Origin of the sequence: Thioalkalivibrio sp. ALMg9 (assembly GCF_000380625.1) — a bacterium.
Lineage (GTDB): Bacteria > Pseudomonadota > Gammaproteobacteria > Ectothiorhodospirales > Ectothiorhodospiraceae > Thioalkalivibrio > Thioalkalivibrio versutus.
In genome coordinates this window covers 109,789-165,345 of record NZ_AQYC01000006.1, presented here as the reverse complement: position 1 = coordinate 165,345, position 55,557 = coordinate 109,789, and the positions used below count along the sequence as shown (strand labels likewise).

Annotated in this window: 54 protein-coding genes (2 of these 54 cut by a window edge); 26 read left to right on the top strand and 28 right to left on the bottom strand. The window is 67.9% G+C overall.

All coding sequences use genetic code 11. From position 1 onward, the window contains the following. From dnaG to aroB, 5 genes are all read right to left on the bottom strand, one after another. Positions 1-1,343, bottom strand: the 5' portion of a protein-coding gene (dnaG, locus tag F792_RS0102890) for a DNA primase (protein ID WP_018144554.1). Its footprint begins 439 nt before the window's first position; 1,343 of the gene's 1,782 nt are visible here — the first part of the coding sequence; it begins with the start codon at positions 1,341-1,343; its stop codon lies off the left edge, out of view. Positions 1,344-1,529: 186 nt separating this feature from the next. Beyond that, positions 1,530-5,993, bottom strand: a complete 4,464-nt coding sequence (gltB, locus tag F792_RS0102885; protein WP_018168293.1) for a glutamate synthase large subunit — start codon at positions 5,991-5,993, stop codon at positions 1,530-1,532. A gap of 716 nt (positions 5,994-6,709) precedes the next feature. Further along, entirely contained in the window at positions 6,710-8,572 is a 1,863-nt protein-coding gene (locus F792_RS0102880; protein ID WP_026305884.1) for an SPOR domain-containing protein, read from the bottom strand. Positions 8,573-8,583: 11 nt separating this feature from the next. Next, positions 8,584-9,753, bottom strand: coding sequence for a deoxyguanosinetriphosphate triphosphohydrolase (locus F792_RS0102875; RefSeq protein WP_018168292.1), 1,170 nt, complete (start codon positions 9,751-9,753; stop codon positions 8,584-8,586). 4 nt (positions 9,754-9,757) lie between these two features. Further along, a complete protein-coding gene (aroB, locus tag F792_RS0102870) occupies positions 9,758-10,867 on the bottom strand; it encodes a 3-dehydroquinate synthase (protein WP_018168291.1) in 1,110 nt (369 codons plus the stop codon). Positions 10,868-11,047: 180 nt separating this feature from the next. Between aroB and rpsU the strand changes: the two genes are divergently transcribed. From rpsU to hemE, 4 genes are all read left to right on the top strand, one after another. Continuing rightward, positions 11,048-11,263, top strand: a complete 216-nt coding sequence (gene rpsU / locus F792_RS0102865) for a 30S ribosomal protein S21 (RefSeq protein ID WP_018144550.1) — start codon at positions 11,048-11,050, stop codon at positions 11,261-11,263. Positions 11,264-11,302: 39 nt separating this feature from the next. Further along, positions 11,303-11,749, top strand: a complete 447-nt coding sequence (locus tag F792_RS0102860; protein WP_018168290.1) for a GatB/YqeY domain-containing protein — start codon at positions 11,303-11,305, stop codon at positions 11,747-11,749. A gap of 75 nt (positions 11,750-11,824) precedes the next feature. Continuing rightward, positions 11,825-13,231, top strand: coding sequence for an FAD-dependent oxidoreductase (locus tag F792_RS0102855; RefSeq protein WP_018168289.1), 1,407 nt, complete (start codon positions 11,825-11,827; stop codon positions 13,229-13,231). Between the two features lie 8 nt (positions 13,232-13,239). Continuing rightward, a complete protein-coding gene (hemE, locus tag F792_RS0102850; protein WP_018168288.1) occupies positions 13,240-14,295 on the top strand; it encodes a uroporphyrinogen decarboxylase in 1,056 nt (351 codons plus the stop codon). Positions 14,296-14,325: 30 nt separating this feature from the next. Here hemE and F792_RS0102845 read toward each other — a convergent pair whose 3' ends face one another. Both F792_RS0102845 and F792_RS0102840 read right to left on the bottom strand, forming a co-directional pair. After that, positions 14,326-14,955 carry a hypothetical protein gene (locus tag F792_RS0102845; protein ID WP_018168287.1) on the bottom strand — a complete coding sequence of 210 codons (630 nt, stop codon included), beginning with the start codon at positions 14,953-14,955 and terminating at the stop codon, positions 14,326-14,328. After that, the gene (locus tag F792_RS0102840; protein WP_018168286.1) at positions 14,956-17,334 is read right to left on the bottom strand and encodes a penicillin-binding protein 1A; all 2,379 of its coding nucleotides are present in this window, start codon (positions 17,332-17,334) and stop codon (positions 14,956-14,958) included. A 143-nt stretch (positions 17,335-17,477) separates the two neighbouring features. Between F792_RS0102840 and F792_RS0102835 the strand changes: the two genes are divergently transcribed. The 6 genes from F792_RS0102835 (at position 17,478) to F792_RS0102810 (ending at position 23,026) form a co-directional block, all read left to right on the top strand. Then, entirely contained in the window at positions 17,478-18,545 is a 1,068-nt protein-coding gene (locus F792_RS0102835) for a pilus assembly protein PilM (protein ID WP_038084249.1), read from the top strand. Beyond that, on the top strand, positions 18,542-19,105 hold the full coding sequence (locus tag F792_RS0102830) for a PilN domain-containing protein (protein WP_018144543.1): 564 nt from the start codon (positions 18,542-18,544) through the stop codon (positions 19,103-19,105). The genes F792_RS0102835 and F792_RS0102830 overlap by 4 nt, the downstream gene beginning before the upstream one ends. Next, positions 19,105-19,686 (top strand): type 4a pilus biogenesis protein PilO, encoded by a 582-nt coding sequence (locus tag F792_RS0102825; protein ID WP_018144542.1) that lies wholly within the window; start codon positions 19,105-19,107, stop codon positions 19,684-19,686. The genes F792_RS0102830 and F792_RS0102825 overlap by 1 nt, the downstream gene beginning before the upstream one ends. Beyond that, positions 19,686-20,228, top strand: coding sequence for a pilus assembly protein PilP (locus tag F792_RS0102820; RefSeq protein ID WP_038031938.1), 543 nt, complete (start codon positions 19,686-19,688; stop codon positions 20,226-20,228). The genes F792_RS0102825 and F792_RS0102820 overlap by 1 nt, the downstream gene beginning before the upstream one ends. Positions 20,229-20,248: 20 nt before the next feature. Further along, on the top strand, positions 20,249-22,378 hold the full coding sequence (gene pilQ / locus F792_RS0102815; protein WP_018144540.1) for a type IV pilus secretin PilQ: 2,130 nt from the start codon (positions 20,249-20,251) through the stop codon (positions 22,376-22,378). A gap of 105 nt (positions 22,379-22,483) precedes the next feature. Then, complete coding sequence (locus F792_RS0102810; RefSeq protein ID WP_018168284.1) at positions 22,484-23,026, top strand: shikimate kinase; 543 nt, start codon at positions 22,484-22,486, stop codon at positions 23,024-23,026. A 362-nt stretch (positions 23,027-23,388) separates the two neighbouring features. Here the strand turns inward: F792_RS0102810 and F792_RS0102805 are convergent, their stop codons facing one another. Together F792_RS0102805 and F792_RS0102800 are read right to left on the bottom strand one after the other, a co-directional pair. Continuing rightward, positions 23,389-23,850, bottom strand: coding sequence for a nuclear transport factor 2 family protein (locus F792_RS0102805; protein WP_018168283.1), 462 nt, complete (start codon positions 23,848-23,850; stop codon positions 23,389-23,391). Next, positions 23,826-24,236: a nuclear transport factor 2 family protein gene (locus tag F792_RS0102800; RefSeq protein WP_018168282.1), complete on the bottom strand. Its 411-nt coding sequence runs from the start codon at positions 24,234-24,236 to the stop codon at positions 23,826-23,828. The genes F792_RS0102805 and F792_RS0102800 overlap by 25 nt, the downstream gene beginning before the upstream one ends. A 124-nt stretch (positions 24,237-24,360) precedes the next feature. Here F792_RS0102800 and F792_RS0102795 point away from each other — a divergent pair, with 124 nt between their 5' ends. After that, complete coding sequence (locus F792_RS0102795; protein ID WP_018168281.1) at positions 24,361-25,251, top strand: PfkB family carbohydrate kinase; 891 nt, start codon at positions 24,361-24,363, stop codon at positions 25,249-25,251. Between the two features lie 51 nt (positions 25,252-25,302). On the opposite strand, the gene F792_RS0102790 is transcribed toward F792_RS0102795, so the two are convergent. From F792_RS0102790 to F792_RS0102720, 15 genes are all read right to left on the bottom strand, one after another. Then, positions 25,303-25,572 (bottom strand): HPr family phosphocarrier protein, encoded by a 270-nt coding sequence (locus tag F792_RS0102790; RefSeq protein WP_018144535.1) that lies wholly within the window; start codon positions 25,570-25,572, stop codon positions 25,303-25,305. Beyond that, positions 25,544-25,969: a PTS sugar transporter subunit IIA gene (locus F792_RS0102785; RefSeq protein ID WP_018168280.1), complete on the bottom strand. Its 426-nt coding sequence runs from the start codon at positions 25,967-25,969 to the stop codon at positions 25,544-25,546. Before F792_RS0102785 ends, F792_RS0102790 begins: the two co-directional genes overlap by 29 nt. A gap of 51 nt (positions 25,970-26,020) precedes the next feature. Next, on the bottom strand, positions 26,021-26,893 hold the full coding sequence (gene rapZ, locus F792_RS0102780) for an RNase adapter RapZ (protein ID WP_018168279.1): 873 nt from the start codon (positions 26,891-26,893) through the stop codon (positions 26,021-26,023). Positions 26,894-26,900: 7 nt separating this feature from the next. Beyond that, complete coding sequence (gene hprK, locus F792_RS0102775; protein ID WP_018144532.1) at positions 26,901-27,932, bottom strand: HPr(Ser) kinase/phosphatase; 1,032 nt, start codon at positions 27,930-27,932, stop codon at positions 26,901-26,903. A gap of 48 nt (positions 27,933-27,980) precedes the next feature. Continuing rightward, complete coding sequence (locus tag F792_RS0102770; protein ID WP_018168278.1) at positions 27,981-28,448, bottom strand: PTS sugar transporter subunit IIA; 468 nt, start codon at positions 28,446-28,448, stop codon at positions 27,981-27,983. A 3-nt stretch (positions 28,449-28,451) separates the two neighbouring features. Beyond that, positions 28,452-28,790 (bottom strand): ribosome hibernation-promoting factor, HPF/YfiA family, encoded by a 339-nt coding sequence (gene hpf / locus F792_RS0102765; protein WP_018144530.1) that lies wholly within the window; start codon positions 28,788-28,790, stop codon positions 28,452-28,454. 16 nt (positions 28,791-28,806) lie between these two features. Next, positions 28,807-30,291, bottom strand: coding sequence for an RNA polymerase factor sigma-54 (locus tag F792_RS0102760; RefSeq protein ID WP_018168277.1), 1,485 nt, complete (start codon positions 30,289-30,291; stop codon positions 28,807-28,809). An 88-nt stretch (positions 30,292-30,379) separates the two neighbouring features. Then, positions 30,380-31,150 carry an LPS export ABC transporter ATP-binding protein gene (gene lptB / locus F792_RS0102755; protein WP_018168276.1) on the bottom strand — a complete coding sequence of 257 codons (771 nt, stop codon included), beginning with the start codon at positions 31,148-31,150 and terminating at the stop codon, positions 30,380-30,382. Further along, on the bottom strand, positions 31,147-31,686 hold the full coding sequence (gene lptA, locus F792_RS0102750) for a lipopolysaccharide transport periplasmic protein LptA (protein WP_018168275.1): 540 nt from the start codon (positions 31,684-31,686) through the stop codon (positions 31,147-31,149). Before lptA ends, lptB begins: the two co-directional genes overlap by 4 nt. Next, positions 31,667-32,248, bottom strand: a complete 582-nt coding sequence (gene lptC, locus F792_RS0102745) for an LPS export ABC transporter periplasmic protein LptC (protein ID WP_255349455.1) — start codon at positions 32,246-32,248, stop codon at positions 31,667-31,669. The genes lptA and lptC overlap by 20 nt, the downstream gene beginning before the upstream one ends. Continuing rightward, entirely contained in the window at positions 32,245-32,784 is a 540-nt protein-coding gene (locus F792_RS0102740; RefSeq protein ID WP_018168273.1) for an HAD family hydrolase, read from the bottom strand. Before F792_RS0102740 ends, lptC begins: the two co-directional genes overlap by 4 nt. Beyond that, positions 32,784-33,761, bottom strand: a complete 978-nt coding sequence (locus F792_RS0102735; protein ID WP_018168272.1) for a KpsF/GutQ family sugar-phosphate isomerase — start codon at positions 33,759-33,761, stop codon at positions 32,784-32,786. Before F792_RS0102735 ends, F792_RS0102740 begins: the two co-directional genes overlap by 1 nt. Further along, positions 33,758-34,735: a calcium/sodium antiporter gene (locus F792_RS0102730; RefSeq protein ID WP_018168271.1), complete on the bottom strand. Its 978-nt coding sequence runs from the start codon at positions 34,733-34,735 to the stop codon at positions 33,758-33,760. Before F792_RS0102730 ends, F792_RS0102735 begins: the two co-directional genes overlap by 4 nt. Before the next feature lie 57 nt (positions 34,736-34,792). Continuing rightward, the gene (locus F792_RS0102725; RefSeq protein ID WP_018168270.1) at positions 34,793-35,725 is read right to left on the bottom strand and encodes an NAD-dependent epimerase/dehydratase family protein; all 933 of its coding nucleotides are present in this window, start codon (positions 35,723-35,725) and stop codon (positions 34,793-34,795) included. Between the two features lie 11 nt (positions 35,726-35,736). Continuing rightward, the gene (locus tag F792_RS0102720) at positions 35,737-36,837 is read right to left on the bottom strand and encodes an LLM class flavin-dependent oxidoreductase (protein ID WP_018168269.1); all 1,101 of its coding nucleotides are present in this window, start codon (positions 36,835-36,837) and stop codon (positions 35,737-35,739) included. Between the two features lie 78 nt (positions 36,838-36,915). On the opposite strand from F792_RS0102720, the gene F792_RS0102715 reads away from it, so the two are divergent. The 11 genes from F792_RS0102715 (at position 36,916) to hisC (ending at position 46,604) form a co-directional block, all read left to right on the top strand. Continuing rightward, positions 36,916-37,578: a hypothetical protein gene (locus F792_RS0102715; RefSeq protein ID WP_018168268.1), complete on the top strand. Its 663-nt coding sequence runs from the start codon at positions 36,916-36,918 to the stop codon at positions 37,576-37,578. Positions 37,579-37,959: 381 nt separating this feature from the next. After that, a complete protein-coding gene (locus F792_RS0102710) occupies positions 37,960-38,793 on the top strand; it encodes an ABC transporter ATP-binding protein (RefSeq protein ID WP_026313092.1) in 834 nt (277 codons plus the stop codon). Next, on the top strand, positions 38,786-39,568 hold the full coding sequence (gene mlaE / locus F792_RS0102705; RefSeq protein WP_018144518.1) for a lipid asymmetry maintenance ABC transporter permease subunit MlaE: 783 nt from the start codon (positions 38,786-38,788) through the stop codon (positions 39,566-39,568). The genes F792_RS0102710 and mlaE overlap by 8 nt, the downstream gene beginning before the upstream one ends. Positions 39,569-39,601: 33 nt before the next feature. After that, the gene (mlaD, locus tag F792_RS0102700; protein WP_018168266.1) at positions 39,602-40,060 is read left to right on the top strand and encodes an outer membrane lipid asymmetry maintenance protein MlaD; all 459 of its coding nucleotides are present in this window, start codon (positions 39,602-39,604) and stop codon (positions 40,058-40,060) included. A gap of 25 nt (positions 40,061-40,085) precedes the next feature. Further along, positions 40,086-40,754 (top strand): phospholipid-binding protein MlaC, encoded by a 669-nt coding sequence (locus F792_RS0102695; protein ID WP_018168265.1) that lies wholly within the window; start codon positions 40,086-40,088, stop codon positions 40,752-40,754. Continuing rightward, positions 40,751-41,068, top strand: a complete 318-nt coding sequence (locus tag F792_RS0102690; protein WP_018144515.1) for a lipid asymmetry maintenance protein MlaB — start codon at positions 40,751-40,753, stop codon at positions 41,066-41,068. The genes F792_RS0102695 and F792_RS0102690 overlap by 4 nt, the downstream gene beginning before the upstream one ends. A gap of 101 nt (positions 41,069-41,169) precedes the next feature. After that, a complete protein-coding gene (gene murA, locus F792_RS0102685) occupies positions 41,170-42,429 on the top strand; it encodes a UDP-N-acetylglucosamine 1-carboxyvinyltransferase (RefSeq protein ID WP_018144514.1) in 1,260 nt (419 codons plus the stop codon). 38 nt (positions 42,430-42,467) lie between these two features. Then, on the top strand, positions 42,468-43,118 hold the full coding sequence (gene hisG / locus F792_RS0102680) for an ATP phosphoribosyltransferase (RefSeq protein ID WP_018144513.1): 651 nt from the start codon (positions 42,468-42,470) through the stop codon (positions 43,116-43,118). 11 nt (positions 43,119-43,129) lie between these two features. Further along, a complete protein-coding gene (locus F792_RS0102675) occupies positions 43,130-44,197 on the top strand; it encodes a 3-deoxy-7-phosphoheptulonate synthase (protein WP_018168264.1) in 1,068 nt (355 codons plus the stop codon). Positions 44,198-44,211: 14 nt separating this feature from the next. Beyond that, positions 44,212-45,513 carry a histidinol dehydrogenase gene (gene hisD, locus F792_RS0102670; protein ID WP_018144511.1) on the top strand — a complete coding sequence of 434 codons (1,302 nt, stop codon included), beginning with the start codon at positions 44,212-44,214 and terminating at the stop codon, positions 45,511-45,513. Further along, a complete protein-coding gene (hisC, locus tag F792_RS0102665) occupies positions 45,510-46,604 on the top strand; it encodes a histidinol-phosphate transaminase (RefSeq protein ID WP_018168263.1) in 1,095 nt (364 codons plus the stop codon). The genes hisD and hisC overlap by 4 nt, the downstream gene beginning before the upstream one ends. A 440-nt stretch (positions 46,605-47,044) precedes the next feature. Here the strand turns inward: hisC and F792_RS0102660 are convergent, their stop codons facing one another. The 4 genes from F792_RS0102660 to F792_RS0102645 form a co-directional block, all read right to left on the bottom strand. Next, positions 47,045-51,565: a DEAD/DEAH box helicase gene (locus tag F792_RS0102660; protein WP_018168262.1), complete on the bottom strand. Its 4,521-nt coding sequence runs from the start codon at positions 51,563-51,565 to the stop codon at positions 47,045-47,047. A 24-nt stretch (positions 51,566-51,589) separates the two neighbouring features. Further along, a complete protein-coding gene (locus F792_RS0102655; protein WP_018144508.1) occupies positions 51,590-51,892 on the bottom strand; it encodes a hypothetical protein in 303 nt (100 codons plus the stop codon). Between the two features lie 64 nt (positions 51,893-51,956). Further along, positions 51,957-53,156 carry an alkaline phosphatase family protein gene (locus F792_RS0102650; RefSeq protein WP_018168261.1) on the bottom strand — a complete coding sequence of 400 codons (1,200 nt, stop codon included), beginning with the start codon at positions 53,154-53,156 and terminating at the stop codon, positions 51,957-51,959. A gap of 4 nt (positions 53,157-53,160) precedes the next feature. Further along, positions 53,161-53,484: a BolA family transcriptional regulator gene (locus tag F792_RS0102645; RefSeq protein WP_018168260.1), complete on the bottom strand. Its 324-nt coding sequence runs from the start codon at positions 53,482-53,484 to the stop codon at positions 53,161-53,163. A 169-nt stretch (positions 53,485-53,653) separates the two neighbouring features. Between F792_RS0102645 and F792_RS0102640 the strand changes: the two genes are divergently transcribed. The 4 genes from F792_RS0102640 to F792_RS0102625 all read left to right on the top strand — a co-directional run. Continuing rightward, complete coding sequence (locus F792_RS0102640) at positions 53,654-53,959, top strand: hypothetical protein (RefSeq protein ID WP_018168259.1); 306 nt, start codon at positions 53,654-53,656, stop codon at positions 53,957-53,959. 86 nt (positions 53,960-54,045) lie between these two features. After that, positions 54,046-54,558, top strand: coding sequence for a YiiX/YebB-like N1pC/P60 family cysteine hydrolase (locus F792_RS0102635; RefSeq protein ID WP_231362626.1), 513 nt, complete (start codon positions 54,046-54,048; stop codon positions 54,556-54,558). Positions 54,559-54,654: 96 nt separating this feature from the next. Next, positions 54,655-55,326 (top strand): haloacid dehalogenase type II, encoded by a 672-nt coding sequence (locus F792_RS0102630; protein WP_018168257.1) that lies wholly within the window; start codon positions 54,655-54,657, stop codon positions 55,324-55,326. A 95-nt stretch (positions 55,327-55,421) separates the two neighbouring features. Then, positions 55,422-55,557, top strand: partial view of a GNAT family N-acetyltransferase/peptidase C39 family protein gene (locus F792_RS0102625; protein ID WP_018168256.1) — the 5' end (the start) only. 1,034 nt of this gene lie beyond the right edge of the window; 136 of the gene's 1,170 nt are visible here — the first part of the coding sequence; it begins with the start codon at positions 55,422-55,424; the stop codon falls past the right edge of the window.

The following is a 55,557-nucleotide window of genomic DNA, read 5'->3' as shown; positions in this document are numbered from 1 at the left end:
CGGCCGCCGGGGGTGGCGGGGAGCTCGTGACCCGGGCCCGGTTCAGGGTTGCGGGCAGGCTGGGGTGGCTGTTCCGACAGGACCTGTTCCAGTCGCTCCTGGCTGAGCCCCGTCTCCTGTCCGATGCGTTCGACCAGCTGGTCACGAAACAGCGGATCGCGGGCGGTGGCGACCAGCTTCATCGCCGCGTGGGCGAAGCGGGTGCGGCCTTCGGCGGTGTCGGTGGGGTGCTCCTCGCGCTGCAGGCGCATCAGGGTCTCGGACAAGGGCAGGGCGCCGGCGAGGCGCTCCTCCCAGCCGGCCAGGCCGTCGCGCAGGACCAGGCTGTCCGGGTCGTCGCCCTCCGGCAGGAACAGCACGCGCACCTCGCGCAGGCCCTGGATCGCGGGCAGCGCCTCGCCCAGGGAGCGCCAGGCGGCGCGGCGGCCGGCGGCATCGCCATCGAAGCACAATGTGATGCGCGAGACCTGACGGAACAGGCTGTCCAGGTGGGCACGGGTGAGCGCGGTACCCATGCAGGCCACTGCGCGGTGGAACCCGGCGCGGGCCAGGCCGACCACGTCCATGTAGCCCTCGACCACCACGATGTCGTCCAGCCGGGTGCCGGCCTTGCGCGCCTCGAACAGGCCATAGATCACCTGGCCCTTGTGGAAGACCTCGCTCTCTGGACTGTTCAGGTATTTCGGTTCGCCGTCCTCGATCAGGCGCCCGCCGAAGCCGGTGATGCGCCCGCGCCGGTCGCGGATCGGGAACATGATGCGCGCGCGGAAGCGCTCGCGGATGCCGCCGTCGTCGCGGCGCGCGGCCAGGCCGGCATCGACCAGTTGCTGCGGAGTGAAACGTGGTTTGAGCGCCTCGATCAGCCCCGCGGGCGGGGCCCAGCCGATCTGGTAGTTGCGTGCGGTGGCGCCGTCGATGCCACGGTTTTTCAGGTACTCGACTGCCCTGGGGGTCTGGCGCAGTTGCTGTACGTACCATTCGGCGGCCGCGTCCAGCGCGTCATACAGCGGGGCATGGGCCTCGCGGCGGTCGTCATCCCCGGCCTCGCGCGGAACCTCGAGCCCGGCCTGTTCGGCCAGCTGCTCGATCGCCTCGGGAAAGCTAAGGTTCTCGTACTCCATCAGGAAGCTGATGGCCGTGCCATGCGCCCCGCAGCCGAAGCAGTGATAGAACTGCTTTTGCGGGGAGACGTAGAAAGACGGCGTCTTCTCGCCGTGGAACGGGCAGCAGGCCGCGAACTCGCGCCCGGCCTTCTTCAGGCTGACGCGGCGCTGAATGATCTCGACGATGTCACTGCGTTCGAGCAGATCGTCGATGAACGCCTGGGGGATGAGGCCTGCCATGGGGTCGCTGCGTGTTCCTCGGAGTCGTGCCGGTGGTTGGGTTCGCATGATAGCCCGGAGGGGCCGGTGGCCGTCAGGGCATCGATCCGTTCACGTCAGTGCGAGCCCCCTCATCCCGCCTTTGCGATCGCCCAAACAAAACGGGCCCCGTGAGGGGCCCGAATCGCGGTGCTGCCGGATGGCGGGTCAGGCGGCCTGGCGCAGGTTGGCCAGCAGGCCCCGGAGTTCCGAGGCCTTGGGCTTCACCAGCCAGAACGAGCCCTGGTAGTCGTCGAAGCGCTCCAGGATTTCACGGCCCCAGGCGCTGTCGGTCTCGTGCACGAATTCCGTGACGAGTTCCTCCAGGTAGTTCCGGTGCGCCTCCATCTCCTCGGTGTCGAGGCGGTGCAGGTCGATCAGCTCGTTGTTGATGCGGTCCGGGAAGTCGTTCTCCCGATCCAGCACGAATGCGAAGCCGCCGGTCATGCCCGCGCCGAAGTTGATGCCGGTATTGCCCAGCACCACCATCACGCCGCCGGTCATGTACTCGCAGCCGTGGTCGCCGATGCCTTCCACCACGGCGATCGCGCCGGAGTTGCGCACGCCGAAGCGCTCGCCACACTGGCCGGCCGCGAACAGCTTGCCGCCGGTCGCCCCATACAGGCAGGTGTTGCCCATGATGGTGGTGTCCTGGCTGGCGAAGCTGGAGCCCTCCGGCGGCCGGATCACCAGCTTGCCGCCGGTCATACCCTTGCCGACGTAGTCATTTGCATCGCCTTCCAGGTACAGGTGCAGACCGCCGGCATTCCACACGCCGAAGCTCTGCCCGGCCGTGCCCTTCATGCGCACGGTGATCGCGGCGTCTGCCATGCCCTGATTGCCGTGACGCTTGGCAATCTCTCCGGACAGCCGCGCGCCGATCGAGCGGTCGGTGTTGGCCACGTCGAAGTGGTATTCGCCTCCGGCCTTGCTCTCGATCGCCTCGAGCATCTCCGCGACCATCTTCTCGGCCAGCTCGCCCTTGTCGAACGGCTCGTTCTTCGGCGCCTTGCAGAAACGCGGCTTGTCGGCCAGGTCGCCGCTGGCCAGCAGGCCGTTCAGGTCCAGATGCTGCTGCTTGGGCGTCTCCCCCGGCAGGATCTCCAGCAGGTCGGTGCGGCCGATCAGGTCGGTCAGGCTGCGCACGCCCAGCTTCGCCATCCATTCGCGGGTCTCGCGGGCGACGAACTGGAAGTAGTGCATGACCATCTCGGGCAGCCCGATGAAGTGGTTCATGCGCAGCACCTTGTCCTGCGTGGCCACACCCGTTGCACAGTTGTTCAGGTGGCAGATGCGCAGGTACTTGCAGCCCAGCGCGACCATCGGGCCGGTGCCGAAGCCGAAGCTCTCGGCGCCCAGGATGGCCGCCTTGATGACGTCCAGGCCGGTCTTCAGGCCACCGTCGGTCTGCAGGCGTACCTTGTCGCGCAGGTCGTTGCCGCGCAGGGTCGCGTGGGTCTCGGACAGGCCCAGCTCCCACGGGGTGCCGGCGTACTTCACCGAGGTCAGCGGGCTGGCGCCAGTGCCGCCGTCATAGCCAGAGATGGTGATCAGGTCGGCGTAGGCCTTGGCCACGCCGGCGGCGATGGTGCCGACCCCGGCCTCGGAGACCAGCTTCACCGAGACCAGCGCATCCGGGTTGACCTGCTTGAGGTCGAAGATCAGCTGCGCCAGGTCCTCGATGGAGTAGATGTCGTGGTGCGGCGGCGGCGAGATCAGGGCCACGCCGGCATTCGAGAAGCGCAGCTCCGCGATCATCTTGTTGACCTTGTGCCCCGGCAGCTGGCCGCCCTCGCCGGGCTTGGCGCCCTGGGCGACCTTGATCTGCAGGACTTCGGCGTTGACCAGATAGTGCGGGGTCACGCCGAAGCGGCCGGAGGCCACCTGCTTGATCTTGGACATGCGCTCGGTGCCGTAGCGGGAGACGGCCTCGCCGCCCTCGCCGGAGTTGGAGCGTCCACCGAGGCGGTTCATCGCGGTGGCCAGGGCCTCGTGGGCCTCCGGCGACAGCGCGCCCAGGCTCATGCCGGCGGAGTCGAAGCGCGGCAGGATGTCGGCCTCGGGCTCGACCGCGTCAAGCTCGATCGGCTCGATGTCGTCGCGCACCTTGAGCAGGTCGCGCAGCACGGTCACCGGGCGTTCGTTCACCAGGTCCGCGTATTCCTTGTAGATCCCGTAGTCGCCGGACTGCACCGCGCGGTGCAGGGTCTGGATCACGTCCGGGTTGTAGGCGTGGTACTCGCCCCCGTGGACGTATTTCAGCAGACCGCCCTGGCCGGCGCTCTTGCGCGGGTTCCAGGCACGCTTCGACAGCGTCTCCAGATCCGCCTGAATGTCGGCGAAGCGGGTGCCCTGGATGCGGCTGGTGGTGCCCTTGAAGCAGGTCTCCACGATTTCGTCGGACAGGCCGACGATCTCGAACAGCTGCGCGCCGCGGTAGCTGGCAATGGTGGAGATGCCCATCTTGGACAGGATCTTGAACAGGCCCTTGTTGATGCCGCGGCGATAGTTCTGCGCCAGGGTCAGCGGGTCCGCGTTCGGGATCTCGCCGGATTGGCACATGCCGTGCAGCGCGGAGTAGGCCAGGTACGGATAGATCGCGGTGGCGCCGTAGCCCAGCAGCACCGCGAAGTGGTGCGGATCACGCACGGTGGCGGTTTCGGCAACGATGTTCGCGTCGGTGCGCAGCTTGGCGCCGATCAGGGCATGGTGAACCGCGCCCACGGCCAGCGCGGCCGGGATCGGGCGGCGTTCCGGGTCGATGCCGCGATCCGACAGGACCAGCACCACGGCACCGTCGCGCACGGCCTCGACCGCGTGCTCGGTCAGGGCCTTCACGGCGTCCTCCAGCGAGCCGGAATGGACGTCGTAGTTGAGGTCCATGCGCTCGACGCGGAAGGCGTCCTCGGTCTGGTTGCACAGCTCGCGGAACTTGGCCTCGGACAGCACGGGGGAGTCGGACACCAGGCGGTGGGCGTGGTCCGGGGTCTCCTCGAACAGGTTCTGTTCGCGGCCGAAGCAGGTCTCCAGTGACATCACGATGCTTTCGCGCAGCGGGTCGATCGCCGGGTTGGTCACCTGGGCGAATTGCTGGCGGAAGTAGTCGAACAGCGAACGGGTGTGGCTGGAGAGCACTGCGAACGGGGTGTCGTCGCCCATGGAGCCCACGGCCTCCTGCCCGGCCTCGGCCAGCACGCGCAGGATCTGGTCGCGTTCCTCGAAGGTCACGTCGAACAGTTTCTCGTAGGTCTCCAGGCGCTCGGGCGGCATCGGCTCGCCAGAGAACAGCTGGTTGTCGTCCAGCTGGCTCTTCAGGTGCTTCACGTGCGCGCGCAGCCACTGGCGGTAGGGCTGGCGGGTGCGGTTGATGCGGTCGACGTCCTCGGGCTGCAGCAGCTCGCCGGACTCGGTGTCCACGGCGAGCATCTGGCCGGGCTTCAGGCGCCCCTTGGCGACCACGTCCCCGGGGGCGTAGTCATACACGCCGATCTCCGAGGCCAGGGTGATGTGGCGGTCCCTGGTAATCACGTAGCGCGCCGGGCGCAGGCCGTTGCGGTCCAGGGTGCAGGCGGCGTAGCGGCCATCGGTCAGCACGATGCCGGCCGGGCCGTCCCAGGGCTCCATGTGCATGGAGTTGTATTCGTAGAACGCGCGCAGGTCGGAGTCCATGTGCGCGACGTTCTGCCACGCCGGCGGGACCAGCAGGCGCATTGCGCGGAACAGATCCATACCGCCGGCCAGCAGCACCTCCAGCATGTTGTCCAGGCTCTGCGAGTCGGAGCCCTCCAGGTTGACCAGCGGTTCCAGCTCGGCCAGCTCCGGCAGCTTCTCGGTGGCGAACTTGTGCTGGCGCGCGATCGCCCAGTTGCGGTTGCCCTGCACGGTGTTGATCTCGCCGTTGTGGGCGAGGAAGCGGAACGGCTGCGCCAGGCCCCACTGCGGGAAGGTGTTGGTGGAGAAGCGCTGGTGGAACACGCAGATTGCCGTCTCCAGTTCCGGGCGCTTCAGGTCCGGGTAGAACACCGGCAGGTTGGCCGGCATCACCAGACCCTTGTAGGAGAGCACCTGCGCCGACAGGCTGGGCACGTAGAACACCGGGTCGTCGCCCATCGCGATCTCGGCGCGGCGGCGCACCACGAACAGCGCGCGTTCGAAGTCGGCCGCGTCCATCTCCGCCGGGGCATTGATGAACACCTGCAGGATGTGCGGCTGGCTCTTCATCGCCTCGGCGCCGCAGGCGTCTTCCGGATTGACCGGCACCTCGCGCCAGCCGGCAAGCCCGAGCGGGCCGCGCTCGATGGCGCTCTCCACGGCGGCGCGGGTTTCGGCGATCTTTGCCGGGTTGATGAACACGATGCCGGCGGCGAAGCGCTCGGCCAGTTCAATCTTCGACTCGGAGGCGAGGGTGCGCAGGAAGGCCTCGGGGGTCTTCATCAGGAGGCCGCAGCCGTCACCGGTCTTGCCGTCGGCGGCGATCGCGCCGCGGTGGGTCATGCGTTCCAGGGCCTTGATCGCGGTGTCGACCACCCAGTGGCTGGCTACGCCGTCCATGTGCGCAATGAGGCCGAAGCCGCAGTTGTCGCGCTCGAATTCGGGGCGGTAGAGGGTGCCGTTCAGTTGGTTCTGTCGCATTGGTCAACTCCGGTCGCAGCGCGCGGGGCCGTACGCGGGCGCGGTACGTTGGTCAGGGCCGTCCCTGGAAAAAGAACACGGAAAAAGGCGCAGGAATATAGCCGAACCGTCATTCTCCCGGCAAACCGGGGCCGGTCAAGAAGACACGACATCGACGCAGGTTAAGTCGTGGTGGGGCGGTTCACCACGAAGCCCGCGAAGGCCTGAAGGAGGGCAACTTCAAAAGCGTTATAAACCACACAGGGCACGGAGTTCACGGAGCAATTCGGGGTCAGGGGCAAAGCGCATCGAGCTACCTGCGCTTTCGCCCACCAGCCATCCAAAGATTTCCTGATTCGCCACGAGGGTCAGCCAGGTCCAAGGACCGTGCGGGCCCGGGTGTGTACAGCACCCGGCGGCCGAAGGTGGCCCTGGAGCGCAGCGGCACGCGCCCCGGGCTCCATGCGCCTCCTGCTTCGTCATCCCGGAAACCGGGTAGCGGTTATCCAGGATCTCGGCGGCTGGGGTTGCCCCGACGGGGGGATCCCGGCTCTTCGCTTCGCTCCGGCCGGGATGGCAGTGCAGGGGAGGGTGACATTCCAAAAAGGCCCGGATGATCCCCGTGACTGGCTGACTCTCGTTGCTAATCAGGAAAGATTTTGCCTTTCTCTGTGTGCTCTGTGCCGAACCGCTTTTTGCTTCTTCGTGCGCTTCGTGGTGACCAAGCAGCGCGGGGATCAGTCGCGGGTGACGTTCTGGACCGAGCCGATGGAGCGGATCCAGGGTTCGTCGCGGCGCACGGCGGCGGGCAGGTCCTCCGCGGCGCGCTGGGCGGCGGCCCGGTCGGGGAAGACCCCGGCCAGGATGACCACGAATTCGCGGTTGTTGACGCGCGTTGGGATATAGCGGATCCCGCCCAGGTCGTGCTGATCGGCATAGGCCCGTGCGGCCCCCATGTTCGGCGCGGCCAGCAGCTGGATGGTCGTGGCGCCTCCGTCCTGGTCGTTCAGCCAGGCGCGGTCGTTGCGCAGGCGCTCGGTGTCGGCATCCTCTGCGGCCGGCTCTTCGGTGGCGGGTTCCGGCTCGGGCGTGGGCTCGGGTGCCGGTTCAGGCTCCGGCTCCGGAGTGCTTTCTGGCTCGGCCGGCGGTTCGGATGCGGGCGCCGTCTCCGCGGGTTCCGCCGCCGTCTCGGGTTCGGGCTCGTCCGCGGCCGGGTCCTGGGTGGCTGTCTCCCGCTCGGTCGGTTCGGCTTCGGCCGGAGGGGGCAGGTCCAGTGGGTCGGCCACGACGACCTCGTCGTCGGTGGTGGCTGTCGGCCCCTCGGGCGCGGGTTCCGGCTCGGCCTCGGTGATGCGCGGCTCGGGCAGGGGTAGTTCGATGATCTCGCTATCGGTCGGCGCGGATTCCGTCTCCAGCAGTTGCCAGGCGACCGGGGCGGCGATGCCCAAGGCCACGGTGATGGCTACCGCCGGGACGAACCAGCGCTGGTTCCAGAAGGCGACGTTCTCCGCCGCCGGCGGCTCCGGGATGCGGTGATCGGCGTCGATGCCGCCCGGCTCGCCCGGCGGCGCCTCGGGGGCTGTCTCGCGGGGCGGGTCGGGTCGCGGAGTGGACGCGGCAAGAGCCTCGGCCGCCGGGGTGAAGCGGTCGTCGTCCGGGTCGCGGCTGGCGCGGATGGTCGTCTCCGGGGGCGTTTCGCTCGCCGGCTCGGCCTCGCGGGTGGAGGGGGTGAGCGCGGGCTCCCCGTCTTGCGGTTCGATGTCGGTGTCTGTCTCGGCCGCCTCGCCCGCGGCCACCCCCGGGGCAGTGCTGCCGGCGGCTGTGGCTGCGGCACCGGTCCGGCGCTCGCTGCGGCACTGGCGTTCGAGGAAGCTGTTGGCTTCGCGGTTGAGGTTGCCGGGCAGGCCCTGACTGGTGGTCTGCAGGTGATGGATGGCGTCTGCATCCAGCAGGCGATCGGGGTCGGCCAGGCCCGCGGCCTGCAGGCGGTGGCGCAGGTAGGCCGCGGTCTGCTCCAGGTTGAACGCGCGCAGGCTGACGCGAGTGACCTGGTCCTCGTCGGAGGGGTCGGGCAGGTAAAGGCGGCGGCGCAGTAGCCCACTGGAACCGACCAGGATGATGCGCGGGGCGCGGCCCTGCCTGGCAAGGATCTCGCTGCGCATGCGCATCAGGTTGTTGACGATGTCGGTGCCGACCAGGTGCGCGTCATCCATCGCGATAACCGGGTCGACGCCTTCGGCGACGCGGTCGCCGAGGAGTTCGGTCAGAGGGCGATCGGGGTCGTCCGCGTTCTGCGAGCGCAGGTAATTGCGGATGGTGTTGTCCACCGACTCGAACTGGGTGTTGATGCGCGCACGGAAGGCGATCAGCTCGAACGGGTCGGGCAGCATCGCCAGCAGTCGCATCAGCTGGAGGCTGCGGCCGGAACCGTTCTCGCCGGTCATCAGCACGACTGCGCCGGGGCCGTTCAGGGCAGCCCGCGCGGACTCGAGCAGGCCATCTAGCAGCGGGTCGCTGTAGATGAAGGTCTCGTCGGGCGCGTCGTCAAACGGCGGCGCGTGCAGGCCGAGGTGTTCCAGGCATTGTTCGGAAAGCGCCATCGAATTCCTTTTCAGGTCAGCGTGCCCAGGTCGAACAGGCGGTGGTGTTCACGGATGGCGTGGCGGTCGGTCATGCCGGCGATGTAGTCGGCGATGGCGCGTTGCGGCCCGTGCGCGTCGTGGGTGGCCATCTCGTCGGCATGCCGCTGGTAGTGCTCGGGCATCAGGCGTGGCTCCGACTCGAACGCGGCAAACAGATCGTGGATCAGCTGGCGGGCCTTGTGCATTACCCCGTGGACCTGGTGGTGATGGTAGAGGTTCTCGCGCAGGAAGCCCTTGAGCTCGCGCGCCTGTTCCGCCATCTGCGGGCTGAAGCGGATCAGTGCCTCGCCGGCGCGGCGCACGTCGTCGGGGGTTTGCGGGCGCTGGTGGTCGATCGCGGCCTGGCTGGTCTCGATCAGGTCGCCGACCAGGGCGTCGATCATGCGCCGGACGGTCTCGTGCTGGATGCGACGGGGGTCCAGGTTCGGATACCGGGCCTGGACCGTTTCGCGGCAGTCGCGGAACAGGGTGACCTCGGCGAGGCGGTCCATGGTGAGCAGCCCGGAGCGCAGGCCGTCATCGACGTCGTGATTGTTGTAGGCGATTTCGTCGGCGACGTTCGCGAGCTGAGCCTCGAGGCTCGGCTGTTCCTTCTGCAGGAAACGCACCCCGATCTCGCCCAGCTGGCGCGCCTTCTCGGGTGCGCAGTGCTTGAGGATGCCCTCGCGGGTCTCGTAGGTGAGGTTGAGGCCGTCGAAATCGGCGTAGTGGCGCTCCAGCAGGTCGACGATGCGCAGCGACTGCAGATTGTGCTCGAAGCCGCCGTGTTCGCGCATGCAGGCATTCAGTGCGTGCTGCCCGGCATGTCCGAACGGGGTGTGACCGAGATCGTGCGCCAGCGCGACGGCCTCGGTCAGGTCCTCGTTCAGCTGCAGGGCGCGCGCGATGGAGCGCCCGATCTGCGCGACCTCCAGCGAGTGGGTCAGGCGGTTGCGGAACAGGTCGCCCTCGTGGCTGATGAAGACCTGGGTCTTGTACTCCAGCCGGCGAAAGGCGCTGGAATGCACGATGCGGTCGCGGTCGCGCTGGAAATCGCTGCGGTGACGCGGCGCGGCCTCGGCCTGGGCGCGGCCGCGCGAACGTGCGGGGTCGCAGGCGTAGGGCGCCAGGCCCGGTGCGGCCGCGCTGGGGGTGGCCATGGTTTCAGGCGACACGGGCATGCTCGTGCAGGGTGTCGTCCAGGGCGTCCTGATCGAACGCGTCGGTGAGGACGGCTTCGCCAATGCCGCGCAGCAGTACCAGGCGCAGGCGGCCGCTGGCCACCTTCTTGTCGATCGCCATCAGCTCGCGGAAGCGGTCCGGGGTCACCGCCCCCGGCGGTTCCAGGGCCAGGCCGGCGCGCTGGATCAGGGCCTCGGCGCGTTCACGACCAGCGGTATCCAGCCAGCCCATGCGTTCGGACATGCGTGCGGCCATGGCCATCCCGGTGCCCACGGCCTCGCCATGCAGCCAGGCGCCGTAGCCCATGCCGGCCTCGATCGCGTGGCCGAAGGTGTGGCCCAGGTTGAGCAGGGCGCGAATGCCGCCCTCGCGCTCGTCGGCGGCGACGATCTCGGCCTTGCAGGCGCAGGAGCGACGGATCGCGAAGGCCAGTGGCTCGGGTTCCAGTGCGCGCAGGGCGTCGATGTGTTCCTCCAGCCAGGCGAAGAACTCGGCGTCGCGGATCAGGCCGTACTTGATCACCTCGGCCAGGCCCGCCTGTAGCTCGCGCTGGGGCAGGGTCTTCAGCGTGTCGGTGTCGATGACGACGGCGCGTGGTTGATGGAAGGCGCCGATCATGTTCTTGCCCAGCGGGTGATTGACACCGGTCTTGCCGCCAACCGAGGAGTCGACCTGGGCGAGCAGGGTGGTTGGGACCTGAACGAAGTCGATACCGCGCTGGTAGATCGCGGCGGCAAACCCGGCGATATCCCCGACCACCCCGCCGCCCAGGGCGACGATGCGGCTGCCGCGATCCAGGCGCGCCTCCAGCAGCCGGGTCAGGATGGTCTCTACCGTCGCGAGGGTCTTGTGCTGTTCGCCGTCGGGCAGTTCGATCCATAGCGGGTCGCTGCTGCTGTCGCAGGCGGCGAGGTTCCGGCGCAGGGCGTCGCCATACAGCGGCCCGACCGTGGTGTTGGTCACCACGGCGACGCGCCGGCCGTGCAGCGCCGGCCGGAGCCGCTCCGGTTCGCCCAGCATGCCCGGCCCGATGTGGATCGGGTAGCCGCGTTCGCCCAGTTCTACGTTGAGACTTTCCATGCCCGTCATCATAGCGTGCGGGCCGACGGCGGCGTAAGCCGGGCATTCCGCATGGTGCGGATCGCTTCACGGACTTTTGCAATTGGCGCCGGTTGGATTACCATAGGGAGTTCTGCATGGTCGCCCGGAGTGTTTGGCGGCCGGTTTTGTTATTTTTGATCGAGATGATCCTGCATCCGTTTCGGAGATTGTATGCCGCACGTACGAATTCGTGAGAACGAGCCCTTCGAGGTCGCCCTGCGCCGTTTCAAGCGCACCTGCGAGAAAGCCGGCGTGGTCGCGGAAGTCCGCCGCCGTGAGTACTACGAGAAGCCGACCACCGAGCGCAAGCGCAAGGCCGCTGCCGCGGTGAAGCGTCAGCTGAAGAAGAATTCCCGCGACATGACTCGTCGGGTGCGTTTGTACTGAACCCCGTCCGGGTGGCTGCCCGGACCCGAGGACCCAAAGATGTCGCTCAAGGCCCGGTTGCAGGATGACGTCAAGCAGGCCATGCGGGCCCGGGCCAAGGACCGCCTGGCTGCATTGCGCATGATTCAGGCCGAGGTATCGCAGTTCGAGGTGGACGAGCGGCGCGAGGCCGACGACGACGCCGTGCTGGCGATCCTCAATCGCATGCTCAAGCAGCGGCGTGATTCCATCGATCAGTATCAGAAGGGCGGTCGCGAAGACCTCGCCGAGCGCGAGGCCGCCGAGGTCGTCATCATCGAGGAATACATGCCCGAGCCGCTGGACGCCGCCGCGCTGGACCAGTTGGTGAGCGAGGCGATTGCCGAGACCGGAGCCAGTGCCCCGGGTGACATGGGCCGCGTCATGGGGGTGCTGAAACCCCGGGTCTTCGGGCGTGCGGACATGGGCCAGGTGAGCCAGAAGGTCCGCGCCGCCCTGCAGGGCTGACTACGGGCCGGATCCCGGCCGAACTCCCCGGGCCCATCGCGGCCCCTATCCCGATTTCGTCGGAGCGAGTGTTCCATGGCTTCCAATCCGATGCAGTTCCTGGACCTCCCGCGCCAGGACCCCCAGAAGACTCCCGCCGAGATCCGGATCCACGAATTCGGCGAGATCATTGGTCAGTTCGATCCCGCCACGGCCGGTCAGCAGGCCGGCCGTTGCCTGGCCTGTGGCAATCCCTATTGCGAATGGAAGTGCCCGGTCCACAACTTCATCCCCAATTGGTTGAAGCTGGTGGAGGAAGGCAATCTGTTCGCGGCCGCCGAGCTTTCGCACAAGACCAACTCGTTGCCCGAAGTCTGTGGCCGCGTATGCCCGCAGGATCGTCTGTGCGAGGGGGCCTGCACCCTGAACGACGGCTTCGGCGCGGTCACCATCGGCTCGGTCGAGAAGTACATCACCGACGAGGCCCTGAAGGCCGGCTGGCGCCCGGATCTGTCGGATGTCACCCCGACCGGCAAGCGTGTCGCGGTGATCGGCGCCGGGCCCGCGGGATTGGGCTGCGCGGACATCCTGGCGCGCAATGGCGTGCAGGCGGTGGTGTATGACCGCTATCCGGAGATCGGCGGCCTGCTGACCTTCGGCATCCCGCCGTTCAAGCTGGAAAAGCACGTGATCCGCACTCGCCGCGAGATCCTCGAGGGCATGGGCGTCGAATTCCGTCTGAATATCGAGATCGGCCGCGACATCGCGATGGATGCGCTGCTGGAGGAATACGACGCCGTGTTCCTCGGCATGGGCACCTACACCGCGATGCAGGGCGGCTTCCCCGGCGAGGACCTGCCGGGCGTTTATCCCGCCCTGCCGTTCCTGATCTCCAATATCCGCCAGGTGATGAACTGGCCGCAGGAAGAAGGCCACGAGTTCATCGACATGGCCGACCAGCGGGTGGTCGTGCTGGGTGGCGGCGACACCGCGATGGACTGCAACCGCACCTCGATCCGCCAGGGCGCGGCATCGGTGACCTGCGCCTACCGCCGCGACGAAGACAACATGCCCGGTTCGCGCAAGGAAGTGGTGCATGCGCGCGAAGAGGGCGTGCATTTCGAGTTCAACGTGCAGCCGGTGGAGATCGTCGGCGACGGCAAGGTCGAGGGCGTGAAGGTCGTGCGTACCCAGATGGGCGCCCCGGACGAACGTGGCCGCCGCCGTCCCGAGCCGGTCCCCGGCTCCGAACACGTAATCCCGGCCGACCGGGTGCTGATCGCCTTTGGCTTCCGTCCGTCTCCCTCCGACTGGTTTGCCGACTACAAGATCGGCATCGACGAGGGCGGCCGCGTGCAGACCGCGGGCAAGCATGCCTTCCAGACCGGCAACCCGAAGGTCTTTGCGGGCGGCGACATGGTGCGCGGCTCCGATCTGGTGGTCACCGCCGTCTTCGAGGGCCGCGAGGCCGCCGAAGGCATCCTTGAATACCTCGGCGTTTGAGCCTTTCGATGTCCCAGAACCTGAAGAACGACCTCCTGCTGCGAGCCCAGCTGCGCGAACCGGTGGAGCGTCCGCCGATCTGGATCATGCGCCAGGCCGGGCGCTACCTGCCGGAGTATCGCGAGACCCGCGCCCAGGCCGGCAGCTTCATGAGCCTGTGCCAGAACCCGGAGCTGGCCTGCGAAGTCACCATGCAGCCACTGCGCCGGTTTCCTCTCGATGCGGCGATCCTGTTCTCCGACATCCTCACCATCCCCGACGCGATGGGGCTGGGTCTGTATTTCGAGACGGGCGAGGGCCCACGTTTCCGCGAGCCGGTGCGTACGCTGGAGGCAATCGAGAACCTGCCAGTGCCGGACCCGGAGCAGGAGCTACGCTACGTGATGGACGCGGTGCGCCTGATCCGCCGCGAGCTGGACGGCCAGGTCCCGCTGATTGGTTTTGCCGGCAGCCCATGGACCCTGGCGACCTACATGGTCGAGGGCCAGGGCTCGCGCGACTTCGCCGAGACCAAGCGTCTGATGTACGGCGAGCCGCAGGCGATGCACGCCCTGCTGCAAAAGGTCGCCACCGCGGTGACCGATTATCTGAACGCGCAGATCCGCGCCGGCGCCCAGTCGGTGATGATCTTCGACACTTGGGGCGGTTCGCTTACTCCGCGGGCCTATCGCGAGTTCTCGCTGGCGTACATGCAGCGCATCGTCGACGGGCTGATCCGTGAAAACGATGGCCGCCGCGTCCCGGTGACGCTGTTCACCAAGGGTGGCGGCGCCTGGCTGGAAATGATGGCGGATACCGGAGCGGATGCCCTGGGGCTGGACTGGACCATCGAGATCGCCGAGGCCAGCCGGCGGGTCGGCGATCGCGTTGCGCTGCAGGGCAACCTCGATCCGTCGGTGCTGTACGCACCCGAGGCGGTAGTCCGCGAAGAGACCCAGCGGGTGCTGGATGGTTTCGACCGCGACACGGGTCATGTCTTCAATCTTGGCCACGGCATTCATCCGGGGATCGATCCGGAGCGGGTGGCCGCGATGGTGGACACCGTCACCAACTACCGACGTTAGTCCGCCCGGCGCGAGCGTACGGCCCGGTTATTATTCCGCCGTGGCCGCCGCCTCTTCGGCGCCGGCCTCCGCCAGCATCCTCTCCACGTCCGCGCGGGTTGCGCGTTGCATCGGGCGCCCGTCCACCGGCGACGGTGGCGCCTGGCGCAGGCCGTCCAGCGCGAATACCGTGAGCTCAACATCGGTGTCGTCCGGTCCGCGGAAGGCGAGGAAGGGGATGCGCTGTTCGCGCCCCTGCCGGCTGCGGTAACGGCGCTCGCCGGTCTCGCAGTGAATCCCCCGATCCCCCATCTCCAGGATGACCTCTTCCACTGTCTCGGCGAAGGCATGCAGGTTGATCAGCGGTTGTGATTCCACTAGCCCTTGCAGGAGCGGGCCGACCAGCCGCGGTTCCAGGTGCTCTAGGCGTTCCATCACGACCAGCGCCGCTTCCAGGCGGCCGCGGTAGGCGGCGCGGCTGGCGGGGCTGGCAAACAGCCGGCTGCGTTCGATGGCGGCGTCCTGGATCTCCAGGTTGCCGGGCATGTCGTGTCGGGCGTCCACGCCCAGGTGTTCCGCGGCTTTCCGCTTGGCCAGGCCGAAGTCCCGGATGCCGTCGTCGAGCATGATGCGAGCGGCTTCCTGGGCCAGCTCCTGGCGCGCGCGCGAGGGGCTGGCCATTTAAAAGACCAGTTCGGGTTGCTGGTTCCCGCTGCTGCCGTTCTCGCCGTTCCCCGGAATGACGTGTCCGCGTTCCGGGATCTGGTGGGGTAGCAGCCACTGGTTGCGCGCGCCCGGGGCGTCGTCGCTGGGGGCGCGCTGGCCGTTCGGCAGGATGGCGACCCGCACCAGGTCGTTGGGGCGCTCCACCGGCCGTTCCGGCTGGTCGGCCAGCACGCTGCCCATGAAGCGGGTCCAGATTGGCAGGGCCGCGCGACCGCCACTTTCGCGTCGGCCCAGCTCGCGGTTGTCGTCGAAGCCGATCCAGGCGGTTGCGACCAGCTCCGCGTTGAACCCGGCGAACCAGGCATCGCGGTAGTCATTGGTGGTCCCGGTCTTGCCGGCCAGGTCGGACCGGCCCAGTTCCATGGCCCGCCGTCCGGTTCCGGATGTGATGACGCTGCGCAGCATGTCGCTCATCTGCCAGGCGACACCGGGATCCAGGACCGGTACCGGATCGGTGTACTGCAACGGGCCACTGCTGGCGACCAGCGGCAGATCCTGGCCCTTCGGGTTTGTGCAGGGCGCCGGGCAGGCTCGTTCGGTCGGTGCCTCGTACAGGGTCTCGCCGTCCGCCGTCTCGATGCGGGCGATGATCCAGGGGCTGTTCAGGCGGCCGCCGCTGGCGAACACGCCATAGGCATTGTTCAGCTGCAGCGGGGTGAGGGAGCCGGTACCCAGGACCATGGACAGGTTGTTCGGCTGCCTTTCGAGGTCCAGACCGAAGCGCGTCAGTTCCTGGTGTACGTTTCCGGTGCCCAGGCGGTCGAGCAGGCGAATGGAGGCCAGGTTGCGGGAATTCGCAAGTGCCTCGCGCAGGGTGGTCTCGCCGTGGAAGCGCCGCGAGTAGTTCTGCGGGCGCCATTCGGCCCCCAGGGCGGGGTCGTTGAAGACCATCGGCGCGTCGATCACGGTCCCTTCGGGCCGGTGGCCCTCGCGCAGGGCCAGGGCATAGACCAGCGGCTTGAACGCGGATCCTGGCTGGCGTTGCGCCTGGGTCGTGCGGTCGTAGCGGTTCTCAAAGAAGTCGAACCCGCCGGCCAGTGCCAGGATGGCGCCGTCCTGAGGGGCCTGGGCGATCACGGCGCCGGTGACTTCCGGCTTTTGCGCCAGGCGCCAGCGGCCGTCGGTATAGGGACGTATACGGATCACGTCGCCGCGTTCGAGCGCCGGTGATCCGGCCCATTCGCGGTCTTCCGGCAGGACTTCCAGTTCGCCAATGCGGCCGCCGTCGACGCGCAGTACCCCGGCGTCGCCCTGCCCCAGGACGACGGCCGGGAACAGCAGCCTTCCGTGCACGCCAATGGCCATCAGCGCGCGCTCGCGTGCCTCGGCGTCCTCCAGGGTATTGCCGGGAAGCCGCATTTCGGGACCGCGAAAACCGTGACGCTCGTCATATTCCAGCAATCCTTCGCGCAGCGCCTGGTTGGCCGCTTCCTGCTGGCGGGAGTCGATCGTCGTGTGCACCTGCAGGCCGCGACGGTAGGCGTCGTCACCCCACAGGTTCACGACCATCTGGCGCGCCATTTCGGCGACCCAGTGGGCATCAATCTCGGTGGCTGTGGTGTGGCGTTCCGACAGCACCGGGCGCTCGATGGCGGAGGTATAGGCATCCTCGTCGATCACGCCGGTCTCCAGCATCCGCCGCAGTACGTAGTTGCGGCGGATCTCGGCCCGTTGCGGGTTGCTTACCGGGTTGGTGGTCGATGGCGCCTTGGGCAGGGCGGCGAGCGTGGCAATCTCGTCCAGTTCCAGCGCATCCAGCGAGCGGCCGAAATATACCCGCGAGGCCGCCTCGATCCCGTAGGCGCGCTGTCCCAGATAGATCTTGTTCAAATATAGCTCGAGGATTTCATCCTTCTCGAGTTCCTGTTCCAGGCGGATGGCCAGGAAGATCTCGCGCAACTTGCGTTCGTAGGTCCGCTCGCGCGTCAGGAAGATATTGCGCGCGAGCTGCATGGTGATGGTGCTGCCGCCCTGGCTGCGCTCGCCGCCGGTGGAGATCACATTCAGTCCGGCGCGGGCAAGGCCCATGACATCCACACCCGGATGGTCATAGAAGCGCTCGTCTTCCGCCGCAATAAAGGCATCGCGGACTTGCTGCGGGATCGCGTCGATCGGGACGGGAATGCGCCGTTCTTCCGCGAACTCACCCATAAGGCGGCCATCCGCACTGCGGACCTGCAGTGGAGTCTGCAGGCGCACATCGCGTACGGCGTCGGCCTCCGGGAGGCTCGGCGCGTAGTAAACATAGAGAGCGGCCGCCGCGATGGACAGGCCGATTCCGGCTGCCAGAATCAGGGCCAGCAGCGCCGTAATAATCTTAAGGAGCGGATTCATGACAGCAAAAAAAGTGAGGCCAAGATGAGAAGTCGCTTTCAAAGCGACTTGCAACCCTGAAGTCGCGGTGTATATTGTGAACCAGCTAGCATACGTGATTGTAACGCTACCAGTTACTTTCGTCGGGGTATACAGGGGGATGTGTGCTGAGTCTCGGAAAATCCAAACAAGGGGTCCTGGGCGTGGATATCAGCTCGGCAGCCGTCAAGGTGCTGGAGCTGACGCGACAGGGTAAGGGCTATCGGGTCGAGGCCTTCGCGGTCGAACCGCTGCCCGATGGGGTGATGGTCGACAAGGTCTGTCAGGACACCGAGGCCGTGGGTAATGCCCTCGCCCGGGCGGTCAAGCGCTCCGGCACCCGCCTCAAGCACTGCGCGATGGCTGTGCCGTCCTCCGCCGTGATCACCAAGACCATCCAGATGTCGGCCGCGCTGGGCGATGCGGAACTCGAGGGCCAGGTCTTCGTGGAGGCGGATCAGTACATCCCCTACACGCTTGAAGAGGTCAACCTGGATTTCCAGGTCCTCGGCAAGAACGAGAAGAACCCCGAGATGGTCGATGTCCTCGTGGTCGCTTCGCGCCGCGAGAACGTGGACTCGCGCGTGGCCATTGCCGAGGCGGCCAAGTTGACCCCCGAGCTGATCGACGTCGAGGCATACGCGATCGAGCATACCGCCGAGCGCTTGATGGAGCAGGTCCCCGACCGCGAGAGCAAGCCGATCGTGGCGGTCGTGGATGTCGGTTCTTCGGTGACTGCCGTGTATGTCGTCAGTCAGGACGAGGGCGTGGTTTACACCCGCGAGCAGAATTTCGGCGGCCGCATGCTCACCGAGGAAATCATGCGGCGCTACAGCATGAACTATCAGGAGGCCGGTTCCGCCAAGATGAGTGGCGACCTGCCGACCGACTACGCAAGCTCCATCCTCGAGCCCTTCAAGCAGACCATGGTCGACCAGATCCAGCGGCTGCTGCAGTACTTCTACGTGACCCGCCCGCAGGACACCATCGATCACATCCTCCTGGGTGGCGGCTGTGCGGCCATCCCGGGCGTGGACGAACTGCTCGAGGAGGCCGCCGGCACGCCGGTATCGATCGCGAACCCGTTCCGCGGGATGGCGTTGGCCAAAAGGGTCAACCAGGAACGTTTTGCCAATGATGCCCCGGCGCTGATGACGGCCTGTGGCCTGGCCGTGCGGGGGTATGCGTCATGATTTATATCAACCTCCTTCCCTGGCGCGAGAAGGCACGCGAACAGCGGCGCAAGCAGTTCTTCGCCGCGGTTGGTGGCGCCGCGGTGGTCGGCGTCCTTCTTGCCTTCGTTGGCTATAGTTTTATCGGCGCGTTGATCGACCACCAGCAGTCGCGCAACCAGATGCTGGAAAGCGAGATCCGCGAACTGGATCGTCAGATTGCCCGGATCCGCGATCTCGACGAACAGCGCGAGGCCCTTATTGCCCGAATGGAAGTCATCCAGACCCTGCAGGCGCAGCGGCCCGAGGCCGTGCATCTCTTCGATCAGCTGGTCGAGACCCTGCCCGATGGTACCTACCTCAACGAGGTCCGCCAGGAAGGCGAGAATGTGCGCCTGGTCGGGCGCTCCGAGTCCAACACCCGGATCTCCGCGTTGATGCGCCGGATCGATGGGTCGCCCTGGCTGGGCAGTTCCAATCTGCAGATTATCGAGACCCGCGAGGAGGGTCGCCTCCAGGTGCGTGACTTCCGACTGGATGCCACACAGACCCGGCCGGATGCCGCAGAGGGGGATTCCTGATGGATCTCAATGAACTCAAGCAGGTCGATTTCAACAACATCGGGGAAGCCTCCTGGGGCGTGAAGGGCCTGATCCTGGTCGTGATTGTCCTGGCCATCCTCGGCCTGTCCTATTACCTCTTCATCGGCGATCAGCGGACAGAGCTCGAGCGCGCGGAGAGCCGCGAACTGCAGCTGCGCGGCGAGTTCGAGGACAAGCAGCAGCGGGCTGCCAACCTCCAGGCCTACGAGGACCAGCTGGAGGAGATGGAGCGCATGTTCGCCTCGCTGCTCGAGCTGCTGCCCAGTAGTGCCGAGATCCCCAGCCTGCTGGTCGATGTCTCGCAGACAGGGTTGCAGGCGGGTCTCGAGATCGAGCTGTTCGAGCCGCGTGGCGAGAACCGGCGCGACTTCTACGCCGAGGTTCCGATCCGTTTGCGCGTCCGGGGCGATTACGAGGATCTCGCGGAGTTCGTCAGCGGTGTCTCGGCCCTGCCGCGCGTGGTCACCATGCACAACATGCATATCCGCCCGGGCGATTCCGACAACGACCTGCTGATGGATGCGGTCGCCCGCACCTATCGCTACCTGGAGGAGAACTGATGAGGCATTCTTCCATGCGAGCGGTATGGCCCGGACTGGCCATGGTCCTGATGGGCGGGATCCTGCTGTCGGGCTGTACTCAGGACAACCGTGACCTCGAGCAGTACATCGCCGAGGTCAAGGAGCGCCCGGGGAGCGGGATCGAGCCGATCCCCACCCTGGAGCCGCACGAGCCCTATCTCTATCCGGGGCATGCCCGGTCGCCTTTCGACTCGTCGGTAATCGCCCAGCCGGAGCTCGCCGCGGCCGAGGGGCAGCCAGGAGACGCCGAGATTGATCCTGACCGCCCGCGCGAGTTCCTCGAGGGCTTTCCGCTGGATTCGCTGCGGATGGTCGGGTCGCTGGAGCAGCATGGCGTGCGCTACGCCCTGGTCCGGACCCCGGATCGAGGGGTTCAGCGCGTCACTGCGGGCAACTATATGGGCCAGAACCACGGGGAGATCATCGAGATCACGCCGACCCAGATCCGGCTGGTCGAGATCGTGCCGGATGCCTTCGGCGGTCACGTGGAACGTGAAAACTCGGTGGCGCTGACCGACTAGCGGTTGGGGGGGAGAAGAAGATGATGACGAGCATTCGCCGCAAGGTCGGCACAACCAACAGGGGATTCAACATGGGTTCTTCCATGCGCGCTTTCGCAGGCACGGTCGTTGCGGGCCTGCTGTTCATGGTGTCCCAGGGGGTGGCTGCCACCGAACTGGAAGAGATCCGGGCCGGCAGTCTGAGCGGTGACCGGGTGCAGGTGAACCTGCGTTTCTCGGAGACGCCGCCCTCCGATATTCGCGCCTTTGCGATTGATTCACCGCCGCGCATCGCGTTGGATCTGCCCAATGTCGGCAATGCATTGCCGCGGCGCGAGACGGACCTGAATGTGGGCCCGGTGCTGCGGGCGAGCACGGTCGAGGCGGGCAACCGCACCCGCGTGGTGCTGAACCTGACTCAGGCCTCCGAGTACCAGACTCGAGTCGAGGGCAATAATCTCATCCTTACGCTGGGCCGCGGGGTTTCCGAGGCGGATGCACGCACCCAGCAGGTCGTGGATCGTGCGGGTGAACCCGCCGCCACGACCCGCAGCGCCCGACCCATGGAGATCACGGGTATCGATTTCCGGCGGGGCAGCGAGGGCGAAGGTCGCGTCGAGGTGGATCTCTCCCGCTCTGGTGCCGAGATCAACGTTCGCGAGCAGGCCGGCCGCATCGAGATGACCTTCCCGCGCGCCATGGTCGACGAGTCGCTGGAACGTCGCCTCGACGTGGTCGATTTCGCCACCCCGGTGCATACCATCGACACCGTCGCCGAGCGCAATCGTGTACGCATGGAGATCGAGGCGCGCGGCGAGTACGAGATCATTTCCTACCAGAGTGATCGCCAGTTCGTCCTCGAGGTCGCCCCGATTTCCGAGGCCGAACGCCAGGCCCGCGCCCGCGAGGAAGAGGAGTACGCCGGCGAGCGCCTGTCCCTGAATTTCCAGGACATCGAGGTGCGCTCCGTTCTGCAGTTGCTGGCGGATTTCACCGATCTGAACATCGTGGTCAGTGACACGGTGGGGGGCAACATCACCCTGCGCCTGAACAACGTCCCCTGGGACCAGGCGCTGGATATCATCCTGCGTGCCCGCGGGCTCGACAAGCGAATGGACGGCAATGTCCTGTACGTCGCCCCCAGCGAAGAGATCGCGGCGCGTGAACGCCTGGAGATGGAGGCTCAGCGCGATCGACAGGAGCTGGAGCCCCTGCGCACGGAGTTCGTGCAGATCAATTTCGCCCAGGCCGAGCAGATCGCGTCCCTGATTCGCGGCGGTGATGGCGGCGAATTCCTCTCGGAGCGTGGCAGCATCACCATCGACACGCGCACCAACACCCTCCTGGTGCAGGATACCCAGAGCCGGATCGAGGACGTCCGTCGCCTGGTCTCCACACTGGACGTCCCGGTGCAACAGGTCCTGATCGAGACCCGCATCGTGATCGCGGAGGATACCTTCAACCGTGAGCTGGGCGCCCGTTTTGGGATCTCCGGGACGCGGGGTGACCGCCGAACCCGGGTTGGTGGTGCCGGGTCTATCGAGGGCGCGGATGCGGCTCGGGATGCCACCACGGGGGGCATTGGTGGCATCGCTATCGGAGACCGCCTGAATAGCTCGCTGCCGGCCGGTGGCAATGCCGGGCAGGCGGGGCTGAGCATCCTGCGCAGTGGCGTGTTGCTCGACCTGGAACTGTCCGCGCTGCAGGTTGAAGGCCGCGGCGAGATCATCTCCAGCCCGCGTGTGATCACGGCCAATGGCCAGACGGCGACGATCAAGCAAGGTGAAGAAATCCCGTTCCAGGAAGCCACTGCATCCGGCGCGACTTCGACCCAGTTCATCGAGGCCGTACTGTCGACGGAAGTGACGCCGCAGATCACGCCGAACGGCAACGTGATCCTCGACATCAAGGTGACAAAGGACGAGCCCAGCCAGCGTGTGATCCTTGGGGTGCCGGGGATCAACAAGCGCGAGGTGGAGACCCAGGTCTTCGTCGGCAACGGCGAGACCGTGGTCCTGGGCGGTGTGTACGAGATCGACAGCCGCACCAACCTCGAGAAGGTGCCGTTCTTCGGGGATATCCCGTTCCTCGGAAACCTGTTCCGCAACCGCTCCACGGAGAATTCCAAAGCGGAATTGTTGATCTTCGTGACGCCGCGCGTACTCGACTGAGCGCAAGGTGTAGCGTCGGGGCTTGCCCCCGATGGGTTCGATCTCGAAAGCCGGGGCCTGTCCCCGGCTTTTCTTTGGGTGGCCCAGCCAGTAGCCTTGGCGCCCATGCAGAACATCGTACTGGTAGGCCCGATGGGGGCCGGCAAGAGCACAATCGGGCGCGGCCTCGCGGGGCTGCTGCGTCGGCCGTTCTTCGATACCGATCAGGAGATCCAACGGCGTACCGGTGTCGATATCCCGACCATCTTCGAGTTCGAGGGCGAGGGCGGTTTTCGCAAGCGCGAGACGGCGATGCTGGGGTCGCTTCTTGAACAGGAGGGGGCGGTGATTGCCACCGGGGGCGGGATCGTCGAACGCCCGGAAAACCGCGAGCTCCTGCGCGACCAGTTCGTGATCTACCTGCGAGTGCCGGTGGAGGAGCAGTTCCGGCGTACCCGTCGTAACCGCAAGCGCCCGCTGATCGCGGAGGCGGCGGACCCGAAGGCCCGCCTTCAGGAGTTGTTCGTGGTCCGCGATCCGCTCTATCAGGAGGTCGCGGACCTTACGCTGGAGGGCAAGGGGCGGCGGGTGCGCGACGCGGTCAAGGGCGTATGCGCGGCCCTGCAGGTGCAGCGCCCGGATCTTTGCCAGCCGCGCTCCGAAGGCTAGTTGGTAACCATTAAGCGCACGAAGACACCAAGCAAGGGCGCGAGTCATCCACAGTGGCCGGTTGCGGCCCCATGCGTGATTCTAATGGGGTCAACGGGCAGTGGAAGGTCCTGGGCTCCATCGATCTGCCGGACGCCTGGTGGCGGTGGTCACGTGATTTTTTGAACCCCCCGAGGACGGCGGAGCACAGCGAGGCAGTTTCCGGTTGTTCAGGCGCTTCACGACACGCATCCATACCGTTCGCGGATCCTTTTGCCTCGGAACACACCTGCCCCGAACGCCCTTCTCTAGGTGCTCCGTGGTGCACTCGCTTTGGACCTTCTTCGTGCGTTCATGCGCTTCGTGGTCGATCCCACTGCTCGTCAGTGGCGGGTGTTGCCGCCGCCATCGGGGACGAACATGCCGTCCTGCGATGGCGGTGAGCGGCGCCCGTGCGAGGCGTGGTGAAACAGCAGGCGCCAGCCCGTGTCCAGCCAGCGCCAGGTCTGGCTGATCAGGATCGTCCCGGTGGGCGCGACGTCGCCCGGTCGCGTGATCGCCTCCTCGATGACCAGGCTGATGATCTCCCCGGTCTCGTGGCGCCCCACGATCTTCGGTTCGATCCCGATATTCAGTTCACGCGCGAAGACCAGTAGCCAGCTCTCCATCACCTCTGCCACGCCCCGGTGGGCGCGCGGGCTGCCCGGGTGGATGCAGACGATGTCGGGACGCTCGCCCCAGAGGCGCATCATCTGTTCGATATCGGCGGCACGAAAGGCGGCGTAATACGCCTCGACGCAGCGATCGGCATCCGTCGCCATCAGTGCACGCCCCCGGTGGGCCATTCCGGCGTGGGTTCCGGGTCCGGGCTGGCGTGGTGGAGCACCATGCGCCAGCTTTCCCCATCATGGCGGTAGCCATTGGTCGCCAGCATGACGCCGCGCCGCTCACCCTGGACATACAGGTTTTCGCGCAATACGTGGAGGACGAGGTCTTCGCCCGGGATGGCCGTCACCTGGGTTCGGTGTACGATCACCCCGCGCATCCTCGGCAGGATGTCGTCCCAGCTTTCCAGGATGATGTCCGTTCCCTGCAGGCGCTCGCCACCTGGGTGGATGCAGACACACTCGGCACTGTCGTGCCAGATTTCGCGCATGCCTTGTGCATCGCCTGCCTGAAAGGCCGCGTAAAAGGCGGCTTCGGTGGATTCGGGAGAAGGGAACGTGGCCATACCGGTCGGGGCCTCCTGAGACAGAGGGGTTATTGTCGCAGGAGCATCCGCGGATGACGAATATGCGAGATGACGTAATGGGCGCGACCCGCCAGAATGGCGCTCCTTCATCACGGGAGCCCGTATGGCACGTATCCTCGCGACTGGCATTGTCACGCTCGACCACACCCTCGATGTTGCAGCCTTCCCGGCCGAGGACGACGAGGTCCGGGCGCTCGCCAGCACCACCCAGCCTGGAGGCAACGCGACCAACACGGCAACGATCCTGGCGCAGTTCGGCCACCGCCCGGGCCTGGCCGCAGTCATCGCCAAGGGTGCGGCCGGGGATGCCTTGAGCGCGTCCCTGGAGGGCCACGGACTGGATGTTCGTCACTGCGTACGCCGGCCCGGAGCGACGCCGACCTCCCATATTCTTCGCTCCAGGGAGACGGGAAGTCGCACCATCGTTCATCACCGCGACCTGCCCGAACTCGGGGTGGAGGATCTCGCGGGCGTACCCTGGCCGGAATATGACTGGTTGCACTTCGAGGGGCGTAACCCGGAGGCCCTTGCGTCCATCCTGCGCGCGGTGCGCGAGAGCATCTTTGACCAGCCGGTGTCGCTGGAGCTGGAGAAGCCCCGGCCGGGGCTCGACGCATGCCTGGACTATGCCGATGTCCTGATGCTCTCGCGCGACTGGGCGGCGAGCGTGGCGGGCACTCCCGAGGCTGCGCTGGAGCAGCTTTCCGAGCGCTTCCCGGATCGCATCCTGACCGTGACCGCCGGGGCCGAAGGGGCCTGGGTGGCCGCGGGGGGCGTGATCCACCATTGTGAAGCGACGCCCGGACTGCGGGTGGTCGACAGCGTGGGGGCAGGGGATACCTTCAATGCCGGGTTGATCCACGCGCTGGTCTCCGGGGAGCCCCCGGAGCAGGCCCTGACGGTCGCTGTGCGCCTGGCGGAGCGCAAGCTCGAGCAGGTCGGCCTGGACGGGCTGGCTAACGCGGGCTCCGAGCCGGGAGCGTGGCCCGGATAGCCCCCGCAGGGGGATGGTGGTTGTTGACCGGTGCGGGCGGGACTCGGAGGTTCAGGCCTCTTCGCCGAAACGATCGGCGACCAACTCTGCGAGTGCATCCAGCGCCTCCGGCGCATCCTTGCCTTCGGCCTCAATGGTGATCTCGCTGCCCTGGGCGGCGGCCAGCATCATCACGCCCATGATGCTCTTGCCATTCACCTCCTGCTGGTTGCGGGAGACGGAGACGTCCGCGGCGAATTTGCTGGCCAGGCTGACGAACTTGGCCGCGGCGCGCGCGTGCATCCCCAGGCGATTAACGATGGGGACTACGCGCTGCGGCATCGCTGCACTCCTGATCGCAGAGGAGAATCCCGTCATGGCCGCCCGAAAGGGCCTTGTTGACCAGTTCGGTCAGGGGGAGGTGTTGATAGTTGAGCACGCGGATGAGCATCGGCAGGTTGGCGCCGGCGATCACGCGGGCATTTGCACCCCGGGCGACACGAATCGCCACGTTGGAAGGCGTGGAGCCAAACATGTCGGTCAGAACGAGCACCCCCGAGCCGCTGTCGAGGGTCGCCAGGCGCTCGCGGGCGCGGGCCAGGACCTCGTCGGGGTCGTCGTTCTGGGACATCGCCATGGACTCGCAGTCCTCGGGCAGGCCCCCGAGCATGCTCTGCGCGGTCTGCAGCAGGGTATCGCCCAGGTTTTGATGCGTGATCAGAATGAGACCAACGCCCATGGATCTGCTCCGATTGCGGGTTCCAGAAGGCCCTCGTCCCGCGTCCAGTGGTTACTGTTTCCCCAGCTCGCGGTGACGGGTGCTAACAGTAACATGTTCCCGATCCTGCCACGCCTCCGCAAGCCGCTCCACCAGATACACCGAGCGGTGTTGCCCGCCGGTACAACCGATGGAGACGGTTATGTAGCTGCGGTGATCGTCCAGCAGGCGCGGCAGCCACTGGGACAGGAATCCCTGGATGCTGTCGAACATGGCCGCGACCTCCGCGTGCCGCTCAAGGAACTCGCACACGGGCGGGTCGCGACCGGTCAGGGCGGCCAGATCGCTTTCGTAGTGCGGATTGGGCAAGCAGCGCACGTCGAACACGAAGTCGGAATCCAGCGGCGCGCCGTGTTTGAAGCCGAAAGACTGGAACTGCAGGGATAGTTCGTGTTCCCCGCGCTCGCCTATGCGGTCGCGCAGGGTGCGGGCCAGATCGTGCATCGACAGGCGCGAGGTGTCGACCGTCAGGTCGGCCTCCGCGGCCACATGGCCCAGCCACTCGCGTTCGCGGTCGATGGCCTCGACCAGTGGCACGCCGTCGCGCGCCAGCGGGTGGCGCCGGCGGGTCAGGTGGTAGCGCCGCAGCAGCACCTCGCTGGCCGCCTGCAGGAACAGGACCTCCACCTGCACCCCGTCCGCCCGTAGTTGCGCCAGGAGATCGGAGAACCCCTCCAGGGCCTCCAGGCCGCTGCGCACATCCACGCCCACGGCCAGATGGCGGTCGGTCTCGGTGTCGTAGTGGCCCTGCCGGACCTGATCGATCAGGTCCGGCAGCAGCGGCAGCGGGAGGTTGTCGACGCAGAAGTAGCCGGCATCCTCTAGGGTGTGCAGGGCCACGGTCTTGCCGGACCCGGACAGGCCACTGACGATTAGCAGGCGCATGGCCGATTCAGCCCTCCGGGTCCGGGTTGGGGACCGTAGTGGCGGGCACCGCGCGATGGTAGGGCGGCTCCTCCGTCTCGCCGCTCATCTGGCGGCGCTGGCGTGCGCGCAGGTCGTCGCCAGCGATATAGCCCTGCATGTGCAGCATGTGGTTGCGCACGGCCGCCTCGATCATCACCGCGATGTTACGCCCCGGCGCGATCGGCAGGCTGATCAAGGGGACGCGCAGGCCGAGGATATCGATCTCGCCGCGGCGCCCGTTCAGCCGGTCATCGGGGACCGGCGAGGGTTCGCCATGATCGCGTAGGTCGATGATCAGGCGCAGGTACTTGCCGCCCTTGATCGCGGAATCGCCGTACATGGCGCGGATGTTGAGCACCCCAAGACCGCGCACCTCGAGCAGGTCCTGGAGCAGGGCCGGGCAGTGGCCGCGCACGATGTCGGGCGCAATGCGCGCGAATTCGGGGGCATCGTCGGCGATCAGGCGATGCCCGCGCGAGATCAGTTCCAGTGCGACCTCGCTCTTGCCGACGCTGGAGGCGCCGCTGATCAGCACCCCGATCCCGAGGATCTCCATGAACACGCCGTGGCGCACCTCGAAATGGGCCAGGCGCTGCTGCAGGAAATAGCGCAGCAGCGAGATAATCTCGTGGCTGCTGGTGCTGGAGCACAGGATCAGCGGCAGCGCCTCCTGCGGGGCGTCGGGCATCTCCGAGAACGGACAGGTGTCCTCGGCGAAGATCACCGCGGTGGTCCCGGTGCGGGCCATCTCCAGGATCAGGTCGTTGCACTGGGTGGCGCTGAGGCTGGAGATGTAGCGGGCCTCGAAGTCGCCGATGATCTGGATGCGGTTGGGCCGGATCAGGTTGAGATGGCCGGCCAGCGGCAGGTCGTCCCCGTCGTCGCCGACCAGCTTGCGGTCGGGTGCTGCATGTTCGCCGTGCACGAAGCGAAGATCCAGGCGGTTTCCCATGGCCTGGATCAGGCTCTCCACGTTGATGTCGCGGGCGATCCCGCCTTCTCCCAGCGCCTCGTTCATGGCAGACGCTGCGCGCCGGAATCGCGGCTGGAGGCGGGTTCCACGGGCTTAGTCCTCGCTGAAGCGGCGCACGAGTTCCTGTTCCAGGGCCGCCGCGTCCCCGGCCCGGCGCAGCGCTCCGATGGTGTCTGGCTGCGACAGGCCGCGGGCGAGCTGGGCCAGCAGGTCGAGATGGTCGCCGGTGGCGGCCTCCGGGACCAGCAGTGCGATCAGGATATCGACCGGCTCGTGATCCATGGCGTCGAAGTCGACGCCCTTTTCCAGGCGCAGCACGGCCACGCGCGGCGCCTCGAGATCGGCCAGGCGGCCATGGGGAATCGCAACCCCATGGCCGAGACCGGTGGATCCGAGTTTTTCGCGCGCGGACAAGGCCTCGAAGATCGCGTTGCTCCCCGGTCCCGTGCCGTCACCTCCGCCGGCGAGGAGGTCCGCCAGGGCCTCCAGGGCCCGTTTCTGGCTGGAGCACTCGGGTTGCAGGCCAATGCGCTCGGAGGTGATCAACTCGGCAATCGTCATGGATCAGGAGGCCTGCTCGCGGTTGCGCTGGGCACCTTCGGCGCGGTGGTGGTCCTTGACCTTTTCCTTGTGCTTGATCAGCTGACGGTCGACTTTGTCGATCAGCGCGTCGATCGCGGCATACATGTCCTCGTGAGAGGCCTCGGCGTGGATGTGATTGCCGCTGACCTGGAGATTCGCTTCGGCCTGGTTGTGCTGATTCCGGGTCTTCTCGTGGGTCAGCACGACGTGGACGTCGATGACCTTGTCGAAGTGGCGCTCCAGCTTCGCGAATTTCTCGTTGACGTAGTCGCGCAGGGCGTCGGTGATGTCCACGTGGTGGCCGGTCAGGTTGATCTGCATGGTCAGGACTCCTTGGTTACTTGCTGCCGGTGGGCATCGAGGCCATCTGCCGGCGTTCGCTGGATGAAGGGATGTGCATCGCCTCGCGGTACTTGGCCACGGTGCGGCGCGCTACGTTGATGCCCCGGTCCGACAGGACCTGGGCGAGCCGGGCATCGCTGAGCGGCTTGTTCGGGGGTTCGTCGCCAATCAATTCGCGAATCATGGCACGGATGGCGGTGGCGGAACACTCGCCGCCATCGTTCGTGCCGACATGGCTGGAGAAGAAATACTTGAACTCGAAGACCCCGCGCGGGGTGTGCATGTATTTCTGCGTGGTAACCCGCGAGATGGTCGATTCGTGCATCTCCAGGGTCTCGGCAATGTCGCGCAGGATCAATGGCTGCATCGCGACGTCGCCATGCTCGAGAAAGCCCTGCTGGCGGTGGACGATCGCCTCGGCGACCCGCAGCAGTGTGTCGTTGCGGCTGTGCAGGCTCTTCAGGAACCAGCGTGCCTCCTGCAGCTGATCGCGCATAAAGGCGCTGTCGCGGGCATCCGAGACCTGGCGCACCATGCCGGCGTAGAGGTCGTTGATGCGGATGCGCGGTGCGATCTCCGGATTCAGCTCCACGCGCCAGCCCTCGGTGGTGTGGCGCACGTAGACATCCGGGACCACGTATTCCGAGGTGGCGGAGCTGATCTGTGCGCCGGGGCGCGGGTTCAGGGTGCGGATCAGATCCAGTGCGCGGGCCAGTTCGTCCGGGTCGCGTACGCCGGACTGGCGCTGCAGGGCCTTGTAGTCGCGCTTGCCCAGGCTGTCCATGCCGTGTTCCAGGATCGCCCGTGCGGCCTCGCGGGCCGGGGCGTCCGGGGCCAGTTCGCGTAGCTGGATCTCCAGGCACTCCCGCAGGTTGCGCGCGCCGACCCCCAGCGGGTCGCACTGCTGAATCCAGTGGAGCACTGCCTCGACCTCGTCGACGCCGACGGTTTCATCCTCGCCTCGGCTGATGGTCTCGGCCAGGGTTTCCAGGTCACCCTCGAGATAGCCGTCGGGGCTGATGGCGTCAATCAGGGCCGCCCCGATGCGCTGGTCGCGCGGTGTCAGATGGCTCAGATGCAGCTGCCACAGCAGGTGATCCTGCAGGCCCTCACCGTCGTCGTCGCTGGTGTTTTCCAGCGGGTCGCGGTCATCCACGCCCTTGTTGGGCGTCGGGGCCGGCTCGTAGATGTCGTCCCAGCGGCTGTCGGTCGTCAGTTCCTCGGGGATCACGTCGTCGCTGGTGGTGGTGGCCTCCATGCGATCGCCTTCCACCAGCTCGCCGTCCTGGTTCAGGCGCTCGGTGTCGGCCTCGGCATCTTCGTCCTCGACCTGTTCGAGCATGGGGTTGCTCTCCAGCGCCTGCTGGATCTCCACCTGGAGCTCGAGCGTGGACAGCTGCAACAGGCGGATCGCCTGCTGCAGTTGCGGGGTCATGGTCAGCGTTTGACCCAGCTGCAGATTCAGGCCGGGTTTCAGCATCGGGTATGCGGGGCGAGGGTTGGCATTGATGGAATCTTAAAGCCTGCCTTGTGGTTTGTGCACCGACCGGGCCGCATATGGGGCGCTTTCACAGGCGGAAGTTCTCGCCGAGATAGACCCGGCGCACCTGGGGATCGGCCAGCAGCTCGTCCGGTGTCCCGGCGGCCAGCAGGCGGCCTTCGCTTAGAATATAGGCCCTGTGGCAGATGCCGAGGGTCTCGCGCACGTTGTGATCGGAGATCAGTACGCCGATGCCGCGCTGGGCGAGATGCCGAATCACGTCCTGGATGTCGCCCACCGAGATCGGGTCCACCCCGGCGAAGGGCTCGTCCAGACAGATGAAGCGCGGATCCCCGGCGAGGGCGCGGGCGATCTCGGCCCGGCGCCGTTCCCCACCGGACAGCGCGATGCCCGGGCTGTGGCGCACGGTCTCGAGCTGGAACTCCTCGATCAGCGCATCGCCAATGCGCCGGCGCTCGTGGCGATCGAGTCCGGGGCGCAGCTCGAGCACGGCCTGGAGGTTGTCCCACACGCTCAGGCGGCGAAAGATCGAGGCCTCCTGCGGCAGGTAGCCGAGGCCGGCGCGCGCGCGCACATGGATGGGGGCGCGGGTGATATCGCGTTCGCCCAGGGTGATGCGTCCGGTATTGGGGCGGATCAGCCCGACCAGGCTGTAGAAGCAGGTGGTCTTGCCGGCCCCGTTCGGGCCCAGCAGGCCGACCACCTCGCCGGGCGCGAGGTCGACGTCCACCTGGTCCAGCACCGTGCGCTGGCCGTAGCGCTTGGTCAGCTCGCGTCCGATCAGGCGGTCGTTGGTTTGTGCCGGTGTGGCGGATGGGCTGGGGGCGGTGGCGTTCATTCGTCGTCGCGCGGCTGGATGGTGATGCGCACGCGCTCGCTGTCGCCTTCGCCGCGTTCGGCCTCGATCACGTCGGTCGTCAGGTCGTAGGTGATGCGCTTGCCGCGCGCCTCCTCGCTGGTGGTGATCACATGGGCCTGGTCGGTGAGGATCATGCGGTCTTCGTTCAGCAGGTAGTCGATGCGCAGGGCGGTGGCAATGCGCATCTCTCCGGTTTCCGGATCGGGTGATTCCAGGCGTGCCGGCTCGCCGTGGGCCTCCATCTCGTAGGGGCGGCGATCGCGGGTGCGCACGTAGACCTTGTCGGCCTCCAGGGTCATGTCGCCGCGGATCACGATCACGTCGCCGGTGTAGGTCCCCAGCCCCTGGCGTTCGTCCATCTCCGCGCGGTCGGCAGTGATCTCCACCGGCAGCGCCGGGCCCGAGCCCTGCTGGGCGAACGCGGGCGTGGCCAGCAGCACGAGCAGCAGGAGCGCCGCCACGCGGGCACCCGGTTGGCCCGGACGGTGGCGAAGGCTATGGGGATTCGGGGTCATGCGCGGGATCCTCCTCGCTCGTCTCGCTGTAGAGCGAGTACACGTCATGGAACAACTCTATGGTATCCCCTCGCGAGTCCACGCGCAGACCGGTGCCGCGCTGGAACAGGCCCGGCTGGTTCAGGGTGGAAAGGGCATCCGAAGTGGCGACCATGGTGTCGGTGGCGACGCGAACATCCCGCGAATCGATGAGGGTCTCCACGCGTTCGCCGCGGGGCGGCTGTACGCCGTGGGTGGGGCCCACCAGGTCCAGGGTCGCGGCGGCCGGTTGATGCAGCGCGGCGGGGGCAGTCCAGCGCCATTCGATACCGCCTTCGGCGAACAGGTCGAGGTCCGGGTCGTCCACCCACTGGGGGCCGTCACGTCCAAACTCGCGCAGGCGGGTGCCGCGCAGACGATGGCTCAGTTCGCCGTCGTCGCCGGTGGCATGCAGGGTGAAGCCGTCAATCTGCAGCGTGACCTCGCCCTCGGGCGGGCTTACCTCAGCCTGCGCCAGGGGCACGGTCGCGAATGCGAGCACGGCCAGGGTCCATCCGAGTCGGCTGCGAATCCTGCGGCTCATCCGTTCAGGTAGGTCTCGAACAGCGCGTCGAGCCGGTCCTGCGCGGCCAGCAGGCCCTCGCAGGCCTCGCGCACGGCCCCGCGCCCACCATGGGCTTCGGTCACCCACTGGGCATGCTGGCGCACCAGCGGGTGGGCGTCGCCGACCGCGATCCCGAGCCCGACCCGCTGCATCGCTGGAAGATCCACGATGTCGTCGCCCATGAAGGCCGCTTCGGCGGGGTCGTGACCGGTGCGCTGCAGCAGTTCGTGCAGGGCTTCGCCCTTGTCGCGGCGGCCCTGGATCAGATGCTCCACTCCCAGGTCGCGCATGCGGTGCTCGACGACCCCGGAGGTGCGCCCGGTCAGGATGGCGATCTCGATCCCGCCGTCCAGGGCCAGACGGATACCGTGGCCGTCGCGGCTGTTGAAGGCCTTGTACTGCTCGCCGCCGTCGCCCAGGAACAGGCTGCCGTCGGTCAGCACGCCGTCCACGTCCAGGATCAGCAGGCGAACGGCCTGCTGGTGGGTGCGCAGAGTGGTGGCATCCAGGTTCATCACGCCACCCCGGCGCGCAGCAGGTCGTGCATGTTGATCACGCCCACCAGGCGGTTTTCGGCGTCGGTGACGGGCAGGGCGTTGATGCGCCGGCTCTCCATGGCCTCCAGGGCCTCCACCGCCAGCCAGTCGGGCTGCGCGGTGTGGCCGCCGGTGGTCATGGCCTCGCCGATGGTCAGGCCGTCCAGGCTGTGCCCGGCATCCAGGGTGCGCCGCAGGTCGCCATCGGTGAACACGCCCTGGATGCGATCGTCACCGTCGGTGATGATCACCAGCCCCAGACCCTTGCGGGTGATCTCGAACAGGGCGTCCTTGAGTGGGGCGTCCGGGGTGATGCGCGGGATCGCGCCTCCGGTATGCATGATGTCGGCGACATGCACCAGCAGGCGCCGGCCAAGGCGGCCGCCGGGGTGCGAGCGGGCAAAGTCGTTGGCGGTAAAGCCGCGTGCATCCAACACCGCGACGGCCAGGGCATCGCCCATCGCCAGCGCGGCGGTGGTGCTGGAGGTGGGAGCCAGGCCCAGCGGGCACGCCTCGCGCTCGACGCTGACATCCAGGTGTACGGTGGCATCCGCGCCGAGGCGCGAGCCGGGGTTGCCGGTCATCGCGATCAGCGGTACGCCCAGGCGCCGGATCAGCGGCAGGATGGTGATGATCTCGTCGGTCTCGCCGGAGTTCGACAGCGCGATGACCACGTCCTCGCGGGTGATCATGCCGAGATCGCCGTGACTGGCCTCGCCCGGATGCACGAAGAAGGCCGGCGTGCCGGTGGAGGCCAGGGTCGCGGCCAGCTTGCTGCCGATGTGCCCGGACTTGCCCATGCCGGTGACGATCACGCGGCCCTTGCACGCGAGGATGCAGCGGCAGGCCTCGAGGAAGCGGTCGTCGATGCGCCGGGCGAGGTTGCGTACGGCCTCGGCCTCGTCATTGAGGACGGCCAGGGCGAGCTTGCGGGTCGTTTCGGGGTTGAAGTTCATGCGGTTGCCGTGATTCCCAAATAGACAAGGTAGCTTGCGAAGGCGATGAGGAGAAGGGCGCCCTGCCAGCGCCGGATCTGTCCGCGGCGGCCCAGCGCGATCAGGAACAGGGCCACGGTCAATGCCAGCATCACCGGATAGTCGCGCGTCAGCACATCGGCGTCGATTGCCAGCGGCGTGATCAGGGCCGGAACGGCCAGTACCGCGAGCAAGTTGAACAGATTGGAGCCGACTACATTCCCGATCGCCAGCCCGGCCTCGCGGCGGAAGGCGGCGACCACCGAGGTCGCCAGCTCCGGCAGGCTGGTGCCCACCGCGACAATGGTCAGCCCGATGACCAGGTCGCTGACCCCCAGTTGTTCGGCGATCTCGACGGCCCCCCAGACCAGGGCCTGGCTGCTCGCCAGCAGGAGCAGCAGCCCGAACACGAGCCAGGCGATCGCGGGCCCCAGTCGGTCGCCCTCTGGGATCGTCTCGACCATGCCGCGCACCACCTCGGGGGTGTCGTCATGGGGGGCCGGGCGTGCGCGCCGGGCGCTGATGGCCATCCAGGCAGTGAACAGGACCAGACCGGCCAGCAGCGCGATGCCCTCCAGCCGGCCCAGTTCGCCATCCACCAGCAGGAGCAGCACGCCGAAGCTGACCAGCAGGAGGATCGGCAGTTCGCGCCGAACCATGCCGCGCCCGATCGCCAGCGGCGCGACCAGGGTCGCGGTCCCCAGCACCAGCGCGATGTTGGCGATGTTCGAGCCGATCGCGTTGCCCACCGCCAGCCCCGGGTTGCCCTGCAGGCTGGCGAGGACCGAGACCACGATCTCCGGTGCCGAGGTCCCGAAGGCGACGATGGTCAGGCCGATGATCAGCGGGCTGACGCCCAGGCCGCGGGCCAGGGCCGAGGCGCCGAACACGAAGCGGTCGGCACTCCAGGTCAGCAGGATCAGGCCGCCGATGATGGCGACAACGGGTAGCACCATGGACAGTCGGGTCCGGGGAGGGTCAGGCCCGGGATTGTAGCCGATTGGGTAGTGGTTTCAGCAGCGCAGGCGGTCCAGACACCCGGCGGTGGTCACCTGCGGTGTCCAGCCGAGCTGCTCGCGGGCGCGGGTGCAGTCCAGTACCAGCGGGCCGTCCAGCCCGCGGACCCAGCCGGGGTCCCCGGCGCGGGCGGTCAGGCGCCAGGCCAGCGGGTGCAGGGTGCGGATCAGCCGCAGTGGCACCGGGATCCCCCAGCGCCGCTGGTGGCGCGCCATCGCCCGTAGCGACCAGGCAGGTTCGGCCCCCAGGTTGAAGATCCCCGCGGTGCGAGTTGTGATGCTGCGCACGATCGCGGCGGCGGCATCGTCCTCCCACAGGATCTGCACTGGCTGTTCGCCTCCGGCGGGATACAGCCGCCCGCGGGCGATCTGCAGCAACAGCGGGTGGGCGTTCGGGCCGACGATCGCGGGCGGGCGCAGGAGGGTCACCTGGCACTCGGGGTGTTCCCGGGCGAGCGCGAGTAGGGCCTGCTCCACGGCGACCTTGTCTTCGGCATAGGGGAAGCGCGGCCGGGTGGGATGGTCCTCACGGAGCGGCTGCGGGCTGTCCGGCCAGGGGCCGTAGACCGCCGCGCTGGACAGGAACACGATGTGGCGCACACCGGCGGTCACCGCCGCGTGGAACACCTGCTGGCTCAGGGCCACATTCTGCTGGCGGACCCAGGTGCGGTCATGCCGGCGGCGTCCCCCGTGACCGCCCATCAACTGAAAGGCGAGGTGCACCAGCGTGTCCACCCCGGCCAGGTCGTCCGGCTGGAGCTGCGCCAGGTCGAGTACCCGGGCCTCGATAACGGTGCCGTTCTCGGGGGGAGGCAGCGCTGGCGCGGCCCGGTCCAGGGCGAGGATGTGTTCAATCGTCGGCTCGTGTGCCAGGGCGGGCAGCAGGACTTGCCCCAGGCGCCCGGCGGCGCCGGTCACGGCGACGTGCATCCGTGTTTCGCTCAGGTTGCGGTGCGGGCGACGGTGGTCGGGGCGGGGTCGGCAAACGCGGGCATGACCTCTTCCGCGAAGCAGTCCATGGACTCCTCGGCCAGCGCATGCGGAACAGCCCCGGCGCCGAAGGCCAGCAGGACCTGGTCGACCCCGGCCGCGCGCAGGCCCTCGATGCGTTCACGGCATTCGGCGGGGGTGCCGACGAGCGTCATGCCCAGCATGTCGAGGACCTTCAGGTTGATCCCGGCCTTGACCAGGTGGCGGAAGCGGCCGAGCGAGCGGTAATAGTCGTAGCCCTCGATCAGGCGTTCCAGCACCGGCAGGGTCTGCTGGAACATGTGGCGGTAGAACCACTCGAAGGCCGGCTTGGCCTCGCGCCGCGCGCGCTTGCCGTCCGGCAGGCACAGGACCCCAAGCGTCATGCCGACCCGGGGCGGGTGGGCGATGTCCGTGCGTGTCGCGTCCCAGGCCTCGTGGTACAGGCGGATGTCCTCGCGGATCATCTGCCAGGGCTTGAATGGCCCGGCCAGCGCGCCGATACCCTGCTGCGCCGCCCAGGTGAAGGACTCCGGGCTGACCGCGGCGGTCCAGATCGGCGGGTGCGGGGCCTGTACCGGGCGCGGCATCACGGGCACGTCGTCCAGGTGATGGAACGGCCCGTCCTGGGTGATGCGGCCGGTGGCGAAGGCCTGGCGCAGCGCATCCAGCCCGGCATCGACCCGCGCGCGGGACTCGCTCATCTCGGCCCCGAATGTGGCATATTCGCGCGGCGAGAAGCCGCGCCCGATGCCCAGATCCAGGCGCCCGCCGGAGAGCTGGTCGAGCATGCCGACGCGCTGCGCCACTCGCAGCGGATGGTGGTAGGGCAGCGGCACTACGCCCAGGCCCAGGCGCAGGCGTTTGGTGCGCTGGCTGGCCGCGGCCAGCACCAGGTCCGGCGCGGTGGAGTGGGAAAACTCCGGCATCAGGTGGTGCTCCACCAGCCAGGCGGTGCCGAAGCCGAGATGATCGGCGCGCTCCCACAGGCGCAGGGTGTTCTCCAGCACCTCCGCTTCGGAGGTCTGCAGGAAGTCCGGTACCGAGAGCTCGTGGAACAGGTCGAAACGCATGGCGCCAACTGTGCCGCGCGCTCGCAGGTGATACAAGCAATCCGCGCAAAGCTGCGGTTACGTCGTGGAGGTTGAGGCATGTCGCAGGATCAGGAAGCGCCGGTATTGCAGGCCGCCGGGGTGGCGGGCCCCGGAGAGGACTGGTGGGACGACTTCTTCCCCGAGGACCTGCCGCAGGACTGGCAGCTGGAGTACTACACCCATTACCACAGCCGTTTGTTGCTGCCCGCCCCGGTGTGGACCGAGGCCGGGGCGCCGGCCTTCGGCGACTGGGCCGAGGCCGTGCCACCCGCGCTGCGGCTGACACTGGACTGGCCGGTGGAGCTGGGCCTCGAGACGGGTGCGACGCGGGCGCGCGCGCTGGCCGAGGCTGTCGGCGACGGCCTGCAGGCGGTGGCGCCGGGGCCGATGGGGCCGGCGCAGGTGCAGGCGATCCGCGCGGCGCTGGAGGCGGCCGGACTGGGGCGCCTGATGGTGTACGGCGCCGGCGAGGAGCGGGTGATCGCGCGCGCCGAGGCGGCCTGGTTTCATCCCGCCCCGGCGCCGAAATCGGCGGCGCTTGCCGGGGGCGGGGCCTGGCAGGTCAACCCCGAGGCAGGGCTGGATGCGCCGGGCTGGCGCGCGCTGGTGGAGGCCCTCGGGCAGGCCGGTGGCAGCGGCGAGACCCCGGTGTTCCTGCGCGCGCGTCCGGAGCGGCTGTCGGATTTCCGCACCATCGCCGCATTGCTGGGATTGGGATGAGCACCGCGCCCGCCCGTTTGACGGTCTCCCGGCCTGCGCCCAGACTTCGGGGTTCTGTGGGCCTAAGGAAACACTGATTGATGTACACACTCGCGTTGGTACCCCAGGTTTTCCGAGCCAAGGCGCGGCGCGCAGCCGGTAGTGGTTCTACCGGCCCGTTTTTGACCGATTCGGGCCGCAACGCAGGATCGGGGAACCTGGGGTGCCAACCCCGAAGGGGCTCGGCCGCCCGTTGTCATCAAAAACGGGCGTGCGCACGGCGTTGCGGTTCCCTTGTGCAGAATGACTGCACGGCGGTCACCGCGCTTTGTTCGCACGCAAAAGCGGCTCGAGCGCGAGCGTGTACATTAATCAGTGTTTCCTTAAGGGCGAGGAGCGCGCGTGGCTGACCCGGCAGTGGAAGACAGTCCGCATATCGTGATCGAGAACCTGTGCTTCCGGCGCGGGCGCAAGATGATTTTCGATGACCTGTCGATGCGCATCCCGCGCGGGCAGGTGACGACCGTGATGGGGCCCAGCGGCAGTGGCAAGACCACGCTGCTGCGCCTGGTCGGCGGTCAGTTGCGTCCGGACAAGGGCCGCATCTGGGTGGATGGCCAGGAGGTGGCGAGGCTCTCCACCCGGCGGCTGTACGCGCTGCGCAAGCGCATGGGCATGTTGTTCCAGAGCGGTGCGCTGCTGACGGATCTTTCGGTATTCGAGAACGTCGCCTTCCCGCTGCGCGAGCACACGGATCTGCCGGAGGACGTGCTGCACGCGCTGGTGCTGCTGAAGCTGGAGGCGGTGGGCCTGCGCGCGGCGCGCGACCTGGACCCGGCCACCCTGTCCGGTGGCATGGCGCGGCGCGTCGCGCTGGCGCGCGCCATTGCGCTGGACCCGGACCTGATCCTGTACGACGAGCCGTTCACCGGGCTCGATCCGATCACCATGGGCCAGATCGTCAGCCTGATCCGCCGGACCAATCAAAGCCTGGGGCTTACCAGCGTGCTGGTCTCGCATGACGTGACCGAGGCGATGGCGATCTCCGATCAGGTGGTGCTGATCGCCGATGGCCGGGTAGTGGATGCCGGGCCGCCGGACGAACTGGAGGCGCGCGCTTCCGACTGGAGCGCGCAGTTCCTGCAGGGTCGCCCGGACGGGCCGGTGCCGTTTCATTACCCGGGCGCGTCCTACCGCGATGACCTGCTGGGGCAGGGGGAGCGCCGCGATGACTGATTCGATTGCCGCGCTGGGTCGGACCACGATCAATGCCCTGACGGTGTTCGGCCGGGCGTTCATCTTCCTGATCCGGATGCTGGCGAGCCTGGATATCGTCTTTCGCCGCTTCGGCCTGACGCTTGTTCAGGTGTATTCGGTGGGGGTGCGCTCGCTGCTGATTATCGTCGTGTCCGGGCTGTTTGTCGGCATGGTGCTGGCGTACCAGGGCTACATCACGCTGGTGAACTTCGGCGCGGCCGAGGCCCTGGGCGGGGTGGTTGCGCTGTCGCTGGTACGCGAACTGGGGCCGGTGGTCACCGCGCTGCTGTTCGCCGGGCGCGCCGGCTCCGCGCTGACCGCGGAACTGGGGCTGATGAAGACGACCGAACAGCTCTCGGCGATGGAGATGATGGCGGTGAACCCCTATCGCCGGATCTTCGCGCCACGCTTTGTGGCCGGGTTCCTCTCCATGCCGCTGCTGGCCGCGATCTTCAGCGCCGTGGGCGTGATGGGCGGCTACCTCGTCGGGGTGGGGCTGCTGGGCGTGGACAGCGGCGCCTATTTCTCGCAGATGCAGTCGGTGACCGACTGGAACGAGGATGTGCTCTCCGGCGTGATCAAGAGCATCGTGTTCGGCTTCGTGGTGACCTGGATCGCGGTGTTCCAGGGCTTCAATGCGCAGCCGACGTCCGAGGGCATCTCGCGCGCCACGACCCAGACGGTGGTGGTGTCGTCGCTCGCGGTGCTGGGCCTCGATTTCATCCTGACCGGGCTGATGTTCGGCGCGGGCTGACCAAACAGTGTTTACCCAGGACAGGTGGCAATAATGAAGGTACGTTTCTTCGAACTGGCGGTCGGTGTCTTCGTGCTCCTGGGTATCGGGGCGCTGTTCTACCTGGCGGTGCAGGTGAGCAACGTGACCGACTACCACGACCGTGACACCTATACGGTGAGCGGATACTTCGACAACATCGGGGGGCTCAAGACGCGTGCCCCGGTCACGGTGTCGGGTGTGCGCATCGGGCGAGTGGCGGATATCCGTTACGATCCGGAACGCTTTCGCGCCGAGGTGACCCTGGCGATCCGCTCGGAGTACGACTACCTGCCGATGGACACCCAGGCCGCCATCCACACCGCGGGGCTGTTGGGCGAACAGTACATCGCGCTGGAGCCGGGTGGTGACTACGACACCCTGCAGGAAGGCGACGAGCTGATGTTCACCCAGTCGGCACTGGTGCTGGAGAACCTCATCGGTCGCTTCATGACCAACATGGGTAGTGACTGATCTACCCAAACCGGGAGCAAGAGACATGAAATGGTTGCATGAACGAATCCTGATCCTGCCGCTGGCGCTGCTGGTCCTGATCCTGGCGGCTCCCGCCCAGGCCGAAGAAAACCCCGCCGAGCTCATCAAGCAGTCGATCGACGCGGTCTACGAGAAGCTGCGGGCAAACGAGGCGCGTGCGCAGGAAGATCCTGACTTCGTGATTGGCGTGATCGAGGAGGAGATCCTGCCCGGCGTGGATGTCAACGGGATGGCCCGCCTGGTCCTGGCACGTCACTGGCGCGATGCCAGCAGCGAGCAGCAAGACCGCTTCGCCGAGGCCTTCAAGAACACGCTGCTGCAGGCCTACGGGGTGCAACTGGCCGATCATCTGGACAAGGACGTGCGCGTCATCGAGCGGCGCTCGCGCCAGGACGAGCGCATGGCCGTGGTCGCCACCGAGGTGGTGATGGGCTCCGGCCAGTCGAACATCCAGGTCAACTACCGTCTGCGTCCGGTGAACGGCGAATGGAAGGTCTTCGACGTCGAGGCCGAGGGGCTCAGCTTCGTCGGCAACTTCCGCACTCGCTTTAACGAGGAGATTAACCGCGATGGCCTGGAGGCGCTGATCGAGCGCCTGGAAGATGGCGACGAGGCGTTGATCGAGGATGCCGTGGGCGACGTGACCCCCGACAACGGCGCCGCGGACCGGTGAGCGACGCACAGATCCGGGCGGATGAAGGCGGTCTGGTCGTCAACGGGCCACTGACCTTCGCGACGGTGGCCGGGCTGGAGGCACGGGCCCGCGGGCTGACGGCGCATCTCCCGGAACACGCTCGGGTGGACCTGACGCAGGCGGGTCGTATCGACAGCGCCGGCGTGGCGTTCCTGGTCATCCTCTGGCGTCGCGCCCGCGAGCAGGGCCGCACCCTGGTCTTCGAGCCCCTCCCCGAGGGGTTGCGCCCGTTACTGGAGTTGTACGACCTGGAGTCGATTATCACCGACTCCGCCGCCCGTTCCGTCGCCTGAGTCGTGCCGGCGGCGGGCGAACGGGCGAGCCCGGCGCGGATTCGTTATCATGGCGCGTTTCGCCGAACCACGGTCGGTTCGGCGGTCAATCCGGGCATCCCATGGACAAACTGATCATTACCGGAGGTCGCCGACTCGAGGGTCAGGTCTGGATCTCCGGGGCCAAGAACGCCGTGTTGCCGATCCTGTCCGCCACCTTGCTGGCGGACGGGCCGATGACCATTGGCAACGTCCCGCATCTGCAGGACGTGACCACCACCATGGAACTGCTCGGCCGCATGGGCGTCAGCCTTACGGTTAACGAGCGCATGCGCATCGAGGTCGACCCGACCACGCTGACCCAGTGCGTCGCCCCGTACGACCTGGTCAAGACCATGCGCGCCTCCATCCTGGTGCTGGGGCCGCTGCTGGCCCGCTTCGGCGAGGCCGAGGTTTCCCTGCCGGGTGGCTGTGCCATCGGTTCGCGTCCGGTGAACCTGCACCTGCGGGGTCTTGAGGCCTTGGGGGCCGAGATCGAGGTCGAAGGCGGCTACATCCACGCTCGCGCGGATCGCCTGAAGGGCGCGCGCGTGGTCTTCGACCAGGTGACGGTAACCGGTACCGAGAACCTGTTGATGGCCGCCACCCTGGCCGAGGGCGAGACCCTGATCGAGAACGCCGCGCGCGAGCCAGAGGTCATCGATCTGGCGGACTGCCTGACCGCGATGGGCGCGAAGATCCAGGGGGCCGGCACCGACACCATTCGGGTGCAGGGCGTGGAGCGCCTGCACGGCTGCGAATACGATGTGATGCCGGACCGTATCGAGACCGGCACCTTCCTGGTCGCCGCCGCGGTCACCCGTGGGCGCGTGCGCTGCCGCAATACCCGCCCGGAGCTGCTGGACGCGGTGCTGGCCAAGCTGGTCGAGGCCGGCGCTCGCATCGAGACCGGGCCGGACTGGATCGAGCTGGATATGGAGGGCCGCCGACCGAAAGCGGTGAACCTGCGCACCGCGCCGTTCCCGGCCTTCCCGACCGACATGCAGGCGCAGATGATGGTGCTGAACACCGTGGCCGAGGGCACCGGATCGGTAGTCGAGACGGTGTTCGAGAATCGCTTCATGCATGCGCTGGAGCTGCAGCGCATGGGCGCGCACATTACCATCGAGGGCAATACCGCGATCGTCGAGGGCGTGGAAAAACTGGTCGGTGCGCCGGTGATGGCGACTGACCTGCGTGCCTCGGCGAGCCTGATCATCGCCGGCCTGGTGGCCGAGGGCGAGACCGAGGTGGACCGCATCTACCACATCGATCGCGGCTACGAATGCATCGAGGAAAAACTGAGCCAGATCGGCGCGACCATTCGTCGCGAGCCGGTCTGAAGCTGCGACTCACACGGAACCGGACGAACGCCTGACCCATGATGGATCCCAACGCCCTGACCATCGCCCTGTCCAAGGGCCGCATCCTCAAGGACACCCTGCCGCTGCTTTCCAGCGCCGGGATCGAGCTGCTGGAGGATCCGGACGAGACGCGCAAGCTGATCCTCGACACCAACCGCGAGGACGTGAAGATCGTGGTGGTGCGCGCGACCGACGTGCCCACCTACGTGCAGCACGGCGCGGCGTCCATCGGCGTGGCCGGCAAGGACGTGCTGATGGAACACGGCGCGGCCGGGCTGTACGAACCGCTGGATCTGCATATCGCCGAGTGTCGTCTGATGCTGGCGGGGCGCCCGGGCCAGCAACCGGACCCGCAGCAACGCCTGCGCATCGCCACCAAGTTTGTGAACATCACGCAGAACTACTTTGCCCAGCAGGGCCGCCAGGTCGATATCATCAAGCTCTACGGCTCGATGGAACTGGCACCGCTGGTGGGCCTGGCCGACTACATCGTCGACCTGGTGGATACCGGCAACACCCTCAAGGCCAACGGCCTGGAACCGCTGGAACTGATTACCCCCATTAGTTCCCGGTTGATCGTGAACCAGGCAGCCATGAAGATGCGACATAGAACCATTCAAAATCTCATCGAGGGCCTGCGGGAGGCCGTCACCCCCGCGACGACGTAATCGAGAACCCCATGACCGCCGATACCGACGACCTGCGAATCCGCGAAATCCAGGAGGTGTCCGCCCCGGACACCGTACGCGATGAACTGCCGATCACCGATGCGGCGGCCAACACCGTGTTCGAGGCCCGCCAGGCCTGCCATCGCATCCTGCGCGGCGAGGATGACCGCCTGCAGGTGATCGTCGGCCCCTGCTCGATCCACGACGTGGACGCCGCGCTGGACTATGCCGATCACCTGAAGACCCTGCGCGAAGAACTCTCCGACGCGCTGCATATCGTGATGCGGGTGTACTTCGAAAAGCCGCGTACCACGGTCGGCTGGAAGGGTCTGATCAATGACCCCGATCTGGATGGCAGCTTCCATATCAACAAGGGCCTGCGCGTGGCGCGCGGACTGCTGCGCGATCTGGCGGTGAAGGGCATGCCGGCGGCGACGGAATACCTCGACCTGATCAGCCCGCAGTACATCGCGGACCTGGTCGCCTGGGGTGCGATTGGTGCGCGCACCACCGAAAGCCAGGTGCACCGCGAGCTGGCCTCCGGTCTGTCCTGCCCGGTGGGCTTCAAGAACTCGACCGATGGCAGCCTGCGCGTGGCGATCGACGCGATCCGTTCTGCCTCGCGCCCGCATCACTTCCTGTCGGTGACCAAGTCGGGCCGCTCGGCAATCTTCTCCACCACCGGCAACGACGACTGCCACATCATCCTGCGCGGCGGGAAGCAGCCGAACTACGACGCCGCGAGCATCGAAGAGGCCTGCAAGGAACTGCGCATGGCCGAGCTGCCGGAGTCGGTGATGGTGGACTGCAGTCACGCCAACAGCCGCAAGGACCCGAAGCAGCAGATCGAGGTCGCGCGTGTGCTGGGCGAACAGATTGCCGGCGGCGATCGGCGCATTATGGGCGTGATGCTGGAGAGCCACCTGACCGGTGGTCGCCAGGACATCCTGCCCGGCAAGCCGCTGCAATATGGCCAGAGCATCACCGATGCCTGCATGGGCTGGGACGACAGCGAGGCCACCCTGCGCCTGCTGGCCGATGCCGTGCGCGCGCGCCGCAAGGCTGCCGTACCCGCCTGAACGAGGAGCCCGACATGCCATCCATTGCCCGACTCGATACCCAGCAGCCCGATTTCGATCAGGCCCTGGAGAACCTGCTGTCCTGGGAATCCGTTGCCGACACCGGCGTGCGGGACGCGGTGGACGAGATCCTTGGCGCGGTGCGCACCGAGGGCGATGCCGCGGTGTTGCGCTACACCGCCAAGTTCGACCGGCTCGACCGTGCCGCAGTCTCCGATCTTGAGATCCCCCACGACCGCTTGCAGGCCGCCCTGGAGTCGATCCCGGCGGAGCAGCGCAAGGCCCTGGAGATGGCCAGCGCACGCATCCGTCGCTATGCCGAGCACCAGCTCATGCGGGACTGGGATTTCACCGACGAGGACGGCACCGTTCTCGGCCAGCGCGTGACCGCGCTGGACTCGGTGGGCCTGTACGTCCCCGGGGGCAAGGCGGCCTATCCGTCCTCCGTGCTGATGAACGCCATCCCGGCCAAGGTCGCCGGCGTCGAGTTGCTGGTCATGGTCGTGCCCGCCCCGGGCGGTGAGCTGAACGATCTGGTGCTGGCCGCAGCCGCCGTGGCCGGCGTGGATCGCGTGTTTACCGTGGGGGGCGCCCAGGCCGTGGCCGCGTTGGCCTATGGCACCCAGACGATCCCGGCGGTGGACAAGATCGTTGGTCCCGGCAATATCTTCGTGGCTGCGGCCAAGCGCGAGGTGTTCGGCACCGTCGGCATCGACATGATCGCCGGTCCGTCCGAGATCCTGGTGGTCTGCGACGGCGAGACCGACCCCGACTGGATCGCGGCCGACCTGTTCTCCCAGGCCGAGCACGACGAGCAGGCCCAGTCCATCCTGCTGTCCTGGGACGATGCGTTCCTGGATCGCGTGGCCGAGGCCATGGACCGCCTGCTGGAGGAGATGCCGCGCGCCGAGATCATCCGCACCAGCCTCGACAAGCGCGGCGCGCTGGTGAAGGTGCGCGACTCGGCCGAGGCCGTCGCGGTCGCCAACCGCATCGCCCCGGAGCACCTGGAGCTGTCGGTGGCCGACCCGCAGGCGATGCTGGATGCCGGGCTGCGCCACGCCGGCGCGATCTTCATGGGCCGCTATACCTCCGAGGCCCTGGGCGACTACTGCGCTGGCCCCAACCACGTGCTGCCGACCTCGCGTACCGCGCGCTTCTCCTCGCCGCTGGGCGTGTACGACTTCCAGAAGCGTTCGAGCATCATCCACTGCTCGGCCGAAGGTGCGGCCAAGCTGGGCGAGACCGCCGCGGCGCTGGCCCACGGCGAGGGCCTGACCGCCCACGCGCGCTCCGCCGAACTGCGCAGTCGATGACCGCCCGCGCGACCCGGACCCCGGACGCCCTGATGCGCCCGGAGGTGCTGGCGCAGCCGGCCTACCAGGTGGCCGACGCGACCGGCCTGATCAAGCTGGACGCGATGGAAAACCCGCATCCCTGGCCGGGGGAGCTGGAAGACGCCTGGCTGGCGGCCCTGCGTGATCCGCAGCTGAACCGCTATCCCGACGCCCAGGCACTGGGTCTGGCCGCTCAGGTGCGCGCCGCCCACGGCGTGCCCGAGGCCGCCGGACTGTTGTTCGGCAATGGCTCCGACGAACTCATCCAGATCCTGATCACGGCGGTGGCGGGTTCCGGGCGTCCGGTGCTGGCGCCGGAGCCGACCTTCGTGATGTATGGCGTGCTGGCCCGAGCGCTGGGGGTGCCGTTCATCGGTGTCCCCCTGAACGCGGACTTCACCCTGGACCTCGAGACGATGCGCGCGGCGCTGGCCGAGTCCAACCCGGCGCTGGTGTTCCTCGCCTACCCGAACAATCCGACCGGGACGCTGGACGATGCCGCGACGGTAGAGGCCATCGTCGACGAGAACCCCGGTGTCACGGTGGTCGACGAGGCCTACGCCCCGTTCGCGGCGCACAGCTTCCTTCCGCGCGTCGGAGAGGATGACGGCCTGATGGTGATGCGCACGGTCTCCAAGCTGGGGCTGGCCGGCGCGCGACTTGGCTATCTGGCGGGCACGCCGGCCTGGATCGATGCGCTGGATCGCCTGCGTCTGCCATACAACATCAACACCCTGACCCAGCGCTCGGTGGCCTTCGCCCTGGAGCACCGCGAGGCGCTGGACGCGCAGGCGCGCGGAATCGTCGAGGAACGCGACCGCCTGAGCGAGCGTCTGACCGCGACGACGGGGGTCGAGCAGGTCTTCCCCAGCCAGGCGAATTTCATCCTGTTCCGGGTACGCGCCGGGGCGGGGCATGCGACCTTCGCCGCCCTGCGCGACGCTGGCATCCTGATCAAGGACGTCGGCCGGGCGCATCCGCTTCTCGCGGACTGTCTGCGCGTGACCGTCGGTCGCCCCGACGAAAACGACGCCTTCCTCGCCGCGCTCGGGCAGGCCCTCGCCGCCTGACGTTTTTTCCGGCGCCACGCCTTTTGGTTGCACCACAGAGGGCATGGAGAAATGCGCGGAGTGGTTTCCGGAACGGCCTAAGCGCATCGTAAAGGGGTCTTGCCCTCGCGGAAGACGCGGCGAGATCGGGTGAAGGTGGGGTGCCAGGCCCGGTTTTCGTTCACCCTTTCCCGAAACTGGTAAACCGGAGGTCATCCCGGCCGCAGCGCAGGGAAGCGAAGAGCCGGGATTTCCGACGCAAGTCCTGCCCCCCACGTTCGGCCGGGCCACAACGCGAAGATCCCGGATAACCGCTGCGCGGTTTCCGGGATGACAAGGGGGCGCTGCCGGGCCGGTGCGCAAGAGCGGCGGTACCCCCTGACAGCCCCGCGCATTTTTCCGTGGCCTCCCGTGCCCTCTGCGGTGAAAAGCCTTTCCTGGCCCTTTCCCGGTGCGGCGTCTCAGCGGCAGCCGGCGGGCGGTTCCAGACGCAGGCCACGGACCTCGCCCATGGCACCGCAGGCACGCAGGGCGGCGGCAAATGGGGACTGGCGGGCGGGTTGGCCGTTGATGCTCTCGATGGTGATGCCGCGGCGTTTGGGCAGCCAGCGGCTGCCGGCGAGCTGGCGGACAGCCTCCGTGACGAGGGCCGCGTGTTCCTCCGCAGTGTCGATGCCGGGGATCGTCTCCCAGACGAACAGCTGGCGGCCGGAGGCGGCGAGATAGAGCAGCGGCTGGCCGCCGGCCAGCGCGACCAGGGCCCCGGCCACGCGGCGCAGGCGGCCCTCGGCGGCCTCCGGCGGCTGTGGCCAGGGCAGGAGCTGGCCCCAGGGATTGGCCGGGTCGACGCTGGCCAGCCACTGCGGCTCGGGGGTGTCGTCGGCCGCGCGTTCCAGCGCGCGCAGGCGGTCCACCGCGCCGGCGCGGGCGAACTGGGCGCCGGTCAGGCCCTCGACGAAGTGGCCGCGGCGCAGCTTGCCGGCGTCCTCCATCGCACGGTAGACGGGGTACACGCGGCCGAAGCCGCCTGGCAGCCCCTCGGCGCGGGCCATCTCGCGGCTGACTACGCCGTAGCGCGCCAGCAGGTTTTCGGCCTGTTCGCGGGCGCGTTCCGTCAGCGACACGCCGGGGTCGATCAGGTCGGCCACCCGTGACCAGCGTCCGCCGGCCAGGCCCTGGCCCGGGCGCCGCCGGCCGCGCGCGGAGCTCTTGCGCTGGCCCAGGCTGCGCAGCGGGGCAAAGGTGTCGTTGGTGATCTGCCCGGCCCAGACCCGATCCCAGATCGCGGCCTCGATCATGTCCTGGCGGGCGGCGGGCTGCGCCTCGCGCGCTGCGCGTTCCAGCTCCATGTAGAAGCAGGCGCCGCGCCGGTCCAGGGCCTCCAGGATCGCCCGTGCTAACGGGTCATCGGTGGCCGCTGTCTCCGCCTCGGGCGTGTCCGGTTCCAGCAGCACCATCGCCTGTTCGCGGCGCAGAAAGCGGATGCGCCCGTCGCGCTGGCCCAGCGCGCCGCTGCCCACCCAGACGAACTCGCCGGAGGCGGTGATGCGGTCCAGCGCGTCCAGCGAGAAGTCGCGCACCCGCATCGGCAGCACATGGGCGGTCCAGGCCGACCAGGGCAGGGCGACGCCTTCGAGCTGCGTGAGCACCTCGCGCAGGGTGCCGATGCCCGACCCGGGCTCGCTCAGGCCCTGCCAGGCGGGCAGGAAGCGGCCCAGCGCGCGGGCGTCCACCGCCGCCGCCTCGTCGCGCAGGCGGGCCAGGGTGCGGCGCTTCAGCCGGCGCAGGATGTCCAGCTCGCACCAGTCCTCGCCCTGGCCCTGCGGGCGGATCTCGCCGCGCAGCAGCACGCCGGCACTCTCTAGCGCCTCCAGCGCCGGGAGCAGCGCGCCGGGCGCGAGGCCGTAGCGAACGCCCAGCTCCTCGACGCGGAATGGCCCATGGGTGCGGGCGTAGCGGCGCAGCAGCTGTTCCAGCGGGCGTTGCGGCGGCTCGAGGAAACCGGCGGGCAGGCCGGGTGGTGGCACGACCCCGAGCGCGTCGCGAAAGAGGGCAGCGTCCTCGGCCGCGATCCAGCGCGGCTCGCCGGCGATTCGGACCTCGACCGCACGCAGCCCGTCGGCCAGGGTCTGTAGCCAGGGTGCGGGGTTTTCGTCCGCTGCGGCTTCGATCTCCTCCCGCATCAGGTCGCCCGCCCGGCGCAGAAGGTCATGCAGCTCGTCGGCGTCGCGGACCTGTGTCGCCTCGGTGGTGTGCGCCAGCTCGGCCTCCAGCTCGGCCAGGGCATCGGGGTCGATCAGCTCGCGCAGCTCGGCCTGGCCCAGCAGCTCGGCCAGCATCCCGCGATCGAGCGTGAGCGCCTGCGCCTTGCGTTCGGCCATCGGCGCGTCCTGCTCGTAGATGTAGGCGGCGACGTAGGCGAATACCAGGCTGCGCGCGAACGGCGAGGCCCGTGGCGTTTCCACCTCGTGCACGCGGATGTGGCGCTCCTGCACCCCCCGCAGGATCCCGCGCAGGGCGTCCAGATCGAACACGTCGGCCAGCACCTGGCGGTAGGTCTCCAGCACCACCGGGAAGCTCGCGTACTCGCGCACCGACGCGAGCAGCTGCTGCGACTTCAGGCGCTGGGCCCACAGCGGCGTGCGCTGGCCCGGGCGGTTGCGCACCAGAAGCAGGGCGCGGGCCGCATTCTCGCGGAAGGCGCTGGCGAACAGGGTGGAGTGTCCCAGCTCGCGGGTGACCGTCTCCTCCAGTTCCTCCGGGTCGGGGAACAGGCTGTCCAGCTCGGGCAGGTCCTCGCTGTCCGCCAGGCGCAGCACGATGCCGTCATCGGTGTACATCACCTGCACCTCGAAGCCAGAGGTGCTGGTCAGCGCGCCCTGCAGGGCCAGCGCCCAGGGGGCGTGCACGCGGGCGCCGAATGGGGTCAGGATGCACACGCGCCAGTCGCCGACCTCGTCGCGGAAGCGCTCGACCACGATGCGCTTGTCCGACGGGAGCTGCCCGGTGGCCTCGCGCTGTTCGTCGATGTAGTCGCCGAGGGTCTCGACCGCCGCCTCCGACAGCGGGGCATGCTCCTTGAGCCAGGTCGCGCGTTCGGCGCGGTCCATGCGCGCGAGGCGTTCGGTGGCGGCGCCGATTGCGCGCCCGAGTTCGATTGGGCGGCCGGGGCCGTCGCCATGCCAGAAGGGCAGCTTGCCGACCTCGCCGGGGGCGGGGGAGACCAGCACGCGGTCGCGGGTGATCGCCTCCACGTGCCAGGTGCTGGCGCCCAGGGTCACGTTCTCGCCGGTCTTCAGCTCGAACACCATCTCCTCGTCCAGCTCGCCGATGCGCGGGCCGCCCTCGCCGACATGCACGCCGTACAGGCCGCGGTCGGGGATGGTGCCGGCGTTCAGGCGCGCGGCCAGCGCCGCGCCCCGGCGCGGGGTCAGCTCGTCGCGCGCGCGGTCCCAGGCGAGCCACGGGCGCAGGTCGGCGAAGTCGGTGCTGGGGTAGTGGCCGGAGAGCATATCCAGGGTCGCCTCCAGCAGCGGGCGCGATAGCTCGCGCCAGGGTGCGGCGCGGCGCACCAACGCGTGCAGCTCGTCCACCGTGCGCGGGCGTTCGCAGACCATCGCGACGAGCTGCTGGGCGAGCACGTCCAGCGGGTTGTGCGGGGCATGGATTGGTTCCAGCGCGCCGACCTGCATGCGCTCGCCGATCACCGCGCATTCCAGCAGGTCGCCGCGAAAGCGCGGCAGCAGCAGCGAGCGCGAGACCTGGCCGACCCCGTGCCCGGCGCGTCCGGCGCGTTGCAGGCCGCGGGCAACCGAGCCGGGCGATTCGACCATGATCACCAGGTCCACCGCACCCATGTCGATGCCCAGTTCCAGCGAGCTGGTGGCGACGATGCCGCGCAGGCGCCCGGTCTTCAGTCGCCCCTCGATCTCCGCGCGGCGCTCGTGGGAGACGCTGCCGTGGTGAGCGGCGACCAGGTCTTCGGGCTTTTTGGCGTCCTCGGGATGCTGTTCGCGCCAGGCGTCGTTGATGCGCTGGACCAGGCGTTCGCACAGCCCGCGACTGTTGACGAACACGATGGTCGAGCGGTGTTCCAGGATCGCCGCCAGCAGGCGCGGCTCCAGGCGCGCGGCGCGGTCGCCGCCCCCGCCCGGGAGTGGTCCGGTGCCCTGGCCGTAGACCGCGCCGAGGATGGAGCCGGACGGGATGGTGTCCGCGCCTTCGGACGCTTCGAGGGTGGGAGGTGCGTGTGCCGCTGGCGGCTCCTCCGGGGCGAGGATCTCGAGATCCAGGCGTGGGGCCTCGGCGGCGTCGATCACCTCCACCTCGCGGTCGCCGCCGAGGAAGCCTCGCGCGACCTCCATCGGATGCACGGTCGCGGAGAGCCCGATGCGTTGCGGGTCGTGGCCGCAGCACTCGGCCAGGCGTTCCAGCGACAGGGCCAGGTGCGCGCCGCGCTTGTTCCCGGCCAGGGCGTGCACCTCGTCGATGATTACCGTATGGACGGATTCGAGGTTCTCCGCGGCCTTCGAGCCCAGCAGCAGGTAGAGCGACTCCGGCGTCGTCACCAGGATGTCGCCGGGTTCGCGCGCCTGGGCGCGGCGCTCGGCCTGCGGGGTGTCGCCGGTGCGGATGTGCACCACGGGTTCGCGGGCCGACTCGTCGCCCAGGCGCGCGGCGGTCCGCGTGATGCCGGTCAGCGGGGCGCGCAGGTTGCGCTCGATGTCGGTGGCCAGTGCCTTCAGGGGCGAGATGTAGAGCACCGAGTAGCCGGTGCGGGGTTCCGGGGCCGGCTCGCCGGTCAGGCGGTCGATTGCACTCAGGAACGCGGCAAGGGTCTTGCCGCTACCGGTCGGGGCGATCAGCAGACAGTGGTGGCTGGCCCGGATCGCGGGCCAGCCGCGGGACTGGATGGGAGTGGCCTGCTCGAAGGCCTCGCGAAACCAAGTGTCGGTCGCGGGGCGAAAGGGCGTGACCGGCATCGGCTGGGGCCCCGAGCTGGCGGGTCAGGCGTGGCCGACGGTGCTGTCGGTGGTGGAATGGAAGTAGTCGCTGTCGCGCGCCAGCTCGTCGATCAGCTCGTGCAGCATGGCCAGCCGGCTCTCGGCATCCGCGAACGGGGCGCAGTCCTCGCACAACGGGTCGCCGCAGGGCTGGCGGCTGTACAGCCAGAAGTGGATCGCACCGGCCAGCAGGCCGTCGGCAACATCACCGGTCTCGTCGGCCTGGCCGTCATCCGCCAGGCGGTTGGCCAGCTCGATCAGGTGCTGGGCGGCGTTGTTGTAGGTCTGGTCGGTGGTGTCGTTCATGGGGTCTCGGGACAGTCTTGTTTAGCCAGCGCCAGTCGGTTTGACCGACACAGAACCCGGCAGTTTACCGCGACTGGCCGATATTCCGAAGAAACAGGGGAATATGCCGTTCCTCCGGGGACAGGCCGCCGTGGGCGCCAACGAAGAACGGCCCCTCGTCGTCGGCCGGCGGGTCCACCAGGTAGGCGTCCTCGACCGGTAGCAACAGGTAGTCGCCGGCCCGCGCGCGCAGTTCCGGGTGTTGCGGCTCGGGGCCGAGGGTCCCGTGGCCCAGCCACTCGGCCTGCGGGATGGCCAGGACATCGTCACCGAACGCCCGCTCCAGTGCCTGCAGGAAGTCAGCGTGCTGTCCGGTTCGGATGTGGGCGAGGGCGGCGCGTGGCTCGCCGGTCAGACGGTGGCGCAGGCAGGCCTGTACCGCTGGATGCTCGCGGAGGTCCAGGCGGCGTTCGACCGTGCGCATGCCGTGGTCGGCGGTGGTCAGGAACACGCTCTCGGGGCGCTGGATCTGCGCGCAGGTGGCGGTGTAGGCCAGGTCCAGCTGTTTCAGGTGGCGCTCCACCTCCGGGCTGTCCGGGCCGTACTCGTGGCCCAGATGGTCCAGCTCCGACCAGTAGACGTAGGTGAAGTGGGGTCCCGGCGTCGCGTTCACATGCGCGGCCACCCGCGTCGGCAGCTCGGAGAGGTCCTCGAAGCCGATGAAGTCGGCACCGCGGTTCATCATGCGGTTGTAGGGTGTGCCGCCGATCCATTCCGGGCCGATGAAGGTCATGCCGCAGTCAAGCCGGTCGCCCAGGCGGTCGGGCTGCACGCGGCCGGTCAGCTCGCGGTAGCCGAGCGTGGCCGGGTGGTCGTCGGCGCCGCGCTCCTGGCCCATCAGTACCGTAAGGGTGCGTTCGGCGGCCGCCAGGCGGGTATGCCAGCCGAGCAGGCCATGCCGTGCGGGGTGGCGGCCGGTCAGGATGCTGGTGATCGCGGTGGCCGTAGTGCTGGGAAACACAGTCTCCAGATCGGTCACGTGGTCCGCGCCCAACAGCGGCGTGTGGCGGCGGTAACGGGCGGCAAAGCCGTCGATGAGCCAGAGTACGATATGGCGGTCCGGGCCCAGGTGCTCGGAGACACCCGCGAGCGGCGGGTGCGAGGCCGCCGCGTTCAGGCTCGCCTCGATCTGGCCGAGCAGGTCCATCAGCCCGGGGGATTCCAGCCGCGCGCGCAGAATGGCGTCCACGGCCGAGTGGGCCGTGGGGGTGGCAGTGACCGACAAGACCTCAGGCCTTCGCGCCGCCGTCGCCGCCCATGCAGGGCGGGGAATCCGCGACCTTTCCGGCGCGCTCGAACCACTGGTCCGGGTCCAGGGTGTGCAGCGCCAGCGCGTGGATGCCCCCGGCCAGCTCGTCGACCAGGGCCTGGTTCACCAGCCGGTGCCGCGCAATCAGCTTCTGATCGCGAAAGGCCTCGGATACCACGGTCACCTTGAAGTGCGACTCCGAACCCGGCGGCACGTTGTGCATGTGGCTCTCGTTCACGACTTCCAGGTGCTCGGGCGCAAAGCGCTCCTCCAGCTTGGCGGTGATCTGTTCCTGCATGCTCATGTCCCGGCTCCCACGAATGATGGTGTGTTATGCACAAGCCACTAGTCTGCCTTGATGCGCCGCCATGTCCAGATCCGCCGTCCGCGCGACGGGCGTTGCCGGCCTTCGGGCAAACACCCCTTTCGGGAGGGGTATACTCCCGCGCTCATTTTCGTGACAGGGAAGCATGATGACGATTTCAGTGATGCGGATGGCCGGTACGAGCCTCCTGGGGATGCTGTTGATCACACTGGCTGGTTGTTCTTCGCCGCGGGCGGACTTTGAAACGGCCTGTATCGAGAACTCGGGAGATACGGAGGGCTGCACGTGTGCGGCCGAGCGTCTCGACAACAACCTCGACCGGAATCAATACGCCCAATTGGTTGAGCTGATGCAGGATGGCGGTGCGACCATGAGGGAGGTCGAGCAGGCGGTCGATGCCGAGGTCATGGAAGAGCTGATGATTGCCGGCAAGCAGTGCAACACCGGCATGTAATCCTGCAGGCTCTCCTGGCGGTCTTGCTGGGGTTATGGCTGGCGGTGCCGGTGGCTGTACAGGCGGAAGTCCCCCGCGGTGCGGACATGACGCCCGTTACGGGCGATATCGTCCTGCGCGCCGGCAATGGCGCCTGGGCCTTTCTGGCGCGGCGGTTCTCGGAGTCGGATCCGCGCTGGAGCCATGCCGGGGTGATCCTCCGTGAGGGTGAAACTGTGAGGGTCGTTCACATGGACGGCTCGCCGGCCGGGGGCGAGATTCGTGCCGACTCGCTGGAGACCTTCAGCGCGGGCCCACAAGCCACGCAGCTGGTGCGCACGGGCCTGGACGCCGCACAACGCCGGCGCGTCGGAGACTGGCTGGCCGGGCAGCTGGCGCGTGGGACGCCCTTTGACACCCAGTTCCGTCTGGAAGACGACTCTGCGCTCTATTGTTCGGAGCTCGTATGGCGAGCCCTTGAACACGTGGACCCGGCCCTGGACGAGGCGGACCTGCCACGGATGGCCGGTCGTTCGTATATCCCGGTGGATCGGCTGCTGCAGTTGGGGGATGCTGGACCGGTGCCCGGCCGGAGTGCTCCGGTCCCTGCAGTCCATTGAAACGCGCAGTCTCTGGAAGAGTGAGTGACTTGTCGGAGGTTGTCCGGGCGGACTGCCGCGCCGCCGTGAACAGCCGATAGAGATTACGGAGGGCGTATGGGGCAGACGCTGGCGTTCGATATCTATGGGACGTTGATCGATCCCCAGGGCGTTGCTGCGACGCTGGAGGGCTGGTTTGGCGAACAGGCACCTGTGCTGGCGCGTGCCTGGCGCGAGAAGCAGCTCGAATACACCTTCCGGCGTGGGCTGATGGGGGCGTATGCGGACTTCGATACCTGTACCGAGCAGGCGCTGCGCTATTGCTGCCAGGCGTTGGATATCGAGCTCGACCCTGAGCAGGAGGTGGCGTTGTTGCTGCGCTATCGCCAGCTCCCCGCCTTTACCGATGCGGCTCCGGCCCTGGATCGCCTGCGCGCGGACGGCCACCGCCTGTTCGCATTCAGCAACGGCAGGGCCGAGACGGTGGATGAGCTGCTGCGCCACGCCGGTCTGGACGATCGCTTCGAGGATGTCGTCAGCGTGGACGAGATCGGCTGTTTCAAGCCCGATCCACGGGTGTACCGGCATTTCCTCCAGCGGGCGAATGTATTGCCGATGGCTGCCTGGCTGATCTCGGGCAACCCGTTTGACGTGATCGGCGCGCAGGCCGCGGGTATGCGCACGGCCTGGCTCGACCGGGCGGGGCAGGGGCTGTTCGATCCCTGGGGCGGGGAACCCACCGCTACCATCCGGGACCTGGACGAGCTGGCCGGCGCGCTGGGTTTGTAGCGGCCGCGACCTCGGCAAGCATTCCCGTTGCAACGCGCTATTCGCACGCGGTGGTTGCGCTACGATGGAGATCGGGCAGCCGCCGGGAGAGGAGCGTGAGCCAGCACGTCAAGCAACGGGTCGCGCCCGCAGTCGAATCGCCCCCGATCCGTCCCGCCACGCTCGAGGATCTGGAGGCGCTGGTGGCGCTGGAACAGGCGGCGTTCGAGGTCGATCGCATCTCGCGGCGGC

What these genes read in the sequence shown, in the direction of transcription:
- gltB (WP_018168293.1), bottom strand. Translation starts at nt 5,993, where the DNA reads ATGCGACAGAACCAACTGAACGGCACCCTCTACCGCCCCGAATTCGAG.
- F792_RS0102880 (WP_026305884.1), bottom strand. Translation starts at nt 8,572, where the DNA reads ATGGCGCTTTCCGAACAATGCCTGGAACACCTCGGCCTGCACGCGCCG.
- F792_RS0102875 (WP_018168292.1), bottom strand. Translation starts at nt 9,753, where the DNA reads ATGGCCACCCCCAGCGCGGCCGCACCGGGCCTGGCGCCCTACGCCTGC.
- aroB (WP_018168291.1), bottom strand. Translation starts at nt 10,867, where the DNA reads ATGATGACGGGCATGGAAAGTCTCAACGTAGAACTGGGCGAACGCGGC.
- rpsU (WP_018144550.1), top strand. Translation starts at nt 11,048, where the DNA reads ATGCCGCACGTACGAATTCGTGAGAACGAGCCCTTCGAGGTCGCCCTG.
- F792_RS0102860 (WP_018168290.1), top strand. Translation starts at nt 11,303, where the DNA reads ATGTCGCTCAAGGCCCGGTTGCAGGATGACGTCAAGCAGGCCATGCGG.
- F792_RS0102855 (WP_018168289.1), top strand. Translation starts at nt 11,825, where the DNA reads ATGGCTTCCAATCCGATGCAGTTCCTGGACCTCCCGCGCCAGGACCCC.
- hemE (WP_018168288.1), top strand. Translation starts at nt 13,240, where the DNA reads ATGTCCCAGAACCTGAAGAACGACCTCCTGCTGCGAGCCCAGCTGCGC.
- F792_RS0102845 (WP_018168287.1), bottom strand. Translation starts at nt 14,955, where the DNA reads ATGGCCAGCCCCTCGCGCGCGCGCCAGGAGCTGGCCCAGGAAGCCGCT.
- F792_RS0102840 (WP_018168286.1), bottom strand. Translation starts at nt 17,334, where the DNA reads ATGAATCCGCTCCTTAAGATTATTACGGCGCTGCTGGCCCTGATTCTG.
- F792_RS0102830 (WP_018144543.1), top strand. Translation starts at nt 18,542, where the DNA reads ATGATTTATATCAACCTCCTTCCCTGGCGCGAGAAGGCACGCGAACAG.
- F792_RS0102825 (WP_018144542.1), top strand. Translation starts at nt 19,105, where the DNA reads ATGGATCTCAATGAACTCAAGCAGGTCGATTTCAACAACATCGGGGAA.
- F792_RS0102820 (WP_038031938.1), top strand. Translation starts at nt 19,686, where the DNA reads ATGAGGCATTCTTCCATGCGAGCGGTATGGCCCGGACTGGCCATGGTC.
- pilQ (WP_018144540.1), top strand. Translation starts at nt 20,249, where the DNA reads ATGATGACGAGCATTCGCCGCAAGGTCGGCACAACCAACAGGGGATTC.
- F792_RS0102810 (WP_018168284.1), top strand. Translation starts at nt 22,484, where the DNA reads ATGCAGAACATCGTACTGGTAGGCCCGATGGGGGCCGGCAAGAGCACA.
- F792_RS0102805 (WP_018168283.1), bottom strand. Translation starts at nt 23,850, where the DNA reads ATGGCCCACCGGGGGCGTGCACTGATGGCGACGGATGCCGATCGCTGC.
- F792_RS0102800 (WP_018168282.1), bottom strand. Translation starts at nt 24,236, where the DNA reads ATGGCCACGTTCCCTTCTCCCGAATCCACCGAAGCCGCCTTTTACGCG.
- F792_RS0102795 (WP_018168281.1), top strand. Translation starts at nt 24,361, where the DNA reads ATGGCACGTATCCTCGCGACTGGCATTGTCACGCTCGACCACACCCTC.
- F792_RS0102790 (WP_018144535.1), bottom strand. Translation starts at nt 25,572, where the DNA reads ATGCCGCAGCGCGTAGTCCCCATCGTTAATCGCCTGGGGATGCACGCG.
- F792_RS0102785 (WP_018168280.1), bottom strand. Translation starts at nt 25,969, where the DNA reads ATGGGCGTTGGTCTCATTCTGATCACGCATCAAAACCTGGGCGATACC.
- rapZ (WP_018168279.1), bottom strand. Translation starts at nt 26,893, where the DNA reads ATGCGCCTGCTAATCGTCAGTGGCCTGTCCGGGTCCGGCAAGACCGTG.
- hprK (WP_018144532.1), bottom strand. Translation starts at nt 27,932, where the DNA reads ATGAACGAGGCGCTGGGAGAAGGCGGGATCGCCCGCGACATCAACGTG.
- F792_RS0102770 (WP_018168278.1), bottom strand. Translation starts at nt 28,448, where the DNA reads ATGACGATTGCCGAGTTGATCACCTCCGAGCGCATTGGCCTGCAACCC.
- hpf (WP_018144530.1), bottom strand. Translation starts at nt 28,790, where the DNA reads ATGCAGATCAACCTGACCGGCCACCACGTGGACATCACCGACGCCCTG.
- F792_RS0102760 (WP_018168277.1), bottom strand. Translation starts at nt 30,291, where the DNA reads ATGCTGAAACCCGGCCTGAATCTGCAGCTGGGTCAAACGCTGACCATG.
- lptB (WP_018168276.1), bottom strand. Translation starts at nt 31,150, where the DNA reads ATGAACGCCACCGCCCCCAGCCCATCCGCCACACCGGCACAAACCAAC.
- lptA (WP_018168275.1), bottom strand. Translation starts at nt 31,686, where the DNA reads ATGACCCCGAATCCCCATAGCCTTCGCCACCGTCCGGGCCAACCGGGT.
- lptC (WP_255349455.1), bottom strand. Translation starts at nt 32,248, where the DNA reads ATGAGCCGCAGGATTCGCAGCCGACTCGGATGGACCCTGGCCGTGCTC.
- F792_RS0102740 (WP_018168273.1), bottom strand. Translation starts at nt 32,784, where the DNA reads ATGAACCTGGATGCCACCACTCTGCGCACCCACCAGCAGGCCGTTCGC.
- F792_RS0102735 (WP_018168272.1), bottom strand. Translation starts at nt 33,761, where the DNA reads ATGAACTTCAACCCCGAAACGACCCGCAAGCTCGCCCTGGCCGTCCTC.
- F792_RS0102730 (WP_018168271.1), bottom strand. Translation starts at nt 34,735, where the DNA reads ATGGTGCTACCCGTTGTCGCCATCATCGGCGGCCTGATCCTGCTGACC.
- F792_RS0102725 (WP_018168270.1), bottom strand. Translation starts at nt 35,725, where the DNA reads ATGCACGTCGCCGTGACCGGCGCCGCCGGGCGCCTGGGGCAAGTCCTG.
- F792_RS0102720 (WP_018168269.1), bottom strand. Translation starts at nt 36,837, where the DNA reads ATGCGTTTCGACCTGTTCCACGAGCTCTCGGTACCGGACTTCCTGCAG.
- F792_RS0102715 (WP_018168268.1), top strand. Translation starts at nt 36,916, where the DNA reads ATGTCGCAGGATCAGGAAGCGCCGGTATTGCAGGCCGCCGGGGTGGCG.
- mlaE (WP_018144518.1), top strand. Translation starts at nt 38,786, where the DNA reads ATGACTGATTCGATTGCCGCGCTGGGTCGGACCACGATCAATGCCCTG.
- mlaD (WP_018168266.1), top strand. Translation starts at nt 39,602, where the DNA reads ATGAAGGTACGTTTCTTCGAACTGGCGGTCGGTGTCTTCGTGCTCCTG.
- F792_RS0102695 (WP_018168265.1), top strand. Translation starts at nt 40,086, where the DNA reads ATGAAATGGTTGCATGAACGAATCCTGATCCTGCCGCTGGCGCTGCTG.
- murA (WP_018144514.1), top strand. Translation starts at nt 41,170, where the DNA reads ATGGACAAACTGATCATTACCGGAGGTCGCCGACTCGAGGGTCAGGTC.
- hisG (WP_018144513.1), top strand. Translation starts at nt 42,468, where the DNA reads ATGATGGATCCCAACGCCCTGACCATCGCCCTGTCCAAGGGCCGCATC.
- F792_RS0102675 (WP_018168264.1), top strand. Translation starts at nt 43,130, where the DNA reads ATGACCGCCGATACCGACGACCTGCGAATCCGCGAAATCCAGGAGGTG.
- hisD (WP_018144511.1), top strand. Translation starts at nt 44,212, where the DNA reads ATGCCATCCATTGCCCGACTCGATACCCAGCAGCCCGATTTCGATCAG.
- hisC (WP_018168263.1), top strand. Translation starts at nt 45,510, where the DNA reads ATGACCGCCCGCGCGACCCGGACCCCGGACGCCCTGATGCGCCCGGAG.
- F792_RS0102660 (WP_018168262.1), bottom strand. Translation starts at nt 51,565, where the DNA reads ATGCCGGTCACGCCCTTTCGCCCCGCGACCGACACTTGGTTTCGCGAG.
- F792_RS0102655 (WP_018144508.1), bottom strand. Translation starts at nt 51,892, where the DNA reads ATGAACGACACCACCGACCAGACCTACAACAACGCCGCCCAGCACCTG.
- F792_RS0102645 (WP_018168260.1), bottom strand. Translation starts at nt 53,484, where the DNA reads ATGAGCATGCAGGAACAGATCACCGCCAAGCTGGAGGAGCGCTTTGCG.
- F792_RS0102640 (WP_018168259.1), top strand. Translation starts at nt 53,654, where the DNA reads ATGACGATTTCAGTGATGCGGATGGCCGGTACGAGCCTCCTGGGGATG.
- F792_RS0102635 (WP_231362626.1), top strand. Translation starts at nt 54,046, where the DNA reads ATGACGCCCGTTACGGGCGATATCGTCCTGCGCGCCGGCAATGGCGCC.
- F792_RS0102630 (WP_018168257.1), top strand. Translation starts at nt 54,655, where the DNA reads ATGGGGCAGACGCTGGCGTTCGATATCTATGGGACGTTGATCGATCCC.